The organism is Rubidibacter lacunae KORDI 51-2, from assembly GCF_000473895.1.
GTDB lineage: Bacteria > Cyanobacteriota > Cyanobacteriia > Cyanobacteriales > Rubidibacteraceae > Rubidibacter > Rubidibacter lacunae.
On the sequence record NZ_ASSJ01000083.1, the window covers coordinates 1 to 57,671 of the forward strand.

At 55.8% G+C, this 57,671-nt stretch carries 54 protein-coding genes, 1 tRNA gene and 1 other annotated feature (1 of these 56 running past the window's edge); of the genes, 26 read left to right on the forward strand and 29 right to left on the reverse strand.

Features of this window, described 5'->3' with window-relative positions; genetic code table 11:
* Both KR51_RS15895 and KR51_RS15900 read left to right on the forward strand, forming a co-directional pair.
* A partial coding sequence (locus KR51_RS15895; RefSeq protein ID WP_022609147.1) for an IS256 family transposase occupies positions 1-280 on the forward strand: 280 nt, incomplete at its 5' end.
* Positions 281-579: 299 nt separating this feature from the next.
* Positions 580-1,353 carry a pentapeptide repeat-containing protein gene (locus KR51_RS15900; protein ID WP_022609148.1) on the forward strand — a complete coding sequence of 258 codons (774 nt, stop codon included), beginning with the start codon at positions 580-582 and terminating at the stop codon, positions 1,351-1,353.
* Positions 1,354-1,423: 70 nt separating this feature from the next.
* On the opposite strand, the gene KR51_RS15905 is transcribed toward KR51_RS15900, so the two are convergent.
* The 3 genes from KR51_RS15905 to KR51_RS15915 all read right to left on the reverse strand — a co-directional run bounded on the left by KR51_RS15905 (position 1,424) and on the right by KR51_RS15915 (position 3,513).
* Positions 1,424-1,789 carry a DUF5615 family PIN-like protein gene (locus KR51_RS15905; protein ID WP_022609149.1) on the reverse strand — a complete coding sequence of 122 codons (366 nt, stop codon included), beginning with the start codon at positions 1,787-1,789 and terminating at the stop codon, positions 1,424-1,426.
* 141 nt (positions 1,790-1,930) lie between these two features.
* Entirely contained in the window at positions 1,931-2,656 is a 726-nt protein-coding gene (locus KR51_RS15910; RefSeq protein WP_022609150.1) for a biliverdin-producing heme oxygenase, read from the reverse strand.
* A gap of 653 nt (positions 2,657-3,309) precedes the next feature.
* Positions 3,310-3,513 carry a hypothetical protein gene (locus KR51_RS15915; protein ID WP_022609153.1) on the reverse strand — a complete coding sequence of 68 codons (204 nt, stop codon included), beginning with the start codon at positions 3,511-3,513 and terminating at the stop codon, positions 3,310-3,312.
* A 963-nt stretch (positions 3,514-4,476) separates the two neighbouring features.
* Here KR51_RS15915 and KR51_RS15920 point away from each other — a divergent pair.
* Complete coding sequence (locus KR51_RS15920) at positions 4,477-5,013, forward strand: COP23 domain-containing protein (protein ID WP_022609154.1); 537 nt, start codon at positions 4,477-4,479, stop codon at positions 5,011-5,013.
* Positions 5,014-5,601: 588 nt separating this feature from the next.
* On the opposite strand, the gene KR51_RS15925 is transcribed toward KR51_RS15920, so the two are convergent.
* From KR51_RS15925 to KR51_RS15960, 8 genes are all read right to left on the reverse strand, one after another.
* Positions 5,602-6,900 carry an ABC transporter substrate-binding protein gene (locus KR51_RS15925; protein WP_022609155.1) on the reverse strand — a complete coding sequence of 433 codons (1,299 nt, stop codon included), beginning with the start codon at positions 6,898-6,900 and terminating at the stop codon, positions 5,602-5,604.
* Positions 6,901-7,026: 126 nt separating this feature from the next.
* Entirely contained in the window at positions 7,027-7,437 is a 411-nt protein-coding gene (rplL, locus tag KR51_RS15930) for a 50S ribosomal protein L7/L12 (RefSeq protein ID WP_022609156.1), read from the reverse strand.
* 126 nt (positions 7,438-7,563) lie between these two features.
* Positions 7,564-8,133, reverse strand: a complete 570-nt coding sequence (gene rplJ / locus KR51_RS15935; protein ID WP_022609157.1) for a 50S ribosomal protein L10 — start codon at positions 8,131-8,133, stop codon at positions 7,564-7,566.
* Between the two features lie 75 nt (positions 8,134-8,208).
* Positions 8,209-8,364, reverse strand: a sequence feature (ribosomal protein L10 leader region).
* 105 nt (positions 8,365-8,469) lie between these two features.
* Positions 8,470-9,183, reverse strand: coding sequence for a 50S ribosomal protein L1 (rplA, locus tag KR51_RS15940; protein ID WP_040656566.1), 714 nt, complete (start codon positions 9,181-9,183; stop codon positions 8,470-8,472).
* 258 nt (positions 9,184-9,441) lie between these two features.
* Positions 9,442-9,870, reverse strand: a complete 429-nt coding sequence (gene rplK / locus KR51_RS15945) for a 50S ribosomal protein L11 (RefSeq protein WP_022609159.1) — start codon at positions 9,868-9,870, stop codon at positions 9,442-9,444.
* Between the two features lie 6 nt (positions 9,871-9,876).
* Entirely contained in the window at positions 9,877-10,506 is a 630-nt protein-coding gene (nusG, locus tag KR51_RS15950) for a transcription termination/antitermination protein NusG (RefSeq protein WP_022609160.1), read from the reverse strand.
* On the reverse strand, positions 10,506-10,745 hold the full coding sequence (gene secE / locus KR51_RS15955) for a preprotein translocase subunit SecE (RefSeq protein WP_040656569.1): 240 nt from the start codon (positions 10,743-10,745) through the stop codon (positions 10,506-10,508). The genes nusG and secE overlap by 1 nt, the downstream gene beginning before the upstream one ends.
* A 230-nt stretch (positions 10,746-10,975) precedes the next feature.
* Positions 10,976-11,048: transfer RNA gene (locus KR51_RS15960), tRNA-Trp, on the reverse strand.
* A gap of 1,809 nt (positions 11,049-12,857) precedes the next feature.
* On the opposite strand from KR51_RS15960, the gene thrC reads away from it, so the two are divergent.
* The 3 genes from thrC (at position 12,858) to KR51_RS15975 (ending at position 15,068) form a co-directional block, all read left to right on the forward strand.
* On the forward strand, positions 12,858-14,156 hold the full coding sequence (gene thrC / locus KR51_RS15965; protein ID WP_022609162.1) for a threonine synthase: 1,299 nt from the start codon (positions 12,858-12,860) through the stop codon (positions 14,154-14,156).
* Positions 14,157-14,302: 146 nt separating this feature from the next.
* Positions 14,303-14,578 (forward strand): MoaD/ThiS family protein, encoded by a 276-nt coding sequence (locus KR51_RS15970; protein WP_022609163.1) that lies wholly within the window; start codon positions 14,303-14,305, stop codon positions 14,576-14,578.
* A 55-nt stretch (positions 14,579-14,633) separates the two neighbouring features.
* Complete coding sequence (locus tag KR51_RS15975) at positions 14,634-15,068, forward strand: DUF2996 domain-containing protein (protein WP_022609164.1); 435 nt, start codon at positions 14,634-14,636, stop codon at positions 15,066-15,068.
* A 93-nt stretch (positions 15,069-15,161) separates the two neighbouring features.
* Here KR51_RS15975 and KR51_RS15980 read toward each other — a convergent pair whose 3' ends face one another.
* A complete protein-coding gene (locus tag KR51_RS15980; protein WP_022609165.1) occupies positions 15,162-16,319 on the reverse strand; it encodes a SpoIID/LytB domain-containing protein in 1,158 nt (385 codons plus the stop codon).
* Positions 16,320-16,676: 357 nt separating this feature from the next.
* On the opposite strand from KR51_RS15980, the gene urtA reads away from it, so the two are divergent.
* From urtA to urtC, 3 genes are all read left to right on the forward strand, one after another.
* Positions 16,677-18,005 (forward strand): urea ABC transporter substrate-binding protein, encoded by a 1,329-nt coding sequence (gene urtA, locus KR51_RS15985; protein ID WP_022609166.1) that lies wholly within the window; start codon positions 16,677-16,679, stop codon positions 18,003-18,005.
* A gap of 196 nt (positions 18,006-18,201) precedes the next feature.
* A complete protein-coding gene (locus tag KR51_RS15990) occupies positions 18,202-19,365 on the forward strand; it encodes an ABC transporter permease subunit (RefSeq protein WP_022609167.1) in 1,164 nt (387 codons plus the stop codon).
* Between the two features lie 119 nt (positions 19,366-19,484).
* A complete protein-coding gene (gene urtC, locus KR51_RS15995) occupies positions 19,485-20,651 on the forward strand; it encodes an urea ABC transporter permease subunit UrtC (RefSeq protein WP_022609168.1) in 1,167 nt (388 codons plus the stop codon).
* 439 nt (positions 20,652-21,090) lie between these two features.
* Here urtC and KR51_RS18940 read toward each other — a convergent pair whose 3' ends face one another.
* Together KR51_RS18940 and KR51_RS16000 are read right to left on the reverse strand one after the other, a co-directional pair.
* Positions 21,091-21,441 (reverse strand): hypothetical protein, encoded by a 351-nt coding sequence (locus KR51_RS18940; RefSeq protein WP_022609169.1) that lies wholly within the window; start codon positions 21,439-21,441, stop codon positions 21,091-21,093.
* 14 nt (positions 21,442-21,455) lie between these two features.
* Entirely contained in the window at positions 21,456-21,782 is a 327-nt protein-coding gene (locus KR51_RS16000) for a helix-turn-helix domain-containing protein (protein WP_022609170.1), read from the reverse strand.
* A gap of 288 nt (positions 21,783-22,070) precedes the next feature.
* Here KR51_RS16000 and KR51_RS16005 point away from each other — a divergent pair, with 288 nt between their 5' ends.
* On the forward strand, positions 22,071-23,009 hold the full coding sequence (locus tag KR51_RS16005; protein WP_022609171.1) for a carbon-nitrogen hydrolase family protein: 939 nt from the start codon (positions 22,071-22,073) through the stop codon (positions 23,007-23,009).
* 3 nt (positions 23,010-23,012) lie between these two features.
* On the opposite strand, the gene KR51_RS19950 is transcribed toward KR51_RS16005, so the two are convergent.
* Positions 23,013-23,267 carry a hypothetical protein gene (locus KR51_RS19950; protein ID WP_156915160.1) on the reverse strand — a complete coding sequence of 85 codons (255 nt, stop codon included), beginning with the start codon at positions 23,265-23,267 and terminating at the stop codon, positions 23,013-23,015.
* 835 nt (positions 23,268-24,102) lie between these two features.
* Positions 24,103-25,002: a ribosome biogenesis GTPase YlqF gene (gene ylqF, locus KR51_RS16010; RefSeq protein ID WP_022609172.1), complete on the reverse strand. Its 900-nt coding sequence runs from the start codon at positions 25,000-25,002 to the stop codon at positions 24,103-24,105.
* Positions 25,003-25,282: 280 nt separating this feature from the next.
* Between ylqF and KR51_RS16015 the strand changes: the two genes are divergently transcribed.
* Both KR51_RS16015 and rodA read left to right on the forward strand, forming a co-directional pair.
* Complete coding sequence (locus KR51_RS16015; RefSeq protein ID WP_022609173.1) at positions 25,283-25,723, forward strand: NUDIX domain-containing protein; 441 nt, start codon at positions 25,283-25,285, stop codon at positions 25,721-25,723.
* 510 nt (positions 25,724-26,233) lie between these two features.
* Positions 26,234-27,499 carry a rod shape-determining protein RodA gene (gene rodA / locus KR51_RS16020; protein WP_022609174.1) on the forward strand — a complete coding sequence of 422 codons (1,266 nt, stop codon included), beginning with the start codon at positions 26,234-26,236 and terminating at the stop codon, positions 27,497-27,499.
* Positions 27,500-27,532: 33 nt separating this feature from the next.
* On the opposite strand, the gene phoU is transcribed toward rodA, so the two are convergent.
* Both phoU and psbD read right to left on the reverse strand, forming a co-directional pair.
* Positions 27,533-28,240 carry a phosphate signaling complex protein PhoU gene (gene phoU / locus KR51_RS16025; protein ID WP_022609176.1) on the reverse strand — a complete coding sequence of 236 codons (708 nt, stop codon included), beginning with the start codon at positions 28,238-28,240 and terminating at the stop codon, positions 27,533-27,535.
* Positions 28,241-29,235: 995 nt separating this feature from the next.
* Positions 29,236-30,294 (reverse strand): photosystem II D2 protein (photosystem q(a) protein), encoded by a 1,059-nt coding sequence (gene psbD, locus KR51_RS16030; RefSeq protein ID WP_022609177.1) that lies wholly within the window; start codon positions 30,292-30,294, stop codon positions 29,236-29,238.
* A gap of 583 nt (positions 30,295-30,877) precedes the next feature.
* Here psbD and KR51_RS16035 point away from each other — a divergent pair.
* Positions 30,878-31,375, forward strand: a complete 498-nt coding sequence (locus KR51_RS16035; protein ID WP_022609178.1) for a hypothetical protein — start codon at positions 30,878-30,880, stop codon at positions 31,373-31,375.
* 392 nt (positions 31,376-31,767) lie between these two features.
* Here the strand turns inward: KR51_RS16035 and KR51_RS16040 are convergent, their stop codons facing one another.
* The 3 genes from KR51_RS16040 to KR51_RS16050 all read right to left on the reverse strand — a co-directional run bounded on the left by KR51_RS16040 (position 31,768) and on the right by KR51_RS16050 (position 33,787).
* Entirely contained in the window at positions 31,768-32,319 is a 552-nt protein-coding gene (locus KR51_RS16040; RefSeq protein ID WP_022609180.1) for a late competence development ComFB family protein, read from the reverse strand.
* A 194-nt stretch (positions 32,320-32,513) separates the two neighbouring features.
* A complete protein-coding gene (locus KR51_RS16045) occupies positions 32,514-33,362 on the reverse strand; it encodes a M23 family metallopeptidase (RefSeq protein ID WP_022609181.1) in 849 nt (282 codons plus the stop codon).
* 182 nt (positions 33,363-33,544) lie between these two features.
* Positions 33,545-33,787, reverse strand: coding sequence for an Hfq-related RNA-binding protein (locus KR51_RS16050; protein ID WP_022609182.1), 243 nt, complete (start codon positions 33,785-33,787; stop codon positions 33,545-33,547).
* A gap of 166 nt (positions 33,788-33,953) precedes the next feature.
* Here KR51_RS16050 and dapF point away from each other — a divergent pair, with 166 nt between their 5' ends.
* From dapF to KR51_RS16105, 11 genes are all read left to right on the forward strand, one after another.
* Positions 33,954-34,811, forward strand: a complete 858-nt coding sequence (gene dapF / locus KR51_RS16055) for a diaminopimelate epimerase (RefSeq protein ID WP_022609184.1) — start codon at positions 33,954-33,956, stop codon at positions 34,809-34,811.
* A gap of 91 nt (positions 34,812-34,902) precedes the next feature.
* Positions 34,903-35,283, forward strand: coding sequence for a hypothetical protein (locus tag KR51_RS16060; protein ID WP_022609185.1), 381 nt, complete (start codon positions 34,903-34,905; stop codon positions 35,281-35,283).
* A gap of 67 nt (positions 35,284-35,350) precedes the next feature.
* Entirely contained in the window at positions 35,351-36,538 is a 1,188-nt protein-coding gene (sat, locus tag KR51_RS16065) for a sulfate adenylyltransferase (RefSeq protein ID WP_040656567.1), read from the forward strand.
* A gap of 288 nt (positions 36,539-36,826) precedes the next feature.
* On the forward strand, positions 36,827-39,037 hold the full coding sequence (locus tag KR51_RS16070; protein WP_022609188.1) for a caspase family protein: 2,211 nt from the start codon (positions 36,827-36,829) through the stop codon (positions 39,035-39,037).
* Positions 39,038-39,200: 163 nt separating this feature from the next.
* Positions 39,201-39,674, forward strand: a complete 474-nt coding sequence (locus KR51_RS16075; RefSeq protein ID WP_022609189.1) for a CBS domain-containing protein — start codon at positions 39,201-39,203, stop codon at positions 39,672-39,674.
* Positions 39,675-40,077: 403 nt separating this feature from the next.
* Positions 40,078-40,257 carry a hypothetical protein gene (locus KR51_RS16080; protein ID WP_022609190.1) on the forward strand — a complete coding sequence of 60 codons (180 nt, stop codon included), beginning with the start codon at positions 40,078-40,080 and terminating at the stop codon, positions 40,255-40,257.
* Positions 40,258-40,346: 89 nt separating this feature from the next.
* Positions 40,347-41,000 carry a tRNA (guanosine(18)-2'-O)-methyltransferase TrmH gene (gene trmH / locus KR51_RS16085; RefSeq protein ID WP_022609191.1) on the forward strand — a complete coding sequence of 218 codons (654 nt, stop codon included), beginning with the start codon at positions 40,347-40,349 and terminating at the stop codon, positions 40,998-41,000.
* Positions 41,001-41,086: 86 nt separating this feature from the next.
* Positions 41,087-41,506, forward strand: a complete 420-nt coding sequence (msrB, locus tag KR51_RS16090) for a peptide-methionine (R)-S-oxide reductase MsrB (RefSeq protein WP_022609192.1) — start codon at positions 41,087-41,089, stop codon at positions 41,504-41,506.
* 26 nt (positions 41,507-41,532) lie between these two features.
* Positions 41,533-42,879 (forward strand): tRNA nucleotidyltransferase/poly(A) polymerase family protein, encoded by a 1,347-nt coding sequence (locus KR51_RS16095; protein WP_232214638.1) that lies wholly within the window; start codon positions 41,533-41,535, stop codon positions 42,877-42,879.
* A gap of 108 nt (positions 42,880-42,987) precedes the next feature.
* A complete protein-coding gene (gatA, locus tag KR51_RS16100; RefSeq protein ID WP_022609194.1) occupies positions 42,988-44,445 on the forward strand; it encodes an Asp-tRNA(Asn)/Glu-tRNA(Gln) amidotransferase subunit GatA in 1,458 nt (485 codons plus the stop codon).
* A gap of 56 nt (positions 44,446-44,501) precedes the next feature.
* Positions 44,502-45,392 carry an alpha/beta hydrolase gene (locus KR51_RS16105; protein ID WP_022609195.1) on the forward strand — a complete coding sequence of 297 codons (891 nt, stop codon included), beginning with the start codon at positions 44,502-44,504 and terminating at the stop codon, positions 45,390-45,392.
* 213 nt (positions 45,393-45,605) lie between these two features.
* On the opposite strand, the gene folE is transcribed toward KR51_RS16105, so the two are convergent.
* From folE to KR51_RS16130, 5 genes are all read right to left on the reverse strand, one after another.
* Entirely contained in the window at positions 45,606-46,376 is a 771-nt protein-coding gene (gene folE / locus KR51_RS16110) for a GTP cyclohydrolase I FolE (RefSeq protein WP_022609196.1), read from the reverse strand.
* A 60-nt stretch (positions 46,377-46,436) separates the two neighbouring features.
* Positions 46,437-47,156, reverse strand: coding sequence for an SDR family oxidoreductase (locus KR51_RS16115; RefSeq protein ID WP_022609197.1), 720 nt, complete (start codon positions 47,154-47,156; stop codon positions 46,437-46,439).
* 217 nt (positions 47,157-47,373) lie between these two features.
* Complete coding sequence (accA, locus tag KR51_RS16120) at positions 47,374-48,390, reverse strand: acetyl-CoA carboxylase carboxyl transferase subunit alpha (RefSeq protein WP_022609198.1); 1,017 nt, start codon at positions 48,388-48,390, stop codon at positions 47,374-47,376.
* A 115-nt stretch (positions 48,391-48,505) separates the two neighbouring features.
* Positions 48,506-49,549 carry a long-chain acyl-[acyl-carrier-protein] reductase gene (locus tag KR51_RS16125; protein WP_022609200.1) on the reverse strand — a complete coding sequence of 348 codons (1,044 nt, stop codon included), beginning with the start codon at positions 49,547-49,549 and terminating at the stop codon, positions 48,506-48,508.
* A gap of 138 nt (positions 49,550-49,687) precedes the next feature.
* Positions 49,688-50,383, reverse strand: a complete 696-nt coding sequence (locus tag KR51_RS16130; RefSeq protein ID WP_022609201.1) for an aldehyde oxygenase (deformylating) — start codon at positions 50,381-50,383, stop codon at positions 49,688-49,690.
* Between the two features lie 182 nt (positions 50,384-50,565).
* Here KR51_RS16130 and KR51_RS16135 point away from each other — a divergent pair, with 182 nt between their 5' ends.
* On the forward strand, positions 50,566-51,402 hold the full coding sequence (locus KR51_RS16135; protein ID WP_022609202.1) for a carbohydrate ABC transporter permease: 837 nt from the start codon (positions 50,566-50,568) through the stop codon (positions 51,400-51,402).
* Between the two features lie 739 nt (positions 51,403-52,141).
* Here KR51_RS16135 and KR51_RS16140 read toward each other — a convergent pair.
* The 3 genes from KR51_RS16140 to KR51_RS16150 form a co-directional block, all read right to left on the reverse strand.
* Positions 52,142-52,618, reverse strand: a complete 477-nt coding sequence (locus KR51_RS16140; RefSeq protein WP_022609204.1) for a GNAT family N-acetyltransferase — start codon at positions 52,616-52,618, stop codon at positions 52,142-52,144.
* A gap of 1,168 nt (positions 52,619-53,786) precedes the next feature.
* Positions 53,787-54,344, reverse strand: a complete 558-nt coding sequence (locus KR51_RS17755; RefSeq protein WP_022609205.1) for a GspH/FimT family pseudopilin — start codon at positions 54,342-54,344, stop codon at positions 53,787-53,789.
* Positions 54,345-54,786: 442 nt separating this feature from the next.
* Complete coding sequence (locus tag KR51_RS16150) at positions 54,787-56,127, reverse strand: serine hydrolase (RefSeq protein ID WP_022609207.1); 1,341 nt, start codon at positions 56,125-56,127, stop codon at positions 54,787-54,789.
* A gap of 364 nt (positions 56,128-56,491) precedes the next feature.
* Here KR51_RS16150 and KR51_RS16155 point away from each other — a divergent pair, with 364 nt between their 5' ends.
* A protein-coding gene (locus KR51_RS16155) for an efflux RND transporter periplasmic adaptor subunit (protein WP_022609208.1) crosses the window boundary here: on the forward strand, positions 56,492-57,671 show its 5' portion. 230 nt of this gene lie beyond the right edge of the window; 1,180 of the gene's 1,410 nt are visible here — the first part of the coding sequence; its start codon is at positions 56,492-56,494; its stop codon lies off the right edge, out of view.

The following is a 57,671-nucleotide window of genomic DNA, read 5'->3' on the forward strand; positions in this document are numbered from 1 at the left end:
CGCGATGTGGTTGCGGCATTGGGAGCAAGTCATCCCGTTCTTCGATTACCCGCCGGAAATCCGGCGAGTGATTTACACGACCAACGCGATTGAATCGCTGAACGACTCGTTGCGGAAGGTATTGAAGACCAAGGGGTCATTTCCGTCAGAGGCAGCGGTCTTCAAGTTGCTCTACCTAGCGCTGGAGAAGATTTCCGAGAAATGGACGATGCCACTGGCGAACTGGAAGGCGGCGCTAGCGCGATTTGCCATCCAGCATCCCGAGTGCTTCACCGACTGAGGTCTACTTGCTTACACAAAAAACTTGACACTCCCGCATTAGCTCCCGTGCCGATTAGGTGTTAAACGATGTAAAGTTGATTCATCCAATAGGGCTATGGATGGGCAATATAGCTATGAATGGGTTCAGATAAGATTACCTAAACCTAACTCGCCCTCCTAGCGCAGGCCCGTTCGGTCTTAAGCTCCCGGTTTCGCTTCTGGTTATGTACCCGTGTTGCGGCCGGTGTGCCCCGTCTGTAAAGTTCGGTTTTTTGAGTCCGAACTGAATCCGGTTCATCCAGCGTAGGTGTAAGGATAATGAAACGCATTGCTCTGGTTTCAGCAGTGTTTGTGGTCGGGGTCGCGCCTGTCACCCGTGCCGAAGACTTGCAACACGTTAATCAGCTGCTCTCGACTCGAGCTTGCCAACTTTGTAATTTGCAGGGCACGGGCTTGGTCCATGCAAACTTGTCGCACGCGCAACTGCAGGGCGCGGATTTGCGAGATGCTAACCTCAGCCGCGCTATTCTTAGCGGTGCCGACCTCAGCGGCGCCGACCTCAGCGGCGCGTCGCTGAATGGAGCTAATCTGCAAAATGCCATTCTGACCGGTGCGTCGTTGGACAACACCGACCTGCGCGATGCATATCTCGTTGGTGCCACTTTCGACCCCGGCGACCTAGAGATGGCATACCTACAGGGAGCGATCGGCATCCCTGACAATTCCATCAGCCCCGAATACTACTATCAGCTCGGTGTTGCTGAAACTGAAGACGGTAACTACCCAGGAGCACTCGAATTCTACAACCGCGCGCTGGGTATCGACAGCGAGTTCGCGCCGGCATATCTCGGACGGAGCGTAGCGCTTTACCGTCAAGGTGACGACCTCGTCGCGATGCAGGACGCGCAGACGGCGATCGACTTGTTCATCGACCAAGACAATCAAAAAGGGGTGCAGGCAGCAACGAAAATGCTTTATTTCGTGCAGTATGCCAACGCGCCGCGCGAAATCGACGAAGGCGATCCGGACCCAATGCAAGCAATTGGTGGAATCGTGTCGATGTTGGGGCAGTTCTTACCCCTACTCTTTTAATGCGCAATCGACCTCGTTTAACTGACAGCGGCGATCGCGCTCAGTACTGAGCCGATCGCCGCTGTGGATTTTATTCGCGTCGGTAGATGCGCGGCACTTCCACATAGAGCAACGCGCCCCGATAATGTTCGGGATCGGGCTGCGATTGCAGATAGCTCAATAGAGTTTCTAGTAGCTGCGGCAGGTATTCAGGAAAGTTGCGAACCTGAAGGGCAATGATGCCGCCATAATTTGCGGGTGGGTAAGCGGCGAGGTTAGTGAAGTCGTTATCGAGGGAGACGAGAACGGCATCGAGATCTCGCGCGCAGCGGAGTACTGTGAGATCGCTGGCATCGCCCGGCAGGCGGTCGCGAACCGACGCGACGTCATACCCGACCGCGCCCAGGGCGGCGATCGCCTCGCCCGGCACGCAACTATCGACTAGCAATGTCAGCATTCGATGGCGGTGCCGGTAGCGGGTGTTCGAGGTGAATTGTAGTAGAACCCAGTCGACTGATGACTTAAATGCCTCTAGCCAACTGGGTTCGACAGGTGCCAACGCTACAAACGTTACGCCGGAATGGTAGGAAGGCGACGATTACTCAGCCGCAACTAGTTCCGTGCTGCCGGGTTGCTTGCGACCGCGTCGGCGCGTCAGGCTGTTGAAGAGCATAATGCCGATCGCCTTAATCAAATTGCCTTCCAACTCCTGGAACATCTTCATGTTCGCACCGAAGGCGGAATTGGCTTCTTCGACGATCGCCTCGGCCGTTTGCTCGTCCACCGGCAGGTCGTTCAGCGTCTGGCGATAGTGTTGCTTGAAGGCCTTCTCGTCCTCGATCGCCTCGAACTCGTAGAAAGCCGTACCCTGACCTTCGGCTAGGTTCATGGCTTTCTGAGCAATACCCTTTAGGATCTGTCCGCCCGACAGGTCGCCGAGGTAACGCGTGTATGAGTGTGCCACCAGCAGTGCCGGTTGCGTTTCCGAGAGCTGGCGAATACGCTGCACGTAGGCTTCGCCAGCCGGGGATAGCGCGATTTCCTCTCGCCAGCTAGCACCGTAATAGAAAGTCAGATCGCGCTCCAAGCTTTGCTTGCGATCGAGCTCCGGGAAGTGCAGCTTGCCAACGACTGGATGCGCCTCGTGCCGTGCCATCTCCTCTTCCATTGCCGAATAAACGAAGTAGAGGTTCCCGACTAGCTTGCGGTACGACGTTTTCTCGACGACGCCCTTCAAAAAGCAACGTACGAACCCGACGTTCTCCGCCATCGTGTGGGACTTCTTCGTCCCCTCGCGCAGCATGGTTGCCAAATCCACAGTCATGTTATGCGTCCCAGTTTTCAAGTGAGCGAGCTCGAGAGAACGAGCCCAGTTGGGCGTTTCCAAGCAAACGGTTTCGGGTAGTCGCTCCCCAGCCACGACGAGCAACATGCCCATTCGAGCTCAAGGACCTTACCTTACGTGAAGGCCACGTGTTACAACCGTTCGTCGAAAAAAATGTAAAAAGTCATCAATTTGACAGGATAAACCGAAATAATGAGGCCCTCTATTAAAAATCGTAAAGCGATGTGTTGGGCCGTTGCGACGATTGTTTACCCAGCAATGCCGACCGGGCGTCTGACAGGCTCGTGAAACGACAGAAATTGCGGTCGCGGCTTCGGACCATTGCGCGACTGCCTCTTTCCCAAAGAGGATGAATTGGCTGGGTGTGGGGTTTGAGGTAAAAACGCAGTAGGTGGCGCATTGACGAATTCAGAGGCGATCGCATCCCGGGTATCGAGGCAAAAAGACGATCTTCTAGCGGGCGATTTAGCGCGACGTGTAGTTGCCTAGCAGCGATACGAGTGCCGTACTGGTTTCGTTTGTGGAGGTACCGTGCCAGCAGAGTCAGTGAGATAGCACCAACTGTCGACCTGTCCCGAAACCCGAACGTCCTAGCGTTAGCATTGTTCTTGAAGGGCTGACGCTCGCAGGTTTCAATGCCCGGCAGAAATCGCGGCGCCATTGGTTTCTGTATAGTCATCTGCCAGCCAAATTACCTGCATTTCTAGCACAGGCTTAATTGCCAACGGCGACTGAATCGACCAGTTTGGATAATCTAAGCGCGTGCCCATTGAAGTAGCCCCCAACTGCAGTACGTGAGACGAAAAACCTCCAAACAATAGCGCCTCGCCCAACATTGTCGTTGCTTTGGACAGCAATTGCTGGATGTAATGCCATGCGTGCGAATAGCTCGTCGTCGCGAATCAAGCTGTAGATTCGTTCCTTGCCTGCTCGTTGCTCGAGGGCTATAGTTGCCTGCGCACTTGCAGCCAAGTCCAGAATACATTTACACGCCTGCCGAGCTTCAAGGGAGATATCGCGTTGAGACATAGGACATACCCGGTCCGTTGAAGAGGGTGCGGACGAGATCGGCAGTGTTTGGGGGAGCACTGGCAAACGTGCAATCGCATCGAGCGTCAGGGCCACTTTGATCTTCTCGACCCAACAGTTCTCAACCCAAGGTCGAGCCACTTCTGGCAGACCGCCAATGAGGTTTCCTCAATCCTTAAATTAGTTGAGGTCGCGGCATTCCCATGCGTGTCGGAGCGACGGTGCTGAATGCAAACCGAGGGATGCTCGAAGCGCGCGCACCTAATCTTCATGTCAGGCGTCGCGAAAGAAACGCAATAGGTATTGCACAAGCCCGCGTAAATAGTGCGGTCGATCGCTCGAAATATCTGGCTTCCGGCAGCTGAAATTGTTAATCCAGATAGCACTTGGAGCGTGCAAGCAACCCAGAGCTGCTCCCAAACGCTTCGCCCTCACCTAAGTCAAATGGGGGTTTACAGCGATTGCGCTGACCTCAATCGAACTTTCCGAGGTCATTGCCGAAAACTCCCATGAAGCTGCTCGAAATAAACTTGTCACAAATGAAAACAACAGATTAGGATCGTGCCCAACTCGAGATCCGCCTCACATGACCGTGGAGCCTTGTGACTAATGACTTCGGCGGAAAATCTCACAAGATTACTTGGCCTGGATTCCTGCGCTTCGGCAGGCGGGTTGCAACAATATATTCATTAACAAGCGACCGCTCCCAAATCGTGCAGAACCAAGTATCAATAGCAATTGTCTAAATCACCACACGGAGGCTACTCCTCATGAACGCCAAACTTGCCTTTCTATCCGCGATCGGCGTTGCACTGACCCTTGGCGCAGGCTCTGCAATCGCTAACCCCGTTGCCACCGATGCCATCGCACAAGCAAGCGAAAAGGATGCTGTTGTTACGTTCAGCTGCGACCAAGTGGACGGGCAACCCGTCACCCTTGCATCGATCGATCGCTCCGGCAGCGTGGAAAGCCGCCCCGTTTTGAACTGGGATGATGCCTACTTCACCTCGGCTGAAGAAACCGAGCAAATTTGCCAGCAAGTCGCGAGCAAGTTGCAAAGCTACTACGACAACGGCGAGCTGGCCGAACTGACCCTTGTTGCCGAAGACGTTGCCGGCGAACCGACCGTCTGCTTGGAACAGGAGCAAGACAGCGGCTGCAGCGAAGGTCGCGTGTTGTTCTCGTTCAGTAATGTAAGCAACCCTCAATTTGCCCTGAACAACATCATGGAGCCGGAAGACCGCACGACGCAGGTATTGCGCGGCGACTTTAAGGCGCGTCTGGGCTTCGGCTTCCTACCGTTCTAGTGTCGTCCTCGGCGGTCGCGACGATTGCGCGATCGCCCCCGGCCACTTTCAAATCCGGCTCTACGTTTTCCTCGAGCTCTCACAGCAGTTAGCTGCCCCGCTAGCTGCTGTTTTCTTTAATATTGGATTCAACATGGTTGCCATAGTCGTCCCCTTGACCCGACTTTTCCCAATATCTTTAGACCAGTAAAATCCGCAGGTCTGCGGGGCCCTAGAAAACCTCATTATCTCGTTGTGCGATCTCAATATCCTCAGCTTGTGGGTAATCGCTACAAGGCTTAGAACCCTAACTGCACGCATGTTATAGACTTAGCCGGAATAGCCAGGCGATCGCCTAGCTTGCCTGGATTCTTAACGAAGTTTTTGACGAAGCCTCAAACCCTTGCTCTGACTAGGCTCGAATCTAAGTGTATAGAAACGTAATGTCATTGAGCGAAAAAGTCTGCAAGCCCTGCACGGTAAAAGGTTTAGGGTCTCCGCATAAGAGTTCTTGAATAATCCAGTCTAAAGCCAAATGTAGCGGTTCGCTTCGTCCTGAACGATTGCGGGCACTCTCTCCAAGGGCTTTCTTGAAGCGCGCGATCGCGGTTAGCGGTCGGCAAAAATCAACTCCAGGCGGCGCTGCGATTTTTGGAGTGCCTCCTCTGCCGACTGCTTGCCCAACAGTGTTGCTTCGATCGCCCGCCCGAAGTTCTCGGATATCTGCGTGTAGCCGGACACGATCGGACGCGATCTGGCAACCTCCATCTGCTGCAAAAACACCTCCAGCACGGGGTTTTCAGCCAAGTATTGCTGGTACGCATCGCTTGCGCGCGCGCGCTTGGCGATGGGTAAGTAGCCCGTCTGCAATGCCCACTGCGTCTGGAACTCCTCGCTCAAAACGTAAGCCAAAAACTCATGCGCAGCGCGTTCCCGCTCCGGCACCGTCGCCGTGACAAAAAGATTTTCTCCACCGACAACTGCTGCACGCCGTTCTTTGCGGGGAAATGGAAAGACGCCGTAGTCCACTTTAAGCTGACTCAACTGTCCCAGCGTCCAAGGACCGGTGATTTGCATGGCAACTCGACCGCTCAGGAAAGCGTCAAGCTCATACCCCCGCTCCGGTGCCGACAATATAGCTGCTTCTGTCGCCACGAGGTTAGCTCCGAAGTCGAGCGCAGCGATCGCCCCCGGATTGGGCAAGTTCGGCTGTCCGTCTGCCAGCAGTTCGCCACCCGCACTGAAGACAAACGGCAGCCAGGCAAACACCGTCCATTCGCCTTTGCCGAGCGAAAGCATCATGCCGTGGCGATCGGCGATCCCATCGCCGTCGAGGTCGCGGGTCAAACACCGGGCGGCGGCTTCCAGCTCGTCCCAGGTCTGCGGCAGCGACTCGATCCCGGCTTCGGCAAACAGCGACGGTCGGTAAAAGATTGCCGCATTATTCGTAGCAAAAGGGACCGACCACCAATGGCCGTCAAGCTGCATCGACTCAAATAGTGCCGGAGCGATCGCTTCTCGCAACCGCGATCGCTCCAGCCAATCGTCCAACGGATGGATCGCACCCAAGGTCACGAGCTGCCCCGTCAACTGCGGCGTAAACCACAACAAATCTGGCAGGACGTTGCCCGCCACCGCCGCCAGAATCTTAGGCAACTGTCCGTCTGGCTGTCCGATATACCGCGCTTCCAGTTGCACGTCCGAGTGTTGGCGGTTGAACTCTGCAACCAGGTCGGCCAATACATCGCGATTGGCCGGCGGATTGATCCCGTGCCATAGCATTAGCCGGACCGGACCGTTTCCCACATCGCTACGCGGGACGAGCCCGCACCCCGCCAGCAACGCACAGAGAAAAATCGCTGCGACCTTTTGCGCGATCGTCTGCCAGCGACGCGACCGCTGCTTCATCTAGGCTCTCCCACTATGGGCTGTGCGATCGTTACCAACCAGATACTCCCATGAAAAAGCGCGAGGACAAGCAAACTTGACCCCGCGCAACAACCACTCGCAGCAGCGAGTTGGGTAGTGTCACATCTACTTGATGGTGACTTTCGCGCCGGCTTCTTCCAACTTCTTCTTGGTCTCTTCGGCGTCTTCCTTGGTTGTCGCCTCCTTAATTGCCTTGGGCGTTCCTTCCACCATTTCTTTGGCTTCTTTCAGACCCAGGCCGGTGATCCCGCGGACCACCTTGAGAACGGCAATCTTCTTGTCCGAGGGGAACTCTTCGAGCACGACGTCGAACTCGGTCTTCTCCTCGGCTTCTTCTTCAGCCGCCGGAGCGCCCGGAGCGCCCGGCATGACACCCGGCATCATCATCATGCCGCCGCCACTGGCTGCCGATGCATCAACGCCGAAGGCTTCTTCGATTTGCTTGACTAGCTCGGATGCTTCCAGTAGCGAAAGCGATTTCAACTGTTCGAGAATTTCGTCGGTTTTTGCAGACATGGTCTAGCTCCTCTTTGACTCTTAGAAACAACGAAAAAACGTATCGGAACCGGTAATGTAGGTAAGGCAGTTGCGAACCACCTTCCCAATCGTTCAATTGTCATGCTGTTGCGGGAACTCGCGACCCTAGGAGTCGGCTTGTTCGTCTTTGGCGGCAACTGCCTGCAGCGCGCGTGCCAGCGACGCCGGTACTTCGTTGATGCCTTTGACCAGCTTGGTTGGAACTGCGTTGATTCCGACCGCCACTCGGGTTGGAATTGCATTTAGCATGCCGGCAATGCGTGCCATCAACTCTTCCTTCGTTGGCAGCTCGGTCAGCGCATCAACCTGCTTTTCAGTCAGCGCCTGACCGTCCATCACGCCACCGCGCATGACGGTCTTGCTAGTAGCCTTCTGGAAGTCCTTGTAAGCTTTGATTGCACCGCCGAAGTCGTCCGGGACGAGAATGAACGCCGATGACTCCTTCAAGAACTCCTGCATCGGCTGCCAAGTGGTATTCCCTTCTACAGCAATCCGCATCAGGGTATTCTTGGTCACCTTGCACTTGGCTCCCACAGGGCGCAGACGCGATCGCAGATCGGTTATCTCTGCAACGGTCAGCCCTTTGTAGTCGATCACAATTGCCAGCTGCGCGGCGCTCAGCTCTTGCTTGAGACCGGCAACGAGTTCTTGCTTTTCAGCTAACGTACGACCCACACTTTTTCACCTCCTCGATTTAGAGCGATAGGTTTGCGAGCGATCTGAACTGCAACGAGCTGTTCGGGGAAGCTCGGCTGCAAATGCAAAGACCTCGGAGAATTCCGAGGTCCAGCAGCTTCGATTCGGAAGCCCCCATACGGGGCAATCGCGAAACATAGAGCAGCAACCTCGGCAGGATGTTTAAGCCCCGGGGGCACCTGCTGTCTTCAGCACTGAAAAATCTGTTGATTGGATTTGAGGCCTAGGGCAAAGGCTTCTTCAACTCGGAATGCATCTGCGAGCTCAACTCAAGAGAAATTGACGTGTGCTGCGAATCAAGCATTCGAAAGGAATTTAGATCTCGTCGAGCTTGAGGTCGCGCAGGGCACTAACATCAACTTCAATTGACGGACCCATGGTTGCCGTAACGTAAATACTACGCCAGAAGCGACCCTTTGCACCAGACGGACGATTGCGATCGATCGTCTCCTGCAATGCCTTGAGATTGACAAGCAGATCGTCAACGGGGAAATTAGCCTTGCCAAACATCACGTGCACGATGCCAGCGCGATCGGCACGGAACTCCTGCTTTCCGGCCTTGAACTCCTGAATCGCTCCAGCGAGATCGGTAGTTACCGTTCCGCCTTTCGGTGATGGCATCAAACCGCGCGGGCCGAGAATCCGCCCGAGCTTTGCCACGTCTTTCATCATGTCCGGCGTTGCGATCAACAAGTCGAAATCCATCCGCCCTTTCTGGATTTCTTCAATCAGCTCTTCAGAGCCGACGATGTCAGCACCGCCTTCGTTAGCCTCTGTGACCTTCTCGCCACGTGTAATTACCGCCACTCGAACGGTTTGCCCGGTTCCCTTTGGGAAAGTCACCGTCGTTCTGAGCTGCTGGTCGGTGTACTTCGGATCGATACCGAGGCGCACGTGGACCTCAGCTGTTTCCTCAAACTTGGCAGTTGCCGTGTCCTTGAGCAATTGCAGCGCTTCATGAGGTTGATAAGGTCGGGGCTCGACCTTATCCATCAACTCGCGCATGCGACGCGAGAGTTTTTTTGGCACTGAATATCTCCCTGGGTCCTAGCGAGGGTCAAACCTCTCCCCAAAATCATTGTCTAGCGAGCATTCACAAGGATAACTTAAGGAGTATGGAAGCTGCCATAAGCTACTCGGCGAGTTAAGCCACCTCAACCTCGTAGAAGTGGTAGTTCCTTTCTCCCGTTCACGCTCTCACAAAACTGGAACCCGTCAATTATCGGACCTTCTTTCATGAAAGCATCGTAAAAAGAAATCAGTACCGCGCGTGCAAAGATCGAGTCCCTAGCCTTGGACGGCAATTCCCATGTTGCGTGCGGTTCCCTCAATAATGCGCATTGCGGCTTCGACGTTGTTAGCATTGAGGTCGGGCAACTTGGTCTGAGCGATCTCGCGCAACTGATCCCGAGTGACGGTGCCGACTGTCTCTTTATTCGGCTGGGCGGACCCGCGCTCGATCCCAGCTGCTTTACACAAAAGAACCGAAGCAGGGGGCGTCTTTAGGACGAACGTGAAACTACGGTCCTCATAAACCGAAATTTCAACGGGAATGACCAGCCCTGCCCGGTCGGATGTTTTGGCATTATACTCCTTGCAAAATGCCATGATATTGACGCCATGCTGACCGAGGGCCGGACCAACAGGAGGAGCTGGATTTGCCTTACCGGCGGGAAGCGCTAACTTAATGAGCGCGACAACCTTTTTACGTGCCATTTGCTATTACTGTTTCTCGACCTGAGTAAATTCCAATTCAACAGGTGTCTCGCGTCCGAAGATCGAGAGCAACGCCTTCAGCTTGCTGCGTTCTGAGCTAACTTCAACAACTTCGCCTTCGAAATCCTTGAACGGACCCGACAAAACCACAATTTTGTCGCCCACCTCCATATTGACCTGTACGGCGGGCTCCTGCTCTTGGGTCTGCCTGAAAATGCGCTCGACTTCTGCCGGACTGAGCGGAACAGGCTTTACATGTCCGCGTCCGCGTCCGTAAGGACGTTTTTGCTCGGCACCAACAAAATTGATGACATGCGGGGTGTTTTTAACCACCTGCCAAGCATGATCGTCCATCGCCATCTTCACGAGCACATAGCCTGGGAAAACTTTTTCTTCCCCGTGGGCGCGCGTGCCATCTTTCCTTACCTTGACGATGGGGGTCTGGGGGATCTGGATCTCGTGGATGCGATCGCTAACATCCAGTGTCAAGATCCGCTGCTCGAGGTTTGCTTTCACGCGCTTTTCGCAGCCCGATGCTACTTGCACGGCATACCAGCGCGGACGAAATGCTGGAGTCGTGACTTCACCTTCACTACTCTCGCGTGCTGCATCTGCTTGTTCGGCAGCGAAACTCATCAAAACACCTTCCCGGAAATCCAAGCGAAGAGGTTGTCAAAAAAGTAAATCAAAGTAGCCACCAAGGTCACCATCAGGATCACTGCTGCAGATTCGCTAACCAGCTGCTTGCGACTGGGCCAAACTACCTTTGCCAGCTCCTCCTGGGTTTCTTTAGAAAACTTGACGAGATCGAACCCACCTGCGGACTCTGCTTTCGGCTTGACCTCTTTACCGTTCTTAGCAGTGCTATTCTTCACAGAGCTACCGCTTGGCTTCGAAGCCTGCTGCTTCTGGGCTTTGACCGGCCGCTCTTTACTTTTGTCCTTCTTGGCCACCGCCGCTCTCTCCCTCATACAATCGCACGTCCATCGGGTGATACAGTGCCCGGGAATCTGGACATAGGCCACGCCTGCTCGCTAGTTGCATTTGCTCTCAGCGCCAGAACCTGCTAGGCGAATTGAACTACATGATATTCAGAATCGCGAAGCGCGCCCTGGAGGACTCGAACCCCCGACATCAGGTTTTGGAGACCTGCGTTCTACCAGCTGAACTAAGGACGCAGACTAGGTTTCACGATTGTAATAATTTGTATACACCCATTTTACCCATACAGATGTCACCCAGACAGACTTGATTGAGGGCATAAGGAACTTGCGCCCGGTCTTCAAGTGTATGCACAAACATCCCATTGTGTCAACATGCGTGCCACTTAAAATCTTTACTAGGACGGGGGATCTGTCAAGCTCTGGAACGCTGGATTGACAAAAATGCCTGGTTTTGGATGGCTTTGTTATCCAAATTATCTATCAAGATCGGGGTTTTGTAGGTGTCGAAAATATAATGCGCGCACGTTCGGGAGAAGGCTTGCCAGCGAACACCTTTAATATGACGCCAGCATAGCTGTACTTGCCCAGCGCGTCCACGGATAGCTCCTTTACTTTTAATGCCGCAATTTTATTTCAATGCTCACAATTTATAATTTCTCTATACAAATTGATTCTGTAGTACTTTATGGATTGCGGATTAAATAAGGCAGCTTTTCTTTCTTTTGCATCTCGTGAGGTTCTGCTGAAATATTCTTCCAAGCTTAAAGATGGAATATCACAATCAAAGTGAAACACGACATAAGTTCTGCGTAAGGTTCTAGGTTATGGAACTAGTTTTGCACTATTTTTGGTATTTATAGTAAGTGAACGAGGTCGAAGTCCTTACTTATGGTCTCAGTAAAGTAGGGACCTAGAGTCGAGCCGCATCTACGTAATGGGACGCATCCATTTTTGACTGAGTCGAGCCCATTCTAGTTCTCTTATCAAAACGATCTATTCCTCTCTTTTAAGTTTGTTTCCTCTTGCACTAAGTAAGTCATGCTATTGTTTCGAGAAAACTAAAAATTGCCTTATCCACTGCAATACCTTCTCGTAGAGCCTGTTTAAAAAGGGTCAAGCGGGTTTCGGGCTACCCTGGGCGACCCTGAAACAAGTCCCAAAAGTCCCGCTCTCTTGTCGTGATGCATGTGCCCGATTTCACGTAAGTTGAATTTTCAAGCAGCCTCTTTGAGAGTGGAAGCGCGATCGTACTCCCACTACCACAACTCCCACGGTGACAAGTTCCCCTCAGCAAACACAACGAGTTGGGTTCAGATAGCGGAAGGTCTATTTTTAAGTGAAGGCGATTCTCTTTAAGACTCTGTCAACAGTGCGATTGTCGATCGGCTGGGACCAGCGCTGGGTCAGGAGCTGTTTGGCTACTTGCCCGTGTAAGGCAGCAAAGTAGCGCGAGAGGTCCTAACCATTGATTTTTGGCTGCGCCAAATAAATTCAGATGGAGCGATCGAGCCTAGGTTTGGAGTCCTGTGAGCCAGTCGCCGAGGGTGCAGCGACCAATGCCGAGGGTGTGGCAGACGCGAGATTCCGAACGCGGAGGTCGACACCAACAAGAGCATTGAGGCGGGGTCACTCGCTATCGGTCCTAGGATGTGAGCCACTGGGCGTATCAGATTGGCTCGCGATTATACCCGAATCAGCCCATCACTGCTATAAAGCACGTGAAGCTCATACTGCCAATTTGTAGAACGAACAGCAGCTTAACGAGACTTCCATCACGGAACCCATCAATACAAAAGCTTCCGCAACCATTTTTACCCGGGTGTCTTAACTATCTCCGCTTTGGCTCGGAAGTTATAGCCTGCCAGGACCATCCAACTCACTAACCGAACGCAGGCTAAACCGACAAGACCTATAAATGAGGACGAAAAACCCACCAAAATCAAACCCGACCAAAAAAGTCGGGTTTATTTGACTGTGGTTTTGGTCTGTGTTAGCATCTGGCGCAATGATGTAGAAGCGGCAGCGAGCGAGGAACATTCCACTATGACCCAGGCAATTCCGGCGACGAAGCAAACAGCTACCTTTACTAAATTGGTCTCTAAGGAAGGCGGCGTCGAGTACGACCTCAAGCCGATCCACGTGTGCGAAGAAACCTTTGCGCCGCTAGAAGTCCACTATGACTACGATGCTATCCGCCGTCAGGTCAGCCGCGAGAGCATTGCTGCCGGTCCAAATTCCATCTGGCGCTACCGCGCGTTTTTGCCCGTTGCCAGCGAAAACCCGATTGATGTTGGTACGGGTATGACGCCGCTGCTGAAGTCCACGCGTCTTGCTCGTCGCCTGGGTCTTAAAGAGCTTTACATCAAGAATGACGCCGTCAACATGCCCACCCTGAGCTTCAAGGATCGGGTGGTTTCTGTTGCGCTAACCCGCGCGCGCGAATTCGGTTTCTCTACGGTTTCTTGCGCCAGCACCGGCAACCTCGCCAACTCTACGGCCGCGATCGCCGCTCATGCCGGTCTCGACTGCTGCGTATTTATCCCTGCCGACCTGGAAGCAGGGAAAGTCCTCGGCACGCTGATCTACAGCCCAACCGTGATGGCGGTTAAAGGCAACTACGATCAAGTCAACCGCCTTTGTAGCGAAGTTGCTAATACCTACGGCTGGGGCTTCGTGAACATCAATCTGCGCCCTTACTACTCCGAAGGGTCCAAAACCCTAGGCTTTGAAGTTGCCGAGCAACTCGGCTGGAAGCTCCCCGATCACATCGTCGCTCCGCTGGCATCCGGCTCGCTGTTTACCAAGATTTACAAAGGCTTCCAAGAATTCGTGAAAGTCGGATTGGTTGCTGACAAGGCCGTCCGCTGCAGCGGTGCTCAGGCTGAGGGTTGCTCTCCGATCGCTCAAGCCTTTAAAGAAGGACGCGACTTCATCACGCCAGTCAAGCCGCAGACCATTGCCAAATCGATCGCGATCGGCAATCCGGCTGACGGTCCCTATGCTCTCGACGTGGCTCGGAAAACCGGTGGTAACATCGAGTCCGTCAACGATGCCGAAATTATCTCCGGTATCAAGCTGCTTGCCGAAACGGAAGGCATCTTCACCGAAACAGCTGGTGGCACGACCATTGCCGTTCTGCAGAAGCTCGTCGAGCAAGGCAAAATCGACCCCGACGAAACGACAGTTGTTTACATCACCGGCAACGGACTCAAAACCCAAGAAGCCGTCCAGGGCTACATCGGCGAGCCGCTGACGATCGAGCCAAAACTCGACAGCTTCGAGCGCGCCCTCGAGCGCTCCCGCACTCTCGATCGCTTGGAATGGCAGCAGGTGCTCGTCTAGTTTCGGTTACTATCCGAACGCAACCGGTTGCGGGGCGATCGCGCAGAGCCAGCGATCCGCAACCGGTTGCTCGGCGATCGCCCCGTGCGTCGCCCGCAGTTTGACGCATTGCTTCCAGTACGCAGTTCACGCACCCGGATCCAACGATGGCCGTAACAGTCCTAATCCCGACCGTTCTCCAGAAGTTCACCAGCGATCGCGCCACGATCGAAGTCGAGGGGGCAAACATCCTCGAGCTAATCGACGCTCTAGAGCAAGCCTGCCCGGGTATCAAAGCACGTCTCTGCGATGACAGCGGCAAGCCGCGTCGCTTCCTCAACTTCTACGTCAACAGCGAAGACATTCGCTTCTTGGACAACGAAAAAACCGCGCTTAACGACGGTGACGAAGTCAGCATCGTCCCGGCAGTGGCTGGGGGCTAGCAGCGATCGCGATCGCTGCTACGCTAAAACAAACCTTACGACCGAGTAGCAAATCATGGCTGAAGAGGCAAAGCAACCTACAGCAAAAGCTGCCAAGAAAGAAAAGCCACCTGCTATTGAAAATAAGCCGCTTCCTGAATTTGCTGCCGAGCACCTCATCCCAGCTCTGCGGGATGCGTTTCGAGCAGAAGGGATCGAGAACGTCGACCTCGAGTTCGTCGAAGGCGTGCTGCCGTTCGACGGTGCGGACCCAGAAGAAGATCGCTGTCAGTACTTGCTCGGCAACTGGAACGGTGGCGATCGCCGCTTCGGCCTCTACTTCCTCGATAGCAACCTAGTGGGGAATAAAATCTTTACACATGCATCTGGTGGGACACAACCGAGCGAGATTGAGTCTTTCATGATCGACGAGCGCAAGGTAACCTTAGGGCTGTTAGTGCTTTACGTTATGCAGCGCCTCAACGGTCAGAAGTGGCTGTCACCCAATTGATTGAAGCTTGCTCTCAAGCCAACCAGAACGGACCCCCCTTTGCGGGACCGACCCGTTGCAGTCGAGCATTACATCTCACGAGCGCCGTTTGTACTACTTCAGCTCAAGCTGTACTAGTCGGGCATTCTGGTAGTAATGTCCCAATATCTGCTGGTAACTGACACCCTGCTGTGCGAGGTAAAACGCCCCCCATTGGCTCAAGCCAACGCCATGCCCGAAGCCGCGACCGGTTACATAAAACTGACTGCCGTTCGGCATGACCCGAAACAGGGTGCTCTTGAGGCCGAGAGCCTTCCGCAGAGCTTCCCCTGAAAGCTGCTTCGTGCCCAAATCCCCAACGATTTTCGCCCTCACGATGCGGCCGCGTGGCGTAGTTTGCTCGGGGACGAACTGTTGGATATTGCCAACGCCACCGATCCGCCGCGTCAGGTCGCCACTGGAGAAAGTCTTCGTCCATTGAAACTCAGGCGAGGTTTGGTCGTAATCGACAACACCGCGCAAATAAGGCAGTGGTGTGAGCCACACATCTTCGACATCCTCGGTGTGACCGCCGGAGGACGAGTGAAAGGCCGCCAAAATCGCCGTACCGTCGTAAGTCAGAACTTGTCCGGCCGTGCTGTCCGCTGCTTGGTGCGTGGTCGTTGCTTCCGACGACACACCGCGGTAGACCTGCGTCAGCGTCGTCGTCCCTATATCGAATAACTGGTTGTGCGCTTGCGAGCGCTGATAAAGTGCGTAGGAGCGTGCGGCAACTGCTTGAGCTCTGAGGGCTTCGAGCGGCCAGCTTGCCACCATTTCCGCCCCAACTATGCTGTAGAGATACGCTTCGATGTCGACGTAGTTCACTGCCGTGACGCCGCTAGCGTTCCCCAGCAACCGCACTCGACCGCGATACCAGCGATCGCCAATCCAGACAAAGCCGCCATTATGGGGCTCAACCCACAACTCGCCCCCCCGCCATTGCCCGAGCACCAAGCCGCCGCCACCGGATTCGGCATGAAAGGCTCCCATCGCATCGAGCTGACCGAGGGCGCGCCCGGACCCATCACGGACAGTCGCTGACGTCGAACTCCCGACGCGCACGCGAGACGCGCCCTGCCGAATGCCGACGCGCAACTCCACAGCTGCCTCCGCGGCAATCGCGCTCGCCAACCAGACCAACAATGCCAAACCGAGCGAGCGTTGCAGGACGAGCACGCGCAAACCACTTAGACGTGCTCGGAAATCGTATAGCAGCTTCCAGAGATTCACTACGTACGCTCCTCAACACCAATTTGGGTCGACAATCAGCCCCCGCGATCGTGAAGCATCAGGAGTTGTCACCGAACAAATCCGTTTTGATGTATTTGTATCATGTCAGCGGCAGGCAACGCCAGTAGGCATTCTTAGCGGTGGCTTTGACTCGCAATGATACCTAAGAGTTCCCAGCAATCTCCCCTGAAAAAGCGCTCTTTTCGGTGAAAATTCATAGAAAATGCCCTCTTTTCACGACCGCCCATATGAATTTGTATCGATTTATACAAATTGAGCGAGATCCACGCCTTATCATCCTGATGCCAAATGGAGCGGCGCTCCGCGCGATTATATTAGCGAGGTTTGAAGAGACGTATGGCATGGCGAAGACTGGGTCGGCGGAAGTTTTTGATCTATGGTTCGGCAGCAATGGGAACGAGCTTCCTGCTCAAAGCTTGCGGAAACGGCGAGCAAGCTGCTCCTGGCAGCGAATCCGGCACCGCTTCAGGAGCACCCGATGCAGCTAGCGGTAGTGGCGACACGATCAAAGTTGGCATCCTGCACTCCTTGAGCGGCACGATGGCAATCAGCGAGACGACCGTCGTGGAAGCTGAAAAGCTTGCAATCAAGGAAATCAACGAAGCAGGGGGTGTCCTCGGCAAGCAGATCGAAGCCATTACCGAAGACGGTGCCTCGGACTGGCCGACGTTCGCTGAGAAGGCAACAAAGTTGATCGACCAGGATAACGTCGTCACGATCTTTGGTTGCTGGACCTCTGCTAGCCGCAAAGCTGTCAAGGACGTGTTCGAATCCAAAGACCACATGCTCTGGTATCCAGTGCAGTATGAGGGTCAGGAGTGTTCGAAAAATATTTTCTACACGGGTGCGGCACCCAATCAGCAAATCGAGCCTGCTGTGAGCTGGTTGCTGGAAAACAAGGGCAACCAATTCTTCTTGGTGGGTTCGGACTACGTTTTCCCCCGTACTGCTAACACCATCATCAAAGAGCAACTCAACGCTCTCGGTGGCGAGACGGTTGGTGAAGACTATTTGCCCTTGGGCAACACCGAGGTTACACCGATCATCACCAAGATCAAAGCCGCCCTGCCCGATGGTGGCGTCATCTTCAACAGCCTCAACGGCGACAGTAACGTGGCGTTCTTCAAGCAGATGCAAGGAGCGGGACTGACGCCCGACAAGTATCCCGTGATGTCGGTGAGCATCGCCGAAGAAGAAGTTCGTCAAATCGGACCGGAGTTCCTGGTAGGACACTACGCTGCGTGGAACTACTTCCAGACTGTCGAATCGCCGGTCAACGAAGCATGGGTGAAAGCATTTAAAGACGAGTACGGCCAAGATCGAGTGACCAACGACCCGATGGAAGCGGCGTACATCATGGTCTACCTCTGGAAGCAGGCGGTAGAGCAAGCCGGTACGGCCGACAACCTCGAAGCGGTGAGGGCGGCAGCCGTCGGACAGAAGTTCGATGCGCCCGAGGGGCTGGTGACGATGAATGCCAACCACCATATCTCCAAGACGGTTCGAATCGGGCAGGTGCGCGAGGATGGCTTGTTCGACATCGTCTTTGCAACCGACGGTCCGGTCGAACCACTGCCGTGGAACCAGTTCGTGCCGGCTACGAAGGGCTTTGGCTGCGACTGGACCGACCCGGCTAAGGGTGGGAAATACCAGGTCGAAGCCTAGGCACTTCCGAAACGCGCGATCGCCGACCGGGCGATCGCGTGGCGTGGGCGGCAGTTCGCCCCTGAGTGTTTCGACCGGTCGGGCAAACGCCGGGTCGAGCGACGATCTTGCCGAACGTTCGGTGCAAACGTTGCCAGCGTTCGGCAGTGCAGGAGAAGTGAATAAGTTTAGAAGGCGGCAGATGTGAGGGCAGCAAGTGCTACCGCTATTTGAAGGGATTTTCAACGGACTCAGTATCGGTGCGGTTTTGCTCGTGGCAGCGCTGGGTTTGGCTGTCGTGTTCGGGTTGATGGGCGTCATCAATCTCGCCCACGGCGAATTCATGATGCTGGGTGCGTATGTCACGTTCGTGGTTCAAAACGTCTGCAAGCCCCTGGGCGACCCGTGGTATTCCGCTTACATCATCATCGCGTTGCCGATCGCGTTTATCGTTACGGCAGCAATCGGGTTGGCGCTCGAACGCGGGGTGATTCGCTTTTTATACGGAAGACCGCTGGAAACGTTGCTAGCGACCTGGGGCGTGAGCTTGATTTTGCGTCAGTTCGTCCGCAGCGCCAATGGGGCGATCGCCCTCGGAATCGCGATGTTTTGCCTGCTATTGTTTGGCGGGCTGTGGGTGCTACAACGACAAACTGCCCTGGTGCAGCGACGCAACTGGGCGATCGCGATACTTTCGGTCCTCTCGGGCGCGATTGCCGTGGGTGCTGGGGCGATCGCAGCAGGGGGCGGCGAAACCTGGGCGCGACCGTGGTTTAGCGCGCGCAACGTAGATGTAACTCCGCCGGAGTGGCTGCGGGGCGGCATCCCTCTCGGCGATTTCCAATTGCCTTCCGCACGCCTGTTTATCATTGCGTTAACGATTGCTTGCTTGGTGGGAACCTATTGGTTTCTGAATTGCTCTCGCTGGGGCTTGCGCATTCGTGCGGTTACGCAGAATCGCAACATGAGTGCTTGTTTGGGGATCCCGACGCGTACGGTTGACGCCCTTACATTTGCGCTCGGGTCTGGGTTGGCTGGACTGGCCGGCGTTGCTATTAGTTTGCTCGGGTCTGTGGGTCCTAACGTCGGTCAAAACTATATCGTCGATACGTTCATGGTGGTGGTGGTCGGCGGTGTCGGCAAACTTGTCGGGACGATCGTGGCGGCTTTGGCGATCGGCACGCTCAACTATCTCATCGGCTCCGGCACCCTAGCGCTGCTGTCCTCCTCGATTGCCGCACTGCAACCGCTGACCGACTTCTTTACGTTTTTTGCCACGACCAGTATGGCGAAAGTAATGGTGTTTGCTGCAATCGTGGGGTTCTTACAGTTTCGGCCGTCGGGCATTTTCCCGCAGAAAGGGCGTACGGTTGATGCGTAGCAGCCCTCATCACGCGCCGCATCTAGCAGCCGGATTGGTTGCTAGACCGCGCGCTGAATTTACTGGATTACTGAGTCGATCGCTAGGTCGACGCTGCATAGCATTCGGGGGAGTCAGGCATGTTAGAAGGAGTGACGCTGAAGGCACGAGCGCGAAAACGCCAGCAGCGCCAGAGACTGGCGATCGAGGCGATCGCGATCGCGGCAATTGTGTTGGTGCTGATTTTCGCGATGCCGGCTCTGCTGTCAGCATTCCGGCTGAAGTTGCTCGGACGTTTTCTGGCCTTAGCGATCGTGGCACTCGGGATCGATTTGATTTGGGGCTACACCGGATTGCTCAGCCTCGGTCACGGCATTTTCTTCGCCTTAGGAGGATATGCCTTAACCATGCATATCAACCTGCAGCTTCCAGAGGGCGAAATCCCCGAATTCTTTACGCTTTACGGTGTTTACGAGCTGCCTGGTTTCTGGGAACCCTTTCGATCGTTCCCAATTGCAGCGATCGCGGCCTTCCTGGTGCCAGCGGTCGTGGCCGGACTGCTCGGCTATCTCGTTTTCCGCAACCGCATTCGCGGCGTCTACTTTTCGATTTTGACCCAAGCAGCGCTGCTGGTCTTTTTCAACTTCTTCAACGGTCAGCAAAAGCTCATCAACGGCACGAACGGCCTCAAAACCGATACCGACCTAATCTTTGGAGTCGCTGCTGGTTCGGACTCGGCGCAGTTCGCGTTTTACGTGGCAACAGTGCTTTTTCTGACCGGTACTTACTTGCTCTGCCGGTGGTTGACTAGCGGTCGCTTTGGACAGCTGCTTATTGCCTTACGCGATGACGAAAGTCGCGTACGCTTTTCGGGCTACAACCCGACGGGGTACAAGGTATTGGTGTTTGCCGTGTCTGGGGCGATCGCGGGCATTGCCGGAGCGCTGTACTCGGTCCAGTCTGGGATCATTACGCCTGCAGCCATGGAAATCCCCTTCTCGATCGAGATGGTGATTTGGGTAGCTGTCGGCGGGCGCGCGACCCTGGTTGGTCCGATTCTCGGCGCAGTTGCGGTCAACTATGCCGAAAGTTTATTGAGCGAACAGTTTCCCGAAATTTGGTCGTTCTTTCAGGGCGCTCTATTTCTCATCGTCGTGACCGTTCTGCCGCAGGGTGTCGTCGGTTGGGTCCGAGACACGGGGTGGACGGAGTTGCGATCGCGAATCACTGGCTCGCGGCGCCTCATTGCTTATCCCGAAGTGGACGCCAATCCAGTTGTGCAGAAGGAACGTGAAGAGGTCGGATAGGCAAGCTAGAGTTGTTGATTTTTTTGGGGACTCATGCTGACTGACATATCTCTGAAAACTGCATGCAGTCATGCATGACTGCTCAGAGGGCGAGTACAGGAAAACCAGATTTCGTTGTCATGTCTATCCCGAGCTTTCTTGGAAGCAAAACAGGGCTCCAAGTCAACTACTGACAGTAGCACAGGCGTGGTCATGCCAAGGTTTAGTGGACAGTTCAGTTAAGTCGCTTGTGCGGCTTGCTCGAAGTTCGCGGGCGTTGCGGAGACCAGGGTCAAGTGCTATCGCTGCCGATTGTAGAACCTCTCGATTATTCGAAGATTTTGGACTTTGCTTCCTCATTGTTGAGGGAGTCGGTCTAATACACCAGCTCGTTTTTAAGCTTCGCAAACAAGCTCTCCACTTCCAGGTTGTCCCAGCAATTACCCCGCCGACTCAACGACTACTCTATGCGGTACGCTCCCAACCAGCGCTGGTATTCCTTCGATTCCCATTCCCCTAATGGCTTCACGCCGGAAAGCGTGATGCGACGACCCGTCGTGGTCTTCAGTCCGAAGCGACCCTCATCTTCCGTGATGTAGCGGATACGACCTTTGAGTGGCTTCTGCCCCAACCGGTGCGCCCCGAGCAGTGACAGGTCCGCCCCTAAGTTTTTTTTAAAGCCCCACGCCGCGCTTGACTCTGCCGTCGATGGCGCGGTCGCGGGACCTTCAGTTTCACTTGCAGCCGGTAGCGCACCAAGTGATGGACGGTGGCGTAGTCGGCCTCGACACCCAGTTAAGTGCGCAGCCATTGCTGAATCTGCGTTTAGCGCTCGAACCCGCCCTCTGGGTCCAGGAGTTGCTTCTGGAGGCAGCGCACCGCCCAATCGGGGATGACACGCGGACGACCGGGGCTAGCAGAGCGCGCCAGCATTTGTGGCAGACCGCCCTGGTGATAACGGGCCAGCCAGCGTTGGAGCGTGCCTCGATGTTTGCCCAGCACCCGCGCTGCAGCCGAGACCGTGAACTGCTCGGCTCGAATCAGGTAGAGCGCTCGCAAGCGCTCTTTCGCTGACGGCTGCTTCTCCGCGCGCAGCAGTGCCTGGAGTTCCTCGGTACTCTCGCGAATTTCAACGTGGGTGACGCCACTCATCAGAATTTCCTCAGGTCGGTGTTCCTAGTTCTAGCATCCGATTCTTACTTTTTTCAATTTGGCATAAAAAGGAATTCGCGCTCTGCGCGAGAGCGATCCTAGATCTTGCTGGAGCGGGCTTTGCTCAACCTTCTATCGCTGCCTCCATGAGCGCTAGGCTTCAGCCCGTTCTCATCAGCGACCGCCTCGATCGAAGATTTGTTTCAGAGACTAGCTTGCTTGGGTGCGAACGGTTAAAATGTTTTAACAAAAAAATTCTGCAAACTTTAACTTTGCAATGGATTAATTATGAAGAAGATTGCAGTCATTCAAGAAGCCCCCTATGTTCTAGACAAAAAGAATACCATAAAGAAAGCAGCAGAGATTATTGAATCCGTATCAGAACAAGGTGCGGAACTTATAGTCTTTCCAGAAGCGTTCATCCCTGGATATCCCGCATGGATATGGCGACTAAGACCAGGTGGTGACTGGGGAATCAGTGAAGAGCTTCATGTTCGGCTACTTAAAAATGCAATTGACCTATCATCAAACGATCTCGAACCAATGCTCGATGCAGCCAAAGAAAAATGCGTCACAGTAGTTTGTGGGATTAACGAACGGGATAATGCGAACAGCCAATCTACAATTTATAACTCGGTGATAACAATTGATACTCAAGGCCGAGTTGTTAATCATCATCGTAAACTTATGCCAACCAACCCCGAACGCATGATATGGGGGTTTGGAGATGGGCATGGTTTAAATGTGATTGATACTCCTGTAGGAAAGATTGGCAGCCTCATATGCTGGGAAAATTACATGCCTCTAGCAAGGTACTCTCTATATTCACAAGGGATAGAAATATATATAGCGCCAACCTATGATAGTGGGGAGGCATGGACCGGGACCATGCAACATATTGCAAGAGAGAGCAAGTGTTGGGTTTTGTCTTGTGGTGTAGCCTTGGAAAGAAAAGATCTACCCAAGGACTTTCCTGATATAGACAGACTTTACCCCGCCAATGAAAACTGGATTAATCCAGGAGATTCTCTTGTTGTATCACCAAGTGGAAAAATTGTTTCCGGTCCCCTATCTAAAGAAAAAGGATACATTGTTTTAGATATAGATGTTGAAATAGCAGCCACTTCAAAGCGGTCTCTGGATGTGGCGGGGCATTATTCAAGGCCAGATGTATTTAATTTACAGGTAAATAAATCTCGGCAATCACCTACGCACTTCAAAAATTAGAGTTTAAAGGGCTGCTTTTACGCTACGCTCCAAACATGCCATAAAGAGTAACGTTATGTCGCGCAAATCATGGAGGTACGGGCTTTTTTCTGCTTGACTGAAAAAACTTACTGCGTGGCGAAGGTATAACGAGAAGCTTGAATTTCGAACCCCAGCCATAGTAATAACGGCGATGCTCGTGCTGCCGTCGTGACGCTTGCGCCAGCTCAGGATCGGTTTTTTGACACGCGATCGCAATACCTTTGCCGTCACTTCCACGGCGGCACGTTCATCGCAGCAAATACACCGGGGTTTTTCGATCGCGCTTCTGACTCCGCCTCGACAATATGAGTGTGGCTGAGGCAGTTTTCTGAGATACTGCTCGAAATGCCACGCTATCCCAGCACGCACCATCTCAGTTTCGATCGCGCTTCTGACTCCGCCTCGACAATATGAGTGTGGCTGAGGCAGTTTTCTGAGATACTGCTCGAAATGCCACGCTATCCCAGCACGCATCATCTCAGTGTTGACTGATTCATCCCCCAAAAAATCGTAGCGATGTCGGTTCTTAACGGTCCTGCTCTATCGGCGCGATCGCGCCCTCCTTCCTGTCAGGTAGCAGCGATCGCGGGGAGTCTTGCGACGCCTCTCCAAGGGGCTGGTCCTTGTCAGGAGGTCAATTTTGCAGAACCAGATCTTTAGCTCCTGCGACCCCTTGGTAACTCCCATCGTGTAGCCCACATATTTAGAGCCGATCTTGACCTGCTAAACCTCCTGCGTTTGCTCTAAAGAAGACTACGCGATTGCACGCGGTTCGCTGGCGCGGATCTCGAGCTCAACTGGCTCGCGCTTGAGAAACAGAGTGGCAGCGAACGCGCTCCTCAACGACTTGGGTTGAAGCCCAAGAGAGGCTCGCAGACCGGTCGATCTCTTACTGCGTCCCCTCCGCCACGCCCTCTGCATCGGGGTCGATCGGCGGGTCGTCGCGATCGATTGCGAACACGGCCAGCCCTTTAATCGCCTCAGTTGGTACATCGTGCCCCCGGGCGATCGCCCGTGACTACTCCTGCTGCTCCTCGTAGAATGTCGCCGCCAAGAAGTCTTAGGGGTTCGGTTAGTAATCGCGCTCGGACGCTGGCTCCAACGGAGTTCTGGTTGAACCGACCGAGGCGATCGCGGGCGGATGTTCTAACGGAACCGGTCCGAGAATGCCTTTGCGGAAATCGTCGAGCAGCTGTCGGGCCGCACGCTCTATATCAGCAGAGTAGCGATCGCGGGCGAGTTGGTGCAGGAACGACTCGCCGGTCATGGCACGAGGGTCGTAACCGTAGCGGGAGAGCAGAACCTCGACCTCGCCCAGTTCCGCGAGCATCTCCACCATCGCTGCCGACACGCGCTGGTTGTCGTAAGCAGCTTCACCGATATCCTCACAAATTGCTAGCTTCAGCGCGGCGACCCGATCGTCAAGCCGCGGTGGAATCACGCCCGGCGCATCCAACAGCTCGATTTCGTCGGAAATGCGCACCCATTTCAGTTGCCGCGTTACGCCCGGCCGCCGCGCGCTTTCGACCACTTTGCGTCCTACCAAGCGGTTGATCAACGCCGACTTGCCGACGTTGGGAAACCCCAAAACGACTGCCCGCACCGGACGCGGGCGCATGCCGCGATCGCGCCGACGTTGATTCACGGACGCACCTGCTCGTTGCGTGGCTTTAACAAGGGTTTTGATGCCGCGACCGCGTTGGGCGTCAGTTAGATAAGGCGTTTCGCCTCGGGCGACAAACCACGTTTGCCAATTTTGCAAAACCTCTGGCGGAACCATGTCCGTACGGTTGAGCACCAGCACGCGCGGCTTGCTCCCGATCCATTGCGGTATGTCCGGATGGTGCGATGCTAGTGGCACGCGCGCGTCGAGAACTTCCAGCACGACATCAACTCGTTTGAGCTGCTCCTTAAGCTGGCGCTCGGCACGAGCAATATGACCGGGATACCACTGAATCGTATAGGTGGACACGAACTAACAAGGAGGCGGTGCGCCTAGCAATTCTAGCGAACTTGCCTCGCGCCCCAGCCGATAATCGTGCGGTTTTCAAACAACGCCTCTCCAGCCTGGCAAAACTTCGCTAGAGAGCAGCTGCGCTAACTCGTCTCTTGCCCTAGCTGTGACCCGAAGCACCCGTCGAACAACCGCAGCGCTTGGGAGCTCGCTTGGCCTGGAAGCACCGGCAACCCGCCGATTCGAGTACGCCAGAAACTCGCGTACACTGTGCGGTGATAGTTTTGAGTTCGCACCCGTGACCGATCCGCGCAACCCCGCTCCCACTGTGGATATCATCGTCGAACTTGTCGATCGCCGCGATCGCCCGATCGTGCTGGTCGAGCGACGCTTTCCGCCCCACGGCTGGGCGCTGCCCGGCGGTTTTGTCGATTATGGGGAAGCCGTGGAAACTGCCGCCCGTCGCGAATCCCGCGAGGAAATCTGCCTTGACGTGGATTTGATCGAGCAATTCCAAGTGTATTCCGACCCACAACGCGATGCGCGCAAGCACACGCTCAGCGTTGTCTTCTTGGCAGCCGCCACCGGCACGCCCCGCGCTGCTGATGACGCCAAGGCGATCGCGATTTGCCCCGTCTGGGAACTGCCACGGCCATTGTGCTTCGACCACGCGCGTATCCTGCACGACTACCGCCGCTACCGCGACTACGGCATCCGCCCGCACTTGAGTTTTCCTTAATAGATATCTTCTTTTGGGTAGATAAAGAAGACGCGAATCTATTCGGAGTCAGCCGCTCTGCGTCGCGGTCGAGACGTTCGACGGCAACGCAGCAAGGGCAATTGGCGCTCTAGAATCGCGATTTTGATGAAGGGAAGGACGTCTGGGCACCTCGAAAAATTGCCAGATTGTGGCGTGCCAGCGGCTGAAATGCCCATGCTCTCGAGCCGACCTTCGGTCTCGAGCGAATTAATCGAAGTATCCTTCTAACGATCGGTTTCATCTATTCTCAAGTCTAGAAAGCAGGTGCCGGAGACAAACTCGCCCAGCGATCGGTGCTGCTGCGGTCAGCGATCGACGAATTCGATGGCAATTGTGTACGGGGCACCTGGAAAAATTGCAGGATTTTGGCGTAAGGCGGCTGAACTAAACGTGTTGTCGTTCAGACCTTCGGTCTTGAGCGAATTAATTAATCGAGGTGCCCTATAGTGAGGCTGTCAACCTACTGCTTTCCTGCAGCTGCCACAACCGATGGTGACATCTTCGCTTCCGCAGCGCTTTGCCAAGTTTCGTAGTGGTTGGCGGCACGTTGATTGGTCGTTGTTGCTGCTGTCGATCGCCTTGGTAGCTTGGGGCGGACTGGCCATTCGCAGTACCGAAATTGCCGATCGCTCCGACTTCGCGTTGCAGCACTGGATTCTGGGCGGACTCTGTCTGCCGCTCGTGCTGCTCGTTGCGCGCTGTCGATACGAAGTCTTAATTCGCTGGCACTGGTTGACTTACGGATTGGTCAATGCCCTGCTGGTCGCTGTGATGGTTGCCGGCGTAAGCGCCAAAGGTGCACAACGTTGGATTCCGATCGGCGGCTTTAACATCCAGCCGTCGGAGTTCGCCAAACTCGGCGCAATTGTCACTTTAGCGGCATTGCTACACGCGAAACCGGCTTCGACGCTGCCGGCACTATTTCGAACGCTGTTGGTGGTTGCCGTCCCCTGGGGATTGGTCTTTCTGCAGCCGGACTTGGGGACATCGTTGGTGTTTGGCGCGATCGCCCTTGGGATGCTGTACTGGGGCAATGCCAAGCTGGGCTGGTTGGTGCTGATGGTATCGCCGTTAGTGGCTGCGATTTTATTCAACTTGTATCTGCCGGGATGGTTTGCTTGGACGGCATTGATGACGTTGACAGCCTGGTTGACACTGCCGCTGCGCTGGATGTCGGCCCTGGGCGCGCTGGTGGTTAATGCCCTCTCGGGCGGTTTAGGTATCTTATTGTGGAGAGTGCTTAAGGACTATCAAAAAGACCGCCTGATTTTGTTTCTCGAACCGGAACGCGATCCCTTGGGTGGCGGCTACCACCTGATTCAGTCGCGGATCGCGATCGGGGCAGGCCAACTCTGGGGACGAGGGCTCAACGAAGGGACCCAAACGCAGTTGAACTTTATCCCCGAACAACACACGGATTTCATCTTCAGCGCGATCGGGGAAGAGTTGGGATTCATCGGCAGTATCGGGCTACTGGTAATCTTTTGGTTGATTTGCACGCGACTGGTCTTCATTGCCCTCAATGCAAAGGAGAATTTCGGGTCGCTCCTGGCAGTCGGCGTCCTGTCGATGCTGGTGTTTCAAGTCTTTGTCAATATCGGCATGACGGTCGGACTCGCCCCAATTACAGGCATTCCGCTGCCGTGGGTGAGTTACGGGCGTTCGGCAATGGTGACCAACTTCCTCGCGATCGCGCTGGTGGAGTCGGTTGCCAATCACAGCCAGATCCGCTCGTTTTTCCAATCCGGCGATTAGCGAACGCGCCCGTCGAACGGGGTGGGCGGAAGACTAACCGCGGTGTCCCGTGACGATATAGGTAACGCGCTGGCCGATGTTGGTGGCATGATCGGCCATGCGTTCGAGGTGGCGGATGGCCAACCCGAGTAATAGAAACGGTTCGATCGGACCCGGAACGTCGCGGGTTTGGGCGAGCGCGCCGTAGATGCGATCGTATGCGTCGTCAACCGTATCGTCCATTTGCTTGACCCGGCGGCCGGTAGCGACATCGAGATCGGCTAGCGCCATCAAGCTAACAGCCAGCATCACCTGCGAGTGGTTGGACATGGACTCGATCTCGGCCATGTGCGGGTTCGGCGGATATGGAAATAATTTGAGGGCAAGCTCGGCGAGATCCTCGGCATAGTCTCCGATCCGTTCGAGGTCGCGCACGAGCTGCATCAACGCACTCAGCAGTCGCACGTCTTCTGCTAGCGTTGCCTGCAACGACATCAACATGGCGCAGTCGCTTTCGATCTGGCGGTAGTAGCGATCGATTTCTTCGTCCAGCGGTTTGATGTGCTTGGCAGCCGCCAAGTTACGTGCAAACAGCGCCTCGTGGCTGAGGCGAAATGACTGCTCTACAAGCGCCCCCATGCGCAATACATCTTGCTCCAGGCGTTTCAGACTGCGCTCGAAGGTGCGATCGCCGCCAACATTACTATGTGCTGACCAATCCACGGTTCCAACATCGAGATCGTTGGTTTGCTGGGACACCATGACTATAAACCATGCATCTCTATCTTAGAAGCCGTTTAAAAAGTCGAGTTCCGGAAATCGGGTACATACCTTGCAAGGAGAGAATAGGGACTTTAAAGCTTCTCTAAAAATCTCTCAGAGTAGTCTGATGTCAAATTCGCATATTTACTCGCTGTATCTGCATCTTCAGATGAGGATGTGCCAGGAATTGCTGCAATCTGACTCGGTTAGTGTTCGGGTTTAGTAGGATATCTGCCCGGACCCTTTTCACCTAGTCTCTGAGCTCGACTTTAGCCGTTAGGTGGCGTAGCAAACAAGTTAGACCAGCACTCCCACAGTTCTTTCCGTACTTTTTCCGACTACCTGCCAGCGGGAGACCTGCGCAATAGTTCCGCCGCCCATTGCTGCCGCGGCACTAGGCCCGGCGCATCAACAAATGTCGGTTGCTCCTCGCGGTTCCACGCTTTCTGGGGCAGTTCCCAGTTGCCGTCTGTCTGGCTCAGCTGCGCTTGCAGCACTCCCAACGAAATAGACCAAGTAGGGTTTGCTCAAAAAGGCCGGAATTCTCTCAATGAAAGGATCTCAGCGTTTTCTGTGACAGAAAAGTGCACGGTGATAGGCACCAGAGCCTTATAACCCTTACACTTAGGCTGAGATTCCGTGGCAAAAAGCTGGGGCTAGATAGTAAAAGCCTGATTCCATAAACTCTCTGCCCCTAAATTCGATTTGTGGACTTTTCAGCGAACCCCAAGTAGCGGGGGGTGGCGTGCGGGCAATCGCTTGCGGAGACCCGTGCCGCTAGCTCTCGACTCCAAGATGAGCGGGCACTTCCTTAAATGCCACTGATAGCTGCCAGCCCCACCGGAACTACTTCAAGATTTACGCCGCCCGTTGGGACCGATCCATATAGGAAAACAATAGGAAAACACTTTGTTCCCCTGCCCATAAAAGCAATCGACCCCACCGGCGGGTGAGGTCGATAAATAACCTAGATCGGCGATAAAACCGAAGCTGTCTTAAAGAGCATTACCTCGAGGCAGAACTTCCTCGGGGAATACTAAGTTCTCATGTGGCTGGTCTTGCGGTGCCATCCACGCCCGCAGTCCTTCGTTCAAAAGGATGTTCTTCGTGTAGAACGTCTCGAATTCCGGGTCCTCCGCCGCGCGGATTTCCTGCGACACGAAATCATACGCCCGCAGATTCAGTCCCAGTCCGACTACGCCTACCGCACTCATCCACAGTCCCGTTACCGGCACGAACAACATGAAAAAGTGCAACCAGCGCTTGTTCGAAAACGCGATTCCGAAGATCTGGCTCCAGAATCGGTTCGCCGTCACCATCGAATACGTCTCCTCCGCTTGCGTCGGGTTGAACGCTCGGAACGTATTCGAATCCTCGCCGTCCTCGAACAGCGTGTTCTCAACCGTCGCTCCGTGAATCGCGCACAGCAGTGCGCCCCCCAGGATGCCAGCTACGCCCATCATGTGGAACGGGTTCAGCGTCCAGTTGTGGAAGCCCTGAAAGAACAGGATAAAACGGAAAATTCCCGCCACCCCGAAGCTCGGCGCGAAGAACCACGACGATTGCCCCAGCGGGTACATCAGGAACACGCTCACGAACACCGCAATCGGTCCGCTGAACGCAATCGCGTTGTACGGACGGATGCCGACCAGACGCGAAATCTCGAACTGACGCAGCATGAAGCCGATCAGACCGAAGGCACCGTGCAGGGCGACGAACGGCCACAGACCGCCCATCTGGCACCAGCGGGTGAAGTCCCAGTTAGCTTCCGGACCCCACAAGAAGAGCAGGGAGTGACCGAAAGCGTCAGCCGGGGTGGAGACGGCAACGGTGAGAAAGTTGCAGCCTTCGAGATAAGAAGACGCCAGCCCGTGGGTGTACCAGGAGGTGACGAAGGTGGTGCCGGTCAACCAGCCGCCGAGCGCCATGTAGGCACAGGGGAACAGGAGCAGACCGGACCAGCCGATGAAGACGAAGCGGTCGCGCTTGAGCCAGTCGTCAACGAGGTCGAACAGACCCCGCTCCGCGACTGGCCGCCCTACTGCAATAGTCATTGGCTCAGAATCTCCAAATCTTTATGAGAGCAGAATGCAGTCACTTACAGCCAAGCCCGGCTTTCAATACCACCAATTGGCACCATTTGAGCCGAGTATTGCAGAGTGTTTACGATTCTTTACTCAACTATAATAATCAAACTGCCAAGGTATTTCCACTGCGAGTTCGATCTAGATCGAGGGATTGCGCGGGCGATCGCGCGATCGGAGGGCCGCTAAACCGCAAGCCAGCAAGCCAGCAAGCCCGTTTTCTAGCGTTACTTGTGGCTGCGGGTAGGGCACATGTCTTTTAGTCGGCGGGCGAGCATTGCCATTCGTATGCTCGAATCTGAAGAAAACCTAAGGAATGAGAGCGGGCAATGTTCTTAAGGGAGCTAGGGTTCAACCCGCGATCGGCTCTAATCCTTGCCAAAGCAGGAGCTGTGGAGATACTAGCAACGCAGCAGACCGCTGTTTTGAGAGTTTGAGGTCTGTGGCTAGAGTTCGATGTCTGTAGCTAGAGTGTGAGGGTAAGCTCGAACGCCCTGCGGTAATCGGCTCGGTCTCGAGCGAGCGAGGTCCGGTTGCAAACAGGCTGAGAATCATGGCATCCGAACAACGAGTCCGCGAGTATTTGGCCTGCTGGTTTCAGCTCGGCAAACGCCTCTTGCTGAGCAACGGTCGCGAAGCCTATTTGCCCCACCCGATCTTCAATGGCAAGGGATACTCGCAAGATTTCGAGCGCTGCTGGCAGCTTGCAATCGCGCCCGAAAGTGGGATCTGTTACCTCGAAGGCACCGACTACGCGCTCTCCGAGTTGCTATCGCCGGCCTGGGAGCTCCCCAACTGTGTCCGCTGTGAAATGCCGCTTCCGGTTAAAGTCTTAGGCGTTCGATCGCCTGGATGCCCCTGCGCAGATTTGTTGGGCTGGCCCGACCCCGATCTGCCGCAACCGCATTTGCCCGGTGACAGCCGCGAGCACTTGCAGCGCATCCGCGATCGCGTCCATGCCCTTAGCATCGGCCTTGCAACTCAAGCAAGCGGTTCGCTCGAGCGTATTATCCGCAGCTCCCCTTCCTCTAACGTAGAGGACGGGGTTTAGACCGTATAGTCCTCATGTTTCGGGCGTAACTCTCTGGGTACGGGGTTTAGACCGTATAGTCCTCATGTTTCGGGCGTAACTCTCTGGGTACAAGGTCGAGCGTCACCAACCGTCAAACTATTATTTAGACTTAATGTCTAGGCGAGCGCTCGGCTATAGCAACGGAAAGGTTAGGCAAGACAATCTCCTGAATGGAAGTCCCGCCTTTACTTAGTCGTTCAAGATTTGAAGTGTCCGAAGCAGCTCCCGAACTTCTGTATCTGCTTCCTCGAAGTAGCGCATTCGGTTACAGAGTCTGATTTTTGTCTCTTGCAGAAACGAATTCTGTCAGTTGGATGCACGGCCGATTCCACGGACAGGCAGCGCAAACCAGCTCGGTTCGGCAACGAAAATTATCTGTCGAGGGAACCCAATTTCACTTCGTAATCGGTTGCGTAATCGTGCAGTAGACTGCCGATTTGCCGGACGACCTCGCTGTCCAGCACTCCGATCGCTCGTCGAGAACTGACCCCCTCGGGACGGTCGAGGTGGTGGGAGACGGCTTCGCGCACGCGTGTCGCGATTAGCTCGGATAATTCTTCTCTGGCACGCTGGTATTGGTATTCCGCCCCCTCCTCAGTTGTGGCGTAGAGCGGTGGTAGGCGATTGAGCGCGTAAGCGGCAATGTCGCCGAGGTCGAGGGCGCGATCGCTCGTTGCCTCGATTTCGGCGGCGCGGGCAAGAGCTTCGCCGAGCACGAGTTCTTCCATCACATTGATAAATTGTTTGCGGCGGGCAGCCACGACGCTACCGACCATCAGCGCGCCCATCAATTGGTCGAGAGCGGCATACTCTTGTGGAGTGAGTTCGGGAACGGCTTCGCAAATACGCCCGATTTCTGCTTCCATAGCAGGCGTGAGATAACCGCTTCCCAAGGCCTGTTGGACGATCGCTTGAATCCTCATAATTGCCCGTAGAACGTTCCGGCATCGCCGAATTGTAGGCGGATGTTCCTTGCCCTAATTTATAAGGTTTGCCGGTAATAGCAGTTTCCAGCGTTTTTGGCAAGTTTACATTTAGTTACCGGTTGCTCGACGACTTTGCAGCGAATCGTCCTTGCAACCGATTCAAAGCATCTTGAATTTCCTTGACGCCTCGTTTAGTCGATGCCTTCGTAACGCCAGGGTACCGGATCGACAGCAGCACCGTGTACGTACAATCCCCAGTGCAGGTGAGGACCGGTGGAAGCGCCGGTGGAGCCGATAGTGCCGAGGCGCTGCCCGGCTTGAATGAAGTCGCCCTCGCGCACGTCAATGCTATTGAGGTGCAGAAAGATACTGATAACGCCCTGACCGTGGTCGATGCCAACGGTATTACCGTGCAGCCGGAACCCTTCGGCAACGGTGCCGACGAGAGCAACGCGACCGGCAGCAGGCGCGACGACGGGCGAACCCGTTCCTGCAGCGTAGTCTACACCGCGATGGTAGTAATCTCGAGCGAAAACACCATTGTAGTAGCGCTGAACACCGTAAATTGTCGAGACGCGTCCGGCGCTCGGACGCAGGAACGGTCCGTCCCAGAACTTTTCAGGACTGACGATTTTTTTGAAGGCGGCAACGCGATCGAGTTCGTGTTGGGTGGGGTCGGTGCCGCCCCCGGAAAGCGTGATGCGTTGGACGGGGAAGCTGCGATCGCTTACCCATACTGCGAGGTTGCGAGCATCGCCGTCACCGGTCACGCGCAGGTTGCTGCGGCCGGCAGTATCGAGGGGGGTCGTCGGCACGAGGGCGCGGTAGCGGTTTGGCCCGACGGCAAAGGCTGGATATGAGCGATCTTGCCAGTAAACATTTGGGGGCTCATCCGTATTGGTAAGGATTTCGACAGAAACGGTCGAGCCCAACTGCGGTATTTCCGGGGCAATACGAACTTCGAGTGCACGGATTGGGGAGGGTTGCGAGACAACTGCAAGGCTGCCAAGGAGTCCGCAGGCAAGTTGACGTAAAGTCATGGCGGGTTTAAGTATTGTCGAGCGCGCTGGGATATGGCTACGGAAGGGAGTATCCGGACACCGTCCGGTTGAAGTCCTCGTCCAAATGGAAGTCGTTTTGGGCTTGAAGCGATCGAACCAGCTCCTCAACTGCTATAACTGCCGGGTTAGAGATCTGCCGGGAATAAGCAAGCGGTTTAGCGTTAGGCTTCGAAATCCTCCGGCTCGCCGAGATTGCTGCCGGCCGCGATGGTGGCGATCGCCTGCTTCCAGATCAAAACGGTTTTGCCGCTACTGTCGTTCAGCAATATGGAGACGGTATCTTGCCAGGCAACGGTTCCGGAGAGCTTATTGTTAACGAGCAACTGGATTTCGACGGATTGCTTGTCGCGAATCAGCGTTTGGATGAAGCGCGTGCTCGGCAAGCCAGTGTCGAATTCGGGCATGGGATTCCTCTTTTTTAGTGTGTTCTGGGCGACCTAGTCAGGAGAATCGATCTAGCTTAAGAATACAGATATCGGTTTGGATATCGATTGAAAGTTTGAGTGCGAGCATGTTCAGCTCATCAGGTCGCACCGACCCCTTTAGGAACAGTTCTGAGGAAACTTTAGGATGGCGACAGGGTTTGCAAAGTATCACGGTCTCGGGAACGATTTCATCCTGCTCGACAACCGCGACGCGCTCGCGCCGCACCTTAGCCCTGAGGAGGCAGTGCGCTGGTGCGATCGCCATTTTGGCATCGGGGCAGATGGCGTTATCTTCGCGCTGCCGGGACAGGCAGGTTCGGACTACAGCATGCGGATCTTTAACTCAGACGGCTCTGAGCCGGAGATGTGTGGGAACGGCATTCGATGTCTGGCGCGTTTTCTGGCTGCGCTGGAGGGGTTGGACGAAACCGCATCAGTCGGTAAGACCTATCGCATCCACACCTTAGCCGGATCGATTACACCGCAACTTGCTGGGAACGGTCGGGTCGCGGTAGATATGGGACCCCCTTACCTATTACCAAGACAAATTCCGACGACCCTGGCAGAGCCGGAAACGCGGGCGATCGATTGTCCGTTGCGCGTCGGCGATCGCGAGTACGCCGTCACCTGCGTCAGCATGGGCAATCCCCACTGCATTATCTTCGTGCCGGATGCTAGCGCGATCGCGCTAGAGGACGTCGGTCCGCAGATCGAGCATCATCCAGCATTTCCGCAGCGCACGAACGTCGAGTTCGTGGAAATTGTCCGGCCGGACTACCTCAAGGTGCGGGTGTGGGAGCGCGGGGCGGGCCCAACGCTAGCTTGCGGTACGGGGGCTTGCGCAACCGTGGTCGCAGGCGTTCTCAACGGTAAGTGCGAGCGCACGTGTACGGTGGAGCTGCCGGGGGGTCCTCTGGCGATTCGTTGGGCTGAAGATGGCGATGGGCATGCGTTCATGACTGGTCCGGCCGAGCGAGTGTTTGCCGGCAAATACGAGGGCTGATGGCATACTACCGGCTGAGGCTGCGCTTCTGGCCGACGCTGTCAGTGGCAATCGGAAAATTGCAAAATGCGATCGGTGCAGGTGCGGCTCAATGGCTAACTGGTTCAGGGTCACGACTTTAGACGTCATGGCGGGCGGCTGGTTCGAGGCGATCGCCCATCGGCAGCATCAAGTAGGTGTTGGAAGGGATACAGGTTGGGTGGGGGCGGCAATGGGGTCGATTCGGATCCCACCGAGGCGATCTCGCGTGTTGGCAGCCCGGACGCGATTCCAATTCGATACCGTCCTTGCCGGTAGCGCGACCGAGACGCCCGCAAGCAGGGGCGTGCGCGTGTTGCCTAGCGAGACCAGCCGGTCAAACTGCCCTGCTGTGACGGCGATTGGACTGCCGCTCGTCCCCCCATCGTCCGACTGTGCCCGATACGATCGCTGGACGATGCCGAACGCAGTTGCTTTCAGACAGCGGGCTTAAGGTTCCCAGACCCTGATAGGATCACTCACTAACATCTCGAAGCATGCCGAGCGCTCAACAAGTTCCTATGACGACCAAACAGCAAGAAACGATCGCTCCCCATGGCGGGCATCTGGTCAACCGCGTTGCCAGCCCGGCTGAGAAAGCCGAATTCCTCGCCCAGCAAGATACTTTGCCCCGCCTGCAGCTCGACGATCGAGCCTTCTCCGACCTCGTCATGATCGCGATCGGCGGCTTCAGCCCTATCCAGGGCTTCATGGAACAACAAGACTACGATCGCGTGGTTGATGAGATGCGTTTGGCAAACGGGCTGCCGTGGTCGGTTCCCGTCACGCTCTCGGTTGATGAAGACGTTGCCGAAACCCTTGAAGAAGGCATTTGGGTGCGTCTGGACGATAAAACCGGTCGCTTCGTTGGCATCCTGGAACTGACTCAGAAGTACCGTTACAGTAAAGCCCACGAAGCCATAAACGTTTACCGTACCGACGAAGACAAACACCCAGGCGTTGCCGTCGTCTATAACCAGGGTCCGATCAACCTGGCTGGACCGGTCTGGTTGCTAGAGCGCGACCCGCACCCGCTGTTTCCGAAGTATCAAATCGACCCAGCGGCAGCGCGCGCGCTGTTCGTCGAACGCGGCTGGAAAACCGTCGTCGGCTTCCAAACCCGCAATCCTATCCACCGCGCCCACGAGTACATTCAGAAGTGCGCTCTTGAAACGGTTGATGGGCTGTTCTTGCACCCTTTGGTCGGCGCGACTAAAAGCGACGATATTCCTGCCGACGTGCGGATGCGCTGCTACGAAATCATGATGGAGCACTACTTCCCTCAGGATCGGGTGATCCTGGCGATCAACCCTTCGGCTATGCGGTATGCCGGTCCGCGCGAAGCGATCTTCCACGCCCTGATTCGCAAAAACTACGGATGTACTCACTTCATCGTCGGTCGCGACCACGCTGGTGTGGGCGACTACTACGGCACCTACGATGCCCAACAGATCTTCGACGAGTTCGAACCGAACGAGTTGGGCATCGTTCCAATGAAGTTCGAGCACGCATTTTACTGCAAACGCACCGGGCAGATGGCTACCGCCAAGACGAGCCCCAGCGGTCCGGAAGACCGCATTCACCTCTCGGGTACGAAGGTCCGGGCCATGTTGCGCAAAGGCGAGCTGCCGCCGCCGCAGTTCTCCCGTTCCGAAGTCGCCCAGGAGCTTGCTCGCGCTATGCAGGCCCAAGCTGAAGCTCAGGCATAGCTCGCCATCGCCCGTGCCGACAGCACCCCGCCTCCTGCTAAGGGCTCCATTTAAATACTTGCGGTGAGGCTGAAAGACGTGACCGGCGCTCGGAGTATTAGGTGCACGTTTGCCGATACACCCGATACATCATTGCTAAAAAGCCAGTTGCTGCGGCCCGCCGGGCGGCAGCAGTCCCTAAACTTCAACCGGACAGGTGCGGGGAAATTGCCGAAGTCAATCCGGAAAAGTCGGTTCGGTTTTTTCCTGGTAGGCTGATAGCTGTTGCACGGAGCGTGGGGGACGAGCATGAAGCGGCGGGCGTTTCTGCACGGAGCGGGACTTTCTCTGCTGGCCTTAGGCAACGGCGATCGCATTCTCCAGCTCCCGGCGCGCTGGCAGCGGGCAGCTGCCGTGCTTGCCGAATCGTCTGCTCGCAAGCTTGCTTTTCTCGTCGGCATCGATCGATACAGCCACCTCCAGCCCCTGCGCGGTTGCGCGACGGATGTGCAACGACAGCGTGAGTTGCTTCTGTCGCGTTTCGGGTTCCAACCGTCGGACGTTCTGACCCTGACAAACGAGCAAGCCGAGCGCGAGGCAATTGAAACTGCCTTTACCGAACACCTGATCGAGCAAGCACGCACTGGCGATGTGGTCGTCATTCACTTCAGCGGCTATGGCTCCCAGGTACCGCTTCACACAGGTCAGATTGCGGATTCGGTTGCGAGTCTGATTCCAGTCGATGGCAACGCCGGTCAATCAGGAGAAACCAATCACCTTTTGTTGGAAACGCTGGCACTTTTGGCGCGATCGCTGTCGACTGACAAGGTCACCCTCGTTCTCGACACCAGCCATAACAGCAGCGGTCAAACACTCCAAGGCAATTTGCGACTGCGTGCGTTACCCGACCCCGCGCGAGTCGCGGTAGCGGCGGACGAGCTGAACTATCGCAACACCCTGCGCCGCAAGTTCGACTCGCCGATGCAGGCCTTGCTCGAAGGCAACAAGCTGCTACCGGGGCTGTGGCTGACCGCAGCTGGTGCGGGACAACTGGCAGCTGAAGCTGAATGGGGAGGCTTTAGTGCCGGTTTGTTCACCTACACCTTTACGCAGGCCTTATGGCATGCGGTTCCTGCCAGCAGCGTACAGATCGATCTCGCGCGCAGCGCTCAAACCATCGAGCGGCTGACCGGGCGGCTTCAGCAGCCGCAGCTTAGCGGTCGGGCAACGGCTGGCAAACCCCTTTATGCTTATTACTTGCAGCCTGACGCGATTAGTGCGGATGGGGCGATCGCGGCGATCGAAAAAGACGGCACTGCCGTCGTCCGCCTCGACGGACTGCCGCTTCCGGTGGTGCGCGAGTACGGATCTAAGTCGCTGCTGGCAGTTGTTGCTCCCGACCGAGAGGGACCGATCGCCCGACTTAAGGTCAGCGCTCGCGAAGGTGCAATCGCTAAGACGCAATTGTTGGAGGAAAGCGAACGAGATCTCCTTGCTGTCGGACAGCGCGTGCGCGAAGCCCTGCGCGTCTTGCCCCGCGACCCCGGTTTGACTGTCGCGCTCGATCCCGAACTCGGCCGCATCGAACGCGTGGACGCTACGAGCGCGCTCAATAGTTTCCCGGAAGTGTCTGCGGTGGTCGCAGCTGGGGAATCCGCAGCAGATTGTTTGTTTGGGAAGGTGCCGGCGGTCGAAGGCGGCCGACGCAACAGCATTTTGGACAGCGGCTACAGTTTGTTTTCCATCGGCGGCGTGCCCTTTCCTAACTCAGTGGGAGCGCAGGCTGAAGCCGTTAAGTCAGCTGTTTATCGTCTCGCTCCCAAACTCAAAACACTGCTCGCTGCCAAGCTGTGGCGGCTGACTGCCAACGAAGGGTCGTCGCAGCTGGGCTTGCGCGCGACATTAGAAGCGATCGCGCCCGACAAGCGCCTACTCCTGCGGCGGCAAACACTGCGACCGCTTTCCCCTCCCTTTCCCGATGGTTCGCAGACCCCGTTAGCGCTCGCGAACAACCGCCTACCGCTCCTGTCAGTGCGGGAGCAAATTTGCTATCGGGTCGAAAACTACGACGAACGCCCGTTGTATTTGCTGTTGTTGGGGATCGACTCTGGCGGCAACGCGATCGCGCTACTGTCGCCGCAGCCCGACTCTGCCGATGCAGGCGGTGCGGCAACCTTGAACGACATCACCATTGCACCGGGAACAACGCGCCTGCTCCCCGATCCTGCCGCAACGTCCTTCGAATGGATTGTCCCCGGACCGGTCGGCCTGGCAGAAATTTATGTGATTGCAAGCACGGCTCCGTTCGAGCAAACCCGCGGCGTCTTGGCTGCCACACCTCATCCGCGCGGCGAAGGCGAGCGGATTGTCGACCTAGATGACCCACTTGAGGTCGCTCGCGCCCTCCAACAAGACCTCCAGTCCGCCGATGCGGAAGCCTCAGCAACGGGCGACTCCACTACCTACGCCCTTGCCAGCAATTCTTGGGCAACGCTCGGTTTCGTGTATCAGGTCGGATGAGCGTGGGACACAGCAGGGCTCTATCTGGACAAGCTTGCTGATATGCGGCACCACATGGAATCCCGGTGATGCTAGATTTGGAATGCTCACACCGTATCGAGTCGAGCCTGCTTGCATCGGCTCCCCTCGCAACGGTCGGGTTCGCTTCAGCATGGATAGCGCAATGAATAGTTCGACTGCCGCCTCGACCGTTGCCGACTTCATGACCGCCGACCCCGTCGTCGTCAATCCCGAGACGCCGATTGGCGAGGCGATCGCGTTGCTGGCCCAGAAAAAGGTTGGCGGATTGCCCGTCGTTGATGCCGATGGCTCGCTCGTTGGGGAATTGTCCGATGGCGACTTGATGTGGCAAGCATCGGGGGTAGAAACTCCACCCTACGTGATGCTGCTCGACAGCGTGATTTATCTGCAAAACCCCGCTCGCCACGATCGCGAAATCCACAAAGCGCTTGGTAGCACCGTTGGCGATGTGATGAGCGATCGCCTGCACTGCATTGCTCCCGACCAACCGCTATTCGAAGCTGCCCGGCAAATGCATCAAAAGGGGGTTGCTCGCCTCGTCGTCGTCGATAATAAGCGCGTTGTCGGGGTTATCTCCCGCAGCGATATCATCCGCTCGATGGCTGAAGAGAGCTAGCCTACGGAGTGACACTGCCACCTGTCAAAATATCTTCTTATTTATTTCACCTCAACCGCTCAAAGCTGCCCGGCGCAATTAAAATCAGCCCGCCAACAAGTCGTGACGTGTGCTGCTCGAGACGCTTGCCAGAGCCTTACGATCGGTCGACCGATTTTTCGTTGCTCGGTTTCTAATCGCTAGTCTTGCCGATTGAGCGGCCCGTCGTAATCGAGATAAAGCATTTTATGGGGGCTGCCTCCGTTTGAGTAAACTTAGTAAGTAGCGGCGGCGACCGGCGCGATCGCGATCCAGCGACTGCGGTGAGAATTAACTGTCGCCAGCCTCAGACCGTGCTGAGAGTTTGATAGGAATCCCACTTAGGTTTCGGATCGGGAATAACCAACTGTCAATCCAGCCGCACATGCCGAATTTCCTGCTCGCCACCAATCGCGCGGGGCTGGCACTCAATATCCGAACAGACCGCCTACTTGGCAATCGGGTTATAACGTCTCCAAACCTACAGCAATTGCCACTCGGCAACGAACTCGATACAACCGGTGATGAATTCAACGGTGAGGCATTCAACACTGATAACTGCTGATGATTGACGATACTTTCTTAACCTTATAGGTCGTGGAGCTGAGTCCAGACAGCACGAAGCTCGAACCTGCTGAATTTGGTGGCAACTGAGTGCTCCCCCGGCGATACCACAAGCTAGTACGCGTGCTAGAGCAGCGGCAACCCGACCTTACCGTCCTGCTCGAATCCGTCCACAAACCGCACAACCTCGCAGCAATTTTGCGGACCTGTGATGCCGTTGGCGTACTTGAAGCCTTCGCCGTCCATCACAATCCCGAGGAAATCTTGCCGTTTTTTAGCGGCACCGCCCTCGGTAGCGAAAAATGGGTATTCCTCCATGCATTGCCCGACATCGATACCGCAATCGGGTCGCTCCAGCAGCGGGGCTTCCGCGTCTACGCGGCCCATCTTTCCGAACGGGCGATCGCTTACGACAGCGTCGACTTTACCCAACCGAGCGCGATTCTCCTCGGCGCGGAAAAGTGGGGGGTGAGCGATCGTGCCTTGGAACTAGTCGACGCGCAGATTGCGATTCCCATGGTCGGCATGGTGCAGTCACTCAATGTGTCCGTAGCCGCCGCTACAATTTTGTTCGAGGCCCGACGCCAACGACAGGCTGCGGGACTCTACGATCGCGTCCGTCTCGAGCCGGAAACCTATCGACGCCTGCTTTTCGAATGGAGCTATCCCAAACTGGCAGCGCAGGTCCGCGAGCGCGGAGAATCCTATCCGCCGTTAGGTGAGGATGGCGAAATCCTGGTTTGAGCGTTAAGAAGCGAACGATAAAATGGCCGGATAGAGCAGATTCCTAGCACGAACCGCGTCAATGGTTTGGAGGAGAAACTGAATTAATGGTAGTTAAAATTCGCAAGAACGAAGATGAGTGGAAGGAGCAACTGACGCCCGAGCAGTATCGTGTAACGCGTAAAAAGGGAACCGAGCGCGCCTTCACAGGTGAATACCACAACAAGAAGGACTCCGGCGTTTACAAGTGCGTTTGTTGCGATTTACCGCTCTTTTCGTCCGAAACCAAATACGATTCGGGCACTGGCTGGCCGAGCTATTGGGAGCCGGTTGTACCGGAGAATGTCCGCTACGAAAGCGATCGCAGTTTGTTCATGGTTCGTACAGAAGTCCTGTGTGCGGCCTGTGACGCCCACCTGGGACACGTTTTCGAGGACGGTCCGCCGCCCACGGGGCAACGCTTCTGCATGAACTCAGCCGCGCTGAAATTCGAGCATGACGCAACTGCTTCGGATGCTGCTGGATAAGGTGCTAATCATGGCAAATCTAGCGATTGCGTCGCGGACCTGGCAAGTTCGGTAGCGGCGCGATTGACGTAAGGGGAAAGGACATGACGATCGTGCGCCTCGATCCGGCAGCGATCGCGGCGATAGTGCGACGGCTGCCAATTGCATTAGAGCAATTGCCGGAGCCAACGTATCTGGTGGGTGGTGCCGTGCGAGACGCGCTGCTGCGGCGCGATCGCCACTACTTGGATTTAGACTTCGTCGTGCTGTCGAAATCGGTAGAAACGGCTCGAGCTATTGCCAAACAGCACCGAGCGGGCTTCGTCGTACTCGATGCAGAACGGCAGATCGCGCGAGCGGTGTTTGCCGAAGGCACGGCAGACTTTGCCCTCGCCGAGGGCGGCACGATTTCCTGCGATTTGCTGCGACGCGACTTCACGATCAACGCGATCGCCTTCGAGCTGAGGACGGGAACGATCTGCGACCCACTGGACGGTAAAAGCGACTTGGCGGCAGGTTTAATGCGGATGGTGTCATCAAAGAACCTTGCCGACGATCCGCTTAGGGTGATGCGCGCTTATCGTCAGGCCGCACAACTGGATTTCGCAATTGAGTCGCAAACGCTCTCGGCACTAAGAGAATTGGCACCGCGCTTGGTTGACGTGGCGGCCGAACGCGTGCAAACCGAGCTGGGCTATCTGTTGAGCTCGGCAGCTGGAGCACTATGGCTACAGCAGGCAGCCAGGGATGGCGTGTTGGCAGCTTGGCTGCCCGAGGCAACGCGCGACCACCGCCTGCTCAAGATCGCTGCCGTCGACCGCGCGGCACAGTGGCTCTGCAACTCGCCCTGGTCGGCAGTGCTAGATGCGCCAGCAACTGAGAAGCAACCGAACGCGATCGCGCTAGCAAAGCTCGCTTGCCTACTACCGTCGGATTCGCACGCCGCCGCCGAGCAACTGGCAACGCTGAAATATTCCCGTGCCGAGATTCGGGCCGTGACGGCTGCGATCGCCGCCCAACCGCTGTTGCAGCGACTCGCAACGCGTCCGCCAACGCCCCGCGACCTGTACGAGCTATTCCGTCACACCGGCACGGCGTTTCCCAGCGCGAGTTTGTTGGCAATTGCCACCGGCTTGGATGCAGAGGTGCTCGGACCCTTGCTCGTGCGCTTCCTCGACCCCAACGATCCGGCTGCCCATCCCGTCCCATTGCTGAGCGGTAAAGACCTGATGCGCGCGCTCGATCTGGCACCGTCGCCTCTGGTGGGGGAGCTGCTGACCGAGATCCAAATTGCCCGGATTGCTGGCTGTCTCGCGACGGCTGGAGAGGCACTCGCTTTTGCAGCAGACTACAGGGCGGCGGACTGCAGTAAAGTGTCAGAGAAGTATGAGTGATGCGTCCGAGCCTGGCTTGTATGCAGCGCGTATCGAACCGAAACGCGGCTGCTCGGACTCCCCTCGGACATCAACGGGACCGTTAGAAGGAAACCAGCAAAAATACTCATGGCGTCCATCCGCGAACTGCACGCGCAGCTAGTTGGCAAGCAGCGCTCCGCCCTCGAAATCACCGAAGCTGCCCTCGATCGCATCGCTGCTGTCGACCCGCAGGTCCGCGGCTTCCTTCACGTCACGGCCGAACGCGCCCGCGCTGCTGCCCGCGCCGTTGACGAGCACATTGCTGCTGGCGAAGACATTGGACTGCTCGCGGGCATTCCCATCGCCCTTAAAGACAACCTGTGCACTACGGGCATCCCGACCACCTGCGGCTCGAAAATTCTCGCTAACTTCATGCCGCCCTACGAATCCACCGTTACGCAAAAACTATGTGATGCGGGCGCGATCGCGGTCGGGAAAACCAACCTCGACGAGTTCGCAATGGGCAGCTCTACCGAGAACTCGGCGTTCCAAGTGACTGCCAATCCCTGGGATGTCACCCGCGTGCCCGGCGGCTCCTCTGGGGGATCTGCCGCCGCCGTAGCGGCCGGTGAATGCGTGGTTGCACTTGGGTCCGATACGGGCGGTTCGATCCGCCAACCGGCAGCATTTTGTGGCGTTGTCGGTGTTAAACCGACATACGGTTTGGTATCGCGTTATGGCTTAGTGGCTTTCGCGTCATCCCTCGATCAGATCGGCCCGTTCGGGCGCAGCGTTGAAGATGCTGCCATTCTGCTCGGCGCGATCGCCGGCCGCGATCCGCGCGACTCCACCAGTCTCGACATCGAGATTCCCGATTACACCCAGTTTCTCAAGCCCGAACTTAAAGGCTGCAAGATTGGCGTCATCTCCGAAACCATTGGCGACGGCATCGATGCTTCCGTCAAAAATGCAATGCAAGCCGCGATCGAACAACTGAAAGATCTCGGCGCAGAGGTGCGCGAAGTCTCTTGTCCGCGCTTCAAATACGGTTTGCCTGCGTACTACATCATCGCGCCATCGGAAGCCTCGTCAAACCTAGCGCGCTATGATGCCGTACGTTATGGCTTGCGAGCCGAAGGAGCCGACAATCTTTTGGGCATGTACGGTAAAACGCGCGCTGCCGGATTCGGTGCCGAGGTCAAGCGCCGCATCATGCTCGGCACTTATGCATTGTCTGCCGGGTATTACGATGCTTACTACCTCAAAGCCCAGAAAGTACGGACGGCAATTAAGCAGGATTTCGAAGCAGCTTTCGCGGACGTAGACGTCCTTGTCACGCCGACCACACCGTCGACAGCATTTAAGACAGGCGAGAAAACAGACGATCCGCTCAGCATGTACCTGTCCGACCTCACCACCGTGCCGGTGAGCCTCGCCGGGCTCCCTGCCCTGAGCATTCCCTGCGGCTTTGACGCGCAGAATCTCCCGATTGGGATGCAGCTTATCGGCAATGTCTTGCGCGAGGACCGCATCTTTCACGTCGCTCACGCTTACGAACAAGCTACCGACTGGAGCGATCGCTTACCAGAGCTTCAGGAGCTTTAATTGCCCTCTAGCTTCCACTCGAGCCAAATTGCCCGCGCCGGACTGCGATACCGTTCATGACGCTACCCTTGCTCGAATTCTCGCTTGCGATCGCCCCGATCGCGTCCGCGTCCTACCTCGGGATTTGCTTAGCATTGCGAGCATTTCAGCACCGGCTGATCTTCGTTCCTTGCCCAACTGTCGAGCGGTCGCCAGACGATCTCGACGTTCCTTACGAGGAAGTCCGCTTGCCTGCCGGCGATCGCCCCGCGGATGGCTACGTCTATGGCTGGTGGTTGCCCAATGCCGATGCAAGCCTCCCCACGTTGCTTTACCTGCACGGAAATGGCGGTAACGTCGGTACCAACCTCACCCGTGCGGTCGGCTACCGCGACTTGGGGTTCTCGGTGTTGCTAATCGACTATCGCGGTTACGGTCGCAGCCCCGGTCCGTTTCCCTGCGAACGTCAGGTCTACGCCGACGCCGAACTGGCCTGGACGCATCTAGTCCGCGGGCGCCAGCGTCCCCCAGAGAATATTTACTTGTACGGTCATTCCCTCGGCGGTGCGATCGCCATCGAACTAGCCATGCACCACCCGGAACTGGCTGGTGCGATCGTCGAAGGCTCGTTTACCTCAATGCTTGAAATGGCTCGAGCGACGCAGCGCTATCGGTGGCTGCCGCTGAAATGGCTCGTGACCCAGCATTTCAACTCCGTCGCAAAGCTCCCGAACCTCAACGTGCCGCTGCTATTCGTCCACGGTGCTGAGGACGATGTGGTACCCGCCTGGATGAGCAAAGAACTGCACGCTGTTGCTCCCCCACCGAAAACCCTGCTAGTTGTCCCGGATGCCGACCACATCAACGTTCCGAGCGTTGGTGGCGAGACATACCTTCAGTCCGTCCGCGATTTCATAGCGCGCACCGAGTCGTCGCTTTGTGGCGCGCCTCCGGTCGGTAACCGGTAGACTTCGCGTCCCGTCGTCATCGCGAGTTATTCGAGCAAAGCCACTTGTTCGTGCGAACTTGTTTGCTCGAACCGCTATTGTTTGCACGTACAGGTATTGGCACGTACTAGCGAACTCTACAGACTCCAAATCGCCTCAACCTCAGCAGGATCCTGATAGTAGTCAGTCGAATCCTGGAGCGGCGCATCTACAGGTGCTGGATACGAGTCAATACTAATGGAAACTCGGTTGGTGTCGGATTAGATTGAGGAACTCTTCGCGTGTCTTCTGGTCGTCCTGGAAAACACCAAGCATGGCACTGGTCACCGTCCACGAGCTTGGCTTCTGCACGCCGCGCATGACCATGCACATGTGCGTTGCTTCGACCACAACAGCCACGCCGCGCGGTTCGAGAATCGTCTCCACCGCCTCGGCCACTTGGCGCGTTAGGCGCTCTTGAACTTGCAGCCGCCGAGCGTACATCTCGACAATGCGCGCTAGCTTGCTCAGACCCACTACCTTCTGATTTGGGATGTAGGCAACGTGCGCTTTTCCTAGGAACGGCAACATATGATGCTCGCAGAGGCTGAACAGGTCGATATCGCGGACGAGCACCATTTCGTTGTGCCCCTCGTCGAAGATGGCACCGTTTACCAGCGTTTCCAGGGATTGATTGTATCCCTGGGTCAGGAACCGCATCGCTTCTGCGACACGCTGAGGCGTCCGCAATAGACCCTCTCGCTCGGGATTTTCACCGACACCGACCAACAACTCGCGGACTGCGGATTTCATAACCCCCAGGGTAGCATCGACGTCGGCTTCCACCGGTGAAGGAGCGTCCGCCCGAACGCCCCCACCTTGACCGTCAGCTACCTGTTGCGCCAAGGCGCTAGCTTCGGCCATGGGTGAGATCTTGCCGTTCCCATTGCCGATGGATTGCCCTTTGCCGTATGACGCTCGAGCGCCTTTAGAACCGTTGGAACCGTTAGAAGCAGCCATTGTCATGGTTTGAGAGTTCGAGAATTGTCTCTTAACAAACCGCGCGAGCGCGGACTGGACGGGGCGCTAGAGCGCGCCTGCATTGGGCATGAGGGTCAGGTCCTCAACCACGGCCTGCGGGGACAGCAGCGCTGCCTGCAAGATGAATTGCGCGACGGAATCGGGCGGAAGCATGGCCGCCCGATTCAAGTCCGCTGCTACCGTATCGGTATCCCAGAGGGGTGTATTGACCGCACCGGGGCAAATTGTGACGACGCGCACGCCGCGATCGCGTTCTTCCGCGGCCAGTGCTCGCGACAATGCAACCAAGCCGGCTTTGCTGGCGCTGTATGCACCCCAGGTCGGGAATGGACTGCGCGCGGCAATGGATGCGATGTTGATGATGGTGCCGCCGCGCTTGCGCAATACTGGCAGCGCGCCTTGAATACATTGAAAAACGCTCGTCAGGTTGAGGTCTAGCACGTAACGCCACTCGGACAAGGGGGTGTCGGCGATCGCGTTGGTGTAACCGATTCCGGCATTATTCACTAGTACGTCAATGCCGCCACAGTCTGCGATCGCTGCTGCCACAGTATCTGCCACAACTTCTACCCGAGCTAGATCTAGCACATAAGTCCTAACGTCCACGCGATCGGTAACGTTGGCGACCGCGGCGCTCAGTTTTTCGTGAGAGCGTCCGAAAAGCGCAAGATCGATACCGGCGTTAGCAAAGGCCAGGGCAGTCGCTTTACCGATGCCGCTATTGGCACCCGTAATCAACACCCGCTGCGGTCGAGCGGCAGTCATAAGGTAAATCTCTCGCTTCAGTCCGGTCGCTCCGGTAGCCGCACGTCTCTCTGTAGACTGCTTGCGGTTCGTTTCCACGCTTGCTGATGGCTTAGGGAGTTCGCATGGTCTCCAGCTACGGCACCCGTTCCATCTGCGCGTTGCGTTCGTTTGTGCCGTTGCCACCCGCAAGTCTCGCTCATTCTAGCACCCTGGGATCGTGCCACCGCAATGCCTCTCAGGTCGAGATAGCGCGATCGCTGCCAGCGGCGTCCCGAGCTGCACGTTCCTCCACGCGACCCATGCGACGAAATTTCTCGTAGCGTAACTCGCGTCGCTGCTCGGGGGAGAGCTGCAGTAGGCGTTCGAGATCGGCAACGAGGACTTTCTTAAGAACGGCTGCCGCGGCGAGCGGATCGGCATGGGCACCGCGCAGCGGCTCGGGGATCAGACTGTCGACAATGCCCAACTCGCGTAAGTCCCATGAAGAAATGCGCAGAGCCGCCGCCGCTCGATCGGACTTGCTAGCGTCTTTCCAAAGAATCGCCGCACAAGCTTCAGGCGTGGCTACCGTATACACAGCATGTTCGAACATCAACAGGCGATCGCCAACGCCAATTCCCAGAGCACCGCCAGAGCCCCCCTCGCCAATGACCGTGCAAATAATCGGCACGTCGAACCCAAACATTTGCCGAAGGTTGTAGGCAATTGCTTCCCCTTGACCGCGCCGCTCGGCCTCGACCCCAGCCCAGGCACCAGGCGTATCGATAAAGGTCAAAATCGGCATCCCGAACCGGTTGGCGTGTTCCATCAGCCGTAGGGCCTTACGATAGCCGCTGGGGGTAGGCATCCCAAAGTTGCGCGCGACATTGTCCTTGGTGTCGCGCCCCTTCTGATGCCCGAGCATCACAACCGGCCGACCCTCAAGGCGGGCAATCCCGCCAACGAGGGCCGGATCGTCGTCACCGAGGCGATCGCCGTGAAGTTCTAGCCACTCATCGCAGATGGACTGAATGTAATCGAGCGTACTGGGACGACGCGGATGTCGGGCAAGCTGCAAGCGTTGGGATGGCGTCAGCGTCCCGAAAATTTCTTTGCGCAGCTGAGCTGCTTTGGCTTCGAGTTGCTGAATGTGCTCGGACACGTCTACATGACTGTCAGATGCTAGTTCGCGGATTTGCTCGATGCGCGCCTCGAGTTCGTCGAGTGGTTTCTCAAAGTCGAGTTGGAAAGTACGGCGGGACGAATTGGACATGAGCAGTTTGGCAGTCGCTGCGAGCGCGTCTACGGGGTTGAGAACGGTGAACCGGCAAAGGGGGCGCGGCGGCAATACCGTGCGGTCGGTGCTAGCCTCACGACTGCAAAGACAGCTACGCGCTCATCGCGACTGATTCGCAATTCAGGAGCGGTTGGAAGCCATGCTTGAGCGAAGCGGCACCGATCTGTTCCATCTTTTCAACTGTGATTTGATTGCGGCCCCAAGAAAAGTTTGTATGCCACTGCTCGAACTCCAATAACATGGCTTCGGCAAAGCAGGCAAACAGCTGGCGGCTGGGAACGTCCATTTCGATGAGGTGCATGATCTGCCAGTCAATATCGAGGGCGTGCTCGACAATACCGCCTTTGAGCACGAATACGCCTGGTGACTGTACCAGCGTGCTTAGGTTTTTCGGATAGCCGCCATCGATTAGCAAACAGGGCTTTCGCAGTCGCTCGGGCGAGATCGTTACCCCTTTGGGCATGCTCGCCACCCAAACGACAATGTCAGCGAGCGGTAAAGCCGACTCTAACGGCAAAATCTTCCCGCGTCCGAGTTCGCCCTGCAATGCTTGCAAGCGTTCTTGATTGCGCGCCACCAGCAACAGCTCGGCAACATTGGTTTTTGCATTCAGCCAACGACAGACGGCACTGCCGATGTCGCCCGTCGCCCCGCAGACAGCTACCGTTGCGGAATTGAGGTCGATGCCGATACGTGCGGCAGCTTGCTCGACTTGGCGGCAGCTAATGTATGCAGTATGCGTGTTGCCCGTAGTGAAGCGACTGTAGTCTAGAGCCACGTCGCGCACCTGCATTTTGTCCTTGAGATTGAAGTTCTCGAACACGATCGATGAGAATCCGCCGAGTGCCGTGATATCGATGCCGCGCTTCTGGGCACATGCCATGGCATTGAGAATCTTGCGGATTGCAGACTTGATGCGGCGGTTCGTCAGCATTTCCGGCAAGAAGCACGACTCAACGTAAAGTCCTTGTATGGTCTGTCCTGTCGCACTGGTCACGGTGATTTCATCGACCACCTGTGGCGGAGCGGCACACCAGAAATCCAATCCTTGGCCGGCATAATCTTCATAGCCGTAGTGACGGGCAATAGACTGGGCGTGCTCCAAGTTGGTCAAATGACCGATCAAACCGAACATGCTCGACCCTCTAAGACGGTTTAAGACTAAGAAAACATTAAGGACTCTAACGATATTACAGAAAAACTGCCGCTCGAAGCGAGCGGCAGAGACCTGAATCCAGATTTTGGGGTGCGGCCGCCATTCGCGGCAGTTGCGTTAGGCAGCAGCCAGTCCGTGGACGGACATGCGGGCAATCTCGCGGGCGTTGAAACCAATGTTGCTGAGAGCCTCGCTGTAGGCGACCATGAAGTCTTCGATCAGCTCCTCCTTGCCCATGCCGAGGACGGCAGCGTCGTCCTCAACTTGATTGAGCATCTGCCAGACGATTGGCAGGTTCTGCTTGTTCGCTTCTAGCAAGCGCTCTTTAACGTCCTCGAAGTGCTCGCGGAGCCAGACCTCACCGAAGTTGAGGTGCAAGTACTCATCTTTGACGACCCCCTCGGTGATCTTGCGCGCAAACGGGTCGGCAACCGGAATGTAGATGTTGTAGGCTGCGATCGCGAAGCACTCAATGATCAGCGACTGAATCAAAAAGCAGGCGACGACATCGCCGTCGGCAAGGGCCTGCTGGAAGTTGCCGTGGAGCCGGGCGAAATAGTCGCGAGCGAAATCCATATCCGGCGTGACGCTAAGGTTTTTACCGCAGGCTTGAAAACCCTTCATGTGCCGGCCTTCCATTTTAGCGAGCTGCGTAAGGTCCTCAGCGCTGTCGGGCAATAGCGTTGCGAGCTGGGTGTAGTTACCCTTTGCCTCCATCTCGCCTTCGATAACGATTGCGTTGATGCGGCTATAGGCATCTTTGTAGACATCGCTGTCGTAGTCGAGCGCCGTGCTCGCTGCAAGCTCTTGCATGAGTCGAATCTCTCCTTAAAATCTGAAATCTGACCTGCCGGCTGACTGGTGACGCTCTACGCTGACGGGTAGGTCGTCGTTGTTCTCTATGATATCGATCGCCGCCAATCTTAAAGGTGCATAACACCTACTGGATAATACCGTATGAACCGAACATATACCTAGAGCCAGCAGGAGGAGTTGTGATCGAGTTGCGTCAGGCACGTGGCGGTTGGCTGGGAGCTGCACTGTTATTGGCACTGCTAGTAATGGGAGCTGTGCTCGTACTGCTGCCGCTAGTTGTGGTTGTCCTGACATCGCTCGCACCGTCAAGTACGATCCCGAGCACGTTCGCGGCATTGCGGCAGCCAACGCTGGCTAATTACATTGAGGCATGGCACCGAGGCAGATTTCTGCTGGCGTTTGCCAATTCAACGTTGGTTGCGGGAGCGGTGATGGTGATTCAAGTTTTCACGTCGGCGCTGGCAGGATATGCGCTGGCAAGAATGCGTTTTCGCGGCCGCCAGGCATTACTACTGATGATTATCGTCGCGCTAGTAGTGCCGTTCCAGGTACTGGTAGTACCGATTTTCCTGGTCTTGAAGTGGGGAGGTTTAATCAACACCTACGGTGCGCTAATTTTACCGACGGCAGCAAGTGGGTTCGGGATCTTCTTAATCCGGCAATATATTTCAACGCTGCCTCCGGAGCTAGAGGAAGCGGCGGCCTTGGATGGGGCAACGCGCTGGCAAATTGTTTGGCAAGTATTGTTGCCACTCGCCCGGCCGGCACTCGTAACAGTCAGTTTGTTTGCATTTATCGGTGAGTGGAACGACCTCTTTAAACCACTCATATTTGCGACGCGCCCGGAGCTGAAGACGGTGCAGATAGCGCTTGCAGATTTCCAAGAGCAATTCACGAACAACTGGCCGCTACTGATGGCGGCAGCAACGATCGCAATCTTGCCGATTGCATTGCTGTTTTCGATCGTACAGCAGCAATTCGTGCGCGGGATTGGAACGACAGGACTAAAAAACTAGATCGAACGCATTCCCGAGTCGCGATCGAGGTTTTTTTGCACATTAGCTGCGGCAAAGATGTTTGCTTGTGAATTTTTCCACAAAGCCTGCAAACAACAGCAAAGCCGAGGTTTTTAGCCGTTTAGCATTCCTGACAAGCAGAGGCTATTAAGATTTAACGGCGGGACATGAAGGCTTACGAGCACCCTGTAGAGCTGTCAACATTACTCGACAAAAAATATTGGGAAAATGGGGTATACAAACGCCAACCAAGGCGATTGCACGTGAGTGAAATGACGATGGCTTAAGTTTGCGTTGCACGAGCGCCATCGCGTCGTCCTTGCTCAACCCATAAACGGCAGCGATCGCCTCAAGGGAAATGTTATCCTCACCGACTTTTAAACACGTGCTACCTGCCATGCCAAATTCGAATAATTACTCACCACAAAAAATAAGCTGGTGCTGAAGAGCTTTTGGCAATTTGGTTTAGATGATACTTTCCGGGACTTGTTATCGTCGGCAGAAAGGTTCGTGTTGAAATGCCAATGGCTGCAAAATTTACGGAGTTTGTGGCGAATGGTGCGTCAGTCTAGCAACCGCGTTTTCCCGATGCATATTCACAGCTTGGTTGCATCTAGACGCTCACCCCCGTCCCATTTACACTATTGCCATTGATGTCGTACTGTTCTTCTTGCTCTTGTTGGGGTGTTGGCAATGCGCTCGCGTGACTGAATTTGCCAAACCACCCTCTCTCTCGGGTCTAGAGTGCATTGCCTGCCTGTAACCGTTCGGTGGGCACGAAGATGCCGTTGCGGTTGTAAAGCACCATCGTTGTCGTCTCATTTTTCTCGAAGCCGATGCGATCGTAGAACCGCTGTTGGTGCGTTGTCATCAAATACACCCGTTCGACGCGGTTGAGGCGCGGGTGAGCCAAAACGGTTTCTACCAACTTGCCGCCCAGACCTGCACCGCGATAGTCCGGATGCACGATCACGTCCCAAATCGTGGCACGGTAAACGCAGTCGGAGGTGGCGCGGGAAAATCCGATCAAGCGATCTCCATCCCAGATGCTGATGACGGGGTCGCTATTGTCGAGTGCTACGCTCAGGTCGTCGCAGTGGCGGTCGCGCGCCCAAAACGCACATGTCTCGAACAACGCTTGCAATTGGGGCAAGTTAATGACATCCCTGCGATCGCAGAACTGAATGTGACTGCAGTCTTTGAAGGGCGTAGACATGGCGAAAAGAGGGTAGGTAGCAAACAGCGCAGCTAAGCTTTCGGCGTGGCGGCGATTGCTTCAGACTCGAATAGGATCCCTACTGCGCCTAAATTGCGCGTAAATTCTTTATCTTACAGTATAGAATAAAGTGCCTTTCGTTAATAAATCAACTGTTCTGCTCCAACCTTTGATGACAATTGCTAACATCTTGCCTCCGCGGCCGCGAGTTGGGTCCTGGCGCACTGGCAGCTTCTTCAATAATGCCTATGATGTCAGGGTCGGCACGAGGCGGATAATTCCAATAGGCTCGCTCTAGCCAAAATTCTTCCGTTTCAAAAATGGCGGTATTAATCAAAATGGAATTATAAATCAAGGAGAAACAGAGTCTGCAATGCCTTGAATGTAGTTAGTCACATATTCCTAAACATATGGCAAAAATTGGGAAAGTAGAATTATTTTTGTGCTGCCTGCAGACGTTAGTTCTTCGAACCCAAACTCTCACCGAGGCTACCCAGATTCGGTCATGCGCCTTTGCCTCAAAATGTACATTATCTGCATGAGCTTTCGAGCGATGAGTACGTAAGCTGCGCACGCATCGAAACTATCATCACGTAGGTCAACCAGGTTGGAGAACTGCTAGTTGATGTCTACGACTCAGAATTCACTTTTGAGGTGGGAGTGCTCGAAGATCTAGATATTGTATGGGTTAAAAAACAAAATCATATTAAACAGCCATTGATCGTTGCTATGCTGGGATGCTCGGATGAATGGTTGGGGACCATAGTGCGAGCAAGATTGAAGAGTTGTGGAAACAGGTGGAAAAGTAGAGGTAAAAATTTGACTTACCGGAAGGCTACCAATTACACCAGTGTTTTTTGACGATGGGGAGCAAGTTTTCCGGCAAGACTTATACCAATTTGCACAATGCTTAAAAAGATGAGGAAAAAATCTTTTTGGGTAAAGGAGTCCGTCGGTCATCTTTTGCAGCACTTCTTAGAGTTGGTATTACATGACGCAAGTTAAAGGGGAGGGAGAAGAAACTCAAACAAAAACTCGCGATCGCGCTTCAAAATGCTTTGCGACTCAAAATCGGGAGTGATGCTCAAGACTCCTCTCAAACTATTAATGAACTATTTAAAATATTGGGAGGAACCTGTGCCAGCTAGATTCATACTTTCATTCATGGTTAAGGTTTAAGGGGGCAATCCACGCCTTCTGCTGTCCGCATGGCACCGAGGATGGTCGAGACGAAGATGCATCGAGGCTTTGCAGGGCTGTTGGTGTGAACGAGTGTCACTCGACCCTGATCGCCGGGAGTTACCTGTCCGCGATCGTCAAAGTCAACGCTCCATTCAAATGGCGAGGAGTTATCCTCATTAGTCGTTCGATCGGTATCAACTTCTATGAACTCGGACAAACTAGTCCAACCGTTCGATGGAGGGTTATCAGGATCTGAGAAATAGGCATATTCTAAATCGCCATTATTATCCGCTCGAATGCTAAATCGCCAAGTACTTGCTGAGGCGCGCGCTCGTTCCTGAGCGCTGCGGATAGAGGCGTACAAGTCGCTGCGTGCAGCTCCAACTCGCTGATTTTCAACGAAACGGAGCCAATTCGCTGAGCCAATCGTTGCCAGGATTCCGACGATAACGATTGTGACCAGCACCTCCAGCAGCGTAAAGCCCGCATTAATTGCCGGCTGATGCTCTTTCGATTGCCGCTGAGATTTCAAATCAAGTTTCATGGCTAGTGTGAGTAAATAAGAATGGAGTGAATTTGAGGCAAGGAATAATAATCGATGTTCTAGCGGTCGAAAGCCAATGTCGATACGAGGCGATATCTTAAAATATCCTAAGCGATTTGCTAGCAAAAATATTCATAGCCGTATTCAAGCAAATATGTGCGTTGGGAAAAGTGAGATATATCACCGATCGCCGTTGCTCGGTGTAGGCGATCGCCCGTGTCCGAGCCGCTTAAGGCAGCGCGTGAGGTCCCCAAAAATCACCTGCAGACACCCTCTGGTGTACTACCACCTTCCGCACTGTTCCGAACAACTTTTCTTGCAATAGGCCCGATGCCGGCTTCTAACTACCCGAAACCGATGTAGATCCGCACCGGAAATTTTTGCTCCAGACATGGACGCTCGACGAGACTCAAGAGCTGATGCCAAACCAAGGGATTTGTCATTATTCTTCAGCTAAAACTAGCGGTCCGACCGGAGCGTTGATGAAGTGTTCGTAGGCGCGCCGCGAGAAATTGCGGATAAGCTCTTGGGCGCGCGAGTCGTTGTGCGGTCGGGCAACGAGAACGGCTGCTAAGTAGCGCTTGCCCGTGGGTAGGTCGATCGCGCCAACGTCGCCGACCGACGAACCAATGTCGCCGGTTTTATGGGCAATAGTCGCGCCCGGACCCAAACCGCGCGGGAGCAAGGTTTTTGTTTTCGTTCGCTCCATGATGGCAAACAAGCGATCGCGCGATCGCAGCGAGAGCAATTCTCCGCGTTCGACGCGTGCTAGCAGTCGCACCATATCCTGCGGGCTGGTCGTGTTGGTGCCATCTAAGTCGGGCAGCGGATTGCGGATCGCCGTTTCCGTTAAACCCCAATCTTGGAACTGAGCGTTTAGTACGTCGGCACCGCCCAAACGGTGAATCAGCATGTTCGTTGCGGTGTTGTCGCTGATCACGATTGTCTGGGTAGCTGTCTCGAGTGCGGTAAATTGCGTGCCGGGAGCCTGATACTGCATCGCCCCCGATCCACCTCCAATGAGGTCGGGCGTCATCGTCAACAACTCGTCGAGCTGCACCTCGCCGCGATCTAGAGCTTGGAAAAACGCCACTAACACCGGTACTTTGATCGTGCTGGCGGCGGAAAATGCGCGGTCGCCATTGAAGTTGACGTATTCGCCAGTGTCGAGGTCGTAGAAAAACGCACCCGGCTCGAGGCCGGATTGAGCGGCAGCCAGCTCCGAAAATTGATTCTGCAGCGAGGCGATCGCCTGAGTCGGCATGAGGATTGGTTTGGGTTCGGGTTCGGGGTCCGTCTCTTGCGGCATGACCTCGAGTTCGGGCACGGTTACGGTAGCGTCTGTTGGGAGAATTGCCCGGCCGAGGGCAAGGCGGCCGCCACGCCATATGAGAACGGGATCGAGGTTAGCACCGGCCATAGAAGTTGCCGCGATCGCCCCCAGCCCGACGCCGAGTATCCCCAACCGCGTGCAGAGCAGCAGCATAGAAAACGGTCGCCATTGCGGCGGTGGAGCATTCATGGTGGATGTAGTTACCGCAGCTGCGCTAGTTGGCGGCACCAGCTCACTCGGCGACACGTCGAGATAAACGGCGTCGGCGTAGGGAATATCGACAGAAGCCTCGAGCTCAGATGCCTCGAACGGAGAAGGATCGGGAATGTAGGGATCTGGGAAAGGGGCGTTGGGAAATGCTGGCGTCGGGGTTTGCGGCTCTGCAGCGCCCTCCGAGCGGCGCGGTGCAACCCCAGGGAGGGAAATGGACGGTTGGGATGGACGAGCCATAGGCAGTAGGCGATCGAACGACAGGCGACTGGACGACAGGCGATCGCGACTCTGGCGGGCAAGCGCAGTCAGAATACTCTATTTCTTGCTCCTTAGATTTTGAAAACGCGCGGAAAGTTTCGCCGAATTTTACGATCTTGCCCAGTGCCGATGTTTAGTTGGATGCCTTTCGTCCGCTCTACCGCGGACACACCTTAGGTGGAGGGGGACCCGATGCGTCTCGATGGCTGGAGACCCAGACGCAATTGTTTCCCCTAACTACTAGGGATCCTGACACCAAAGTCTGCTTCGGGGAGGTGTGGATTGCGAGCGGCTCGGCTAATATCGGGGAAGGAAATGTTACGGAACTTTACGCGATCCGGTTATGAAGCTTCCATTACTCGGAAAAGTCGCTATCCCGCTGTCTTGGACGACCGGGGCAATCGCTATTGGAGCGATTGCAGTTGGCGGTGTGTTGTTCGCGCTCGATGTTCTCCGCAACCGGGAGGACCTCGACGCGTTGACCGTGACCGTGACCCGTCAGGACCTGGTCGTGCGCATAGAAGCGAGTGGTACTATCGTTCCTGACAAAAACGTTAATGTCAGTCCCAAGACTGCCGGTCGTCTGGAGAGACTTTTCGTCGATCAAGGCGATCTCGTCGAGCGGGGCCAGAAACTGGCTGAGATGGAAAACGACGAACTCGAAGCTCTGTTTCTGCAAGCTCAGGCCAACTTACAGGAAGCGATCGCGAGTCTAGACGAAGCCGAAGCCGGCACGCGTGCCGAGGAGGTCGCTCAAGCTCGAGCTCGCTTCGACCAAGCCCGTGCCAGCCTCGAACGAGCCCGCGAGCGGATCCCCCGCGAAATCGACCAAGCTGAGGCGCGCGTGGCATCGGCCCGGGCACGATTCAACCTCGCAGAAGAACGGCGCGATCGCAACAATAACTTATTAACCGAGGGAGCTATTTCCCAGGATGGCTTCGACGAGATTATCAACGAATATCGCAGCGCCGAGGCGGATCTCTCCGAAGCTAGGCAACGCCTCGAGGAAGTGCGCAACACTACCCGTCCGGAAGTCGACGAACTTGCGGCGGCCGAAGCTGAAGCCCGCGCTGCTTGGCAGCAGGCACAGAACGGTCCGCGCGTCGAAGAAATTGCCCGTCTGCGTGCCGCAGTGACTGCCGCGCGCGCGCAGCTACAGGCGGCTGAGTCGAACTACCGCGACACGACGATCCTCGCGCCGTTTGCGGGCGTCATCACCCAAAAATACGCGACGGAAGGCGCATTCGTTACGCCGACGACATCTGCGTCGACGACGGCATCGGCGACATCTACCTCAATCGTGGCGATCGCCAGCGGCTTGGAGGTGCTCGCGAAAGTACCGGAAGTGGATGTCGGGCTACTGCGCCCCGGACAAGCCGTCGAGATCGTTGCCGATGCTTACCCCGACCGCATCTTTACCGGTCGCATCGAGCGCGTCGCCCCAGAAGCCGTGGTCGAAGAGAACGTCACGTCCTTCGAAGTCCGCATAAAGCTTGATGCCGGCATGGACGTGCTGCGCTCGA

Bases quoted from the DNA above. Each gene is read 5' to 3' on its own strand.
- KR51_RS15900 (WP_022609148.1), top strand. From the start codon at position 580: ATGAAACGCATTGCTCTGGTTTCAGCAGTGTTTGTGGTCGGGGTCGCG.
- KR51_RS15905 (WP_022609149.1), bottom strand. From the start codon at position 1,789: ATGCTGACATTGCTAGTCGATAGTTGCGTGCCGGGCGAGGCGATCGCC.
- KR51_RS15910 (WP_022609150.1), bottom strand. From the start codon at position 2,656: ATGACTGTGGATTTGGCAACCATGCTGCGCGAGGGGACGAAGAAGTCC.
- KR51_RS15915 (WP_022609153.1), bottom strand. From the start codon at position 3,513: ATGTTGGGCGAGGCGCTATTGTTTGGAGGTTTTTCGTCTCACGTACTG.
- KR51_RS15920 (WP_022609154.1), top strand. From the start codon at position 4,477: ATGAACGCCAAACTTGCCTTTCTATCCGCGATCGGCGTTGCACTGACC.
- KR51_RS15925 (WP_022609155.1), bottom strand. From the start codon at position 6,900: ATGAAGCAGCGGTCGCGTCGCTGGCAGACGATCGCGCAAAAGGTCGCA.
- rplL (WP_022609156.1), bottom strand. From the start codon at position 7,437: ATGTCTGCAAAAACCGACGAAATTCTCGAACAGTTGAAATCGCTTTCG.
- rplK (WP_022609159.1), bottom strand. From the start codon at position 9,870: ATGGCACGTAAAAAGGTTGTCGCGCTCATTAAGTTAGCGCTTCCCGCC.
- nusG (WP_022609160.1), bottom strand. From the start codon at position 10,506: ATGAGTTTCGCTGCCGAACAAGCAGATGCAGCACGCGAGAGTAGTGAA.
- thrC (WP_022609162.1), top strand. From the start codon at position 12,858: ATGACCCAGGCAATTCCGGCGACGAAGCAAACAGCTACCTTTACTAAA.
- KR51_RS15970 (WP_022609163.1), top strand. From the start codon at position 14,303: ATGGCCGTAACAGTCCTAATCCCGACCGTTCTCCAGAAGTTCACCAGC.
- KR51_RS15975 (WP_022609164.1), top strand. From the start codon at position 14,634: ATGGCTGAAGAGGCAAAGCAACCTACAGCAAAAGCTGCCAAGAAAGAA.
- urtA (WP_022609166.1), top strand. From the start codon at position 16,677: ATGGCATGGCGAAGACTGGGTCGGCGGAAGTTTTTGATCTATGGTTCG.
- urtC (WP_022609168.1), top strand. From the start codon at position 19,485: ATGTTAGAAGGAGTGACGCTGAAGGCACGAGCGCGAAAACGCCAGCAG.
- KR51_RS18940 (WP_022609169.1), bottom strand. From the start codon at position 21,441: ATGGCTGCGCACTTAACTGGGTGTCGAGGCCGACTACGCCACCGTCCA.
- KR51_RS16000 (WP_022609170.1), bottom strand. From the start codon at position 21,782: ATGAGTGGCGTCACCCACGTTGAAATTCGCGAGAGTACCGAGGAACTC.
- KR51_RS16005 (WP_022609171.1), top strand. From the start codon at position 22,071: ATGAAGAAGATTGCAGTCATTCAAGAAGCCCCCTATGTTCTAGACAAA.
- rodA (WP_022609174.1), top strand. From the start codon at position 26,234: ATGGTGACATCTTCGCTTCCGCAGCGCTTTGCCAAGTTTCGTAGTGGT.
- phoU (WP_022609176.1), bottom strand. From the start codon at position 28,240: ATGGTGTCCCAGCAAACCAACGATCTCGATGTTGGAACCGTGGATTGG.
- psbD (WP_022609177.1), bottom strand. From the start codon at position 30,294: ATGACTATTGCAGTAGGGCGGCCAGTCGCGGAGCGGGGTCTGTTCGAC.
- KR51_RS16035 (WP_022609178.1), top strand. From the start codon at position 30,878: ATGGCATCCGAACAACGAGTCCGCGAGTATTTGGCCTGCTGGTTTCAG.
- KR51_RS16040 (WP_022609180.1), bottom strand. From the start codon at position 32,319: ATGAGGATTCAAGCGATCGTCCAACAGGCCTTGGGAAGCGGTTATCTC.
- KR51_RS16045 (WP_022609181.1), bottom strand. From the start codon at position 33,362: ATGACTTTACGTCAACTTGCCTGCGGACTCCTTGGCAGCCTTGCAGTT.
- KR51_RS16050 (WP_022609182.1), bottom strand. From the start codon at position 33,787: ATGCCCGAATTCGACACTGGCTTGCCGAGCACGCGCTTCATCCAAACG.
- dapF (WP_022609184.1), top strand. From the start codon at position 33,954: ATGGCGACAGGGTTTGCAAAGTATCACGGTCTCGGGAACGATTTCATC.
- KR51_RS16060 (WP_022609185.1), top strand. From the start codon at position 34,903: ATGGCTAACTGGTTCAGGGTCACGACTTTAGACGTCATGGCGGGCGGC.
- sat (WP_040656567.1), top strand. From the start codon at position 35,351: ATGACGACCAAACAGCAAGAAACGATCGCTCCCCATGGCGGGCATCTG.
- KR51_RS16070 (WP_022609188.1), top strand. From the start codon at position 36,827: ATGAAGCGGCGGGCGTTTCTGCACGGAGCGGGACTTTCTCTGCTGGCC.
- KR51_RS16075 (WP_022609189.1), top strand. From the start codon at position 39,201: ATGAATAGTTCGACTGCCGCCTCGACCGTTGCCGACTTCATGACCGCC.
- KR51_RS16080 (WP_022609190.1), top strand. From the start codon at position 40,078: ATGCCGAATTTCCTGCTCGCCACCAATCGCGCGGGGCTGGCACTCAAT.
- msrB (WP_022609192.1), top strand. From the start codon at position 41,087: ATGGTAGTTAAAATTCGCAAGAACGAAGATGAGTGGAAGGAGCAACTG.
- gatA (WP_022609194.1), top strand. From the start codon at position 42,988: ATGGCGTCCATCCGCGAACTGCACGCGCAGCTAGTTGGCAAGCAGCGC.
- KR51_RS16105 (WP_022609195.1), top strand. From the start codon at position 44,502: ATGACGCTACCCTTGCTCGAATTCTCGCTTGCGATCGCCCCGATCGCG.
- folE (WP_022609196.1), bottom strand. From the start codon at position 46,376: ATGACAATGGCTGCTTCTAACGGTTCCAACGGTTCTAAAGGCGCTCGA.
- KR51_RS16115 (WP_022609197.1), bottom strand. From the start codon at position 47,156: ATGACTGCCGCTCGACCGCAGCGGGTGTTGATTACGGGTGCCAATAGC.
- accA (WP_022609198.1), bottom strand. From the start codon at position 48,390: ATGTCCAATTCGTCCCGCCGTACTTTCCAACTCGACTTTGAGAAACCA.
- KR51_RS16125 (WP_022609200.1), bottom strand. From the start codon at position 49,549: ATGTTCGGTTTGATCGGTCATTTGACCAACTTGGAGCACGCCCAGTCT.
- KR51_RS16130 (WP_022609201.1), bottom strand. From the start codon at position 50,383: ATGCAAGAGCTTGCAGCGAGCACGGCGCTCGACTACGACAGCGATGTC.
- KR51_RS16140 (WP_022609204.1), bottom strand. From the start codon at position 52,618: ATGTCTACGCCCTTCAAAGACTGCAGTCACATTCAGTTCTGCGATCGC.
- KR51_RS17755 (WP_022609205.1), bottom strand. From the start codon at position 54,344: ATGAAACTTGATTTGAAATCTCAGCGGCAATCGAAAGAGCATCAGCCG.
- KR51_RS16150 (WP_022609207.1), bottom strand. From the start codon at position 56,127: ATGGCTCGTCCATCCCAACCGTCCATTTCCCTCCCTGGGGTTGCACCG.